This window comes from Paenibacillus sp. J22P277 (assembly GCF_059383675.1).
In genome coordinates this window covers 517,943-575,613 of the sequence record NZ_JBXENS010000007.1, presented here as the reverse complement: position 1 = coordinate 575,613, position 57,671 = coordinate 517,943, and the positions used below count along the sequence as shown (strand labels likewise).

The 57,671-nt window shown below is 58.8% G+C and carries 54 protein-coding genes (1 of these 54 cut by a window edge); 8 read left to right on the top strand and 46 right to left on the bottom strand.

All coding sequences use genetic code 11. The annotated features are described in order from the left end of the window. Positions 1-327 precede the first annotated feature (327 nt). The 11 genes from AC50YL_RS26445 to AC50YL_RS26395 all read right to left on the bottom strand — a co-directional run bounded on the left by AC50YL_RS26445 (position 328) and on the right by AC50YL_RS26395 (position 8,038). Positions 328-639, bottom strand: coding sequence for a WGxxGxxG family protein (locus tag AC50YL_RS26445; RefSeq protein ID WP_494835917.1), 312 nt, complete (start codon positions 637-639; stop codon positions 328-330). 150 nt (positions 640-789) lie between these two features. Then, on the bottom strand, positions 790-1,110 hold the full coding sequence (locus tag AC50YL_RS26440) for a WGxxGxxG family protein (protein WP_494835916.1): 321 nt from the start codon (positions 1,108-1,110) through the stop codon (positions 790-792). Positions 1,111-1,706: 596 nt separating this feature from the next. Next, the gene (gene groL, locus AC50YL_RS26435) at positions 1,707-3,344 is read right to left on the bottom strand and encodes a chaperonin GroEL (RefSeq protein ID WP_494835914.1); all 1,638 of its coding nucleotides are present in this window, start codon (positions 3,342-3,344) and stop codon (positions 1,707-1,709) included. Positions 3,345-3,419: 75 nt separating this feature from the next. Further along, a complete protein-coding gene (groES, locus tag AC50YL_RS26430) occupies positions 3,420-3,701 on the bottom strand; it encodes a co-chaperone GroES (RefSeq protein ID WP_161743217.1) in 282 nt (93 codons plus the stop codon). Between the two features lie 199 nt (positions 3,702-3,900). Continuing rightward, positions 3,901-4,641 carry a twin-arginine translocase subunit TatC gene (gene tatC / locus AC50YL_RS26425; protein ID WP_494836031.1) on the bottom strand — a complete coding sequence of 247 codons (741 nt, stop codon included), beginning with the start codon at positions 4,639-4,641 and terminating at the stop codon, positions 3,901-3,903. 168 nt (positions 4,642-4,809) lie between these two features. Next, entirely contained in the window at positions 4,810-5,040 is a 231-nt protein-coding gene (gene tatA / locus AC50YL_RS26420) for a twin-arginine translocase TatA/TatE family subunit (protein ID WP_494835913.1), read from the bottom strand. Positions 5,041-5,103: 63 nt separating this feature from the next. Beyond that, a complete protein-coding gene (locus tag AC50YL_RS26415) occupies positions 5,104-6,171 on the bottom strand; it encodes a molybdopterin-binding protein (RefSeq protein ID WP_494835912.1) in 1,068 nt (355 codons plus the stop codon). Beyond that, positions 6,168-6,662 carry a MogA/MoaB family molybdenum cofactor biosynthesis protein gene (locus AC50YL_RS26410; protein ID WP_161743220.1) on the bottom strand — a complete coding sequence of 165 codons (495 nt, stop codon included), beginning with the start codon at positions 6,660-6,662 and terminating at the stop codon, positions 6,168-6,170. The genes AC50YL_RS26415 and AC50YL_RS26410 overlap by 4 nt, the downstream gene beginning before the upstream one ends. A gap of 55 nt (positions 6,663-6,717) precedes the next feature. Continuing rightward, positions 6,718-7,194 (bottom strand): cyclic pyranopterin monophosphate synthase MoaC, encoded by a 477-nt coding sequence (gene moaC / locus AC50YL_RS26405; protein ID WP_494835911.1) that lies wholly within the window; start codon positions 7,192-7,194, stop codon positions 6,718-6,720. Next, complete coding sequence (locus AC50YL_RS26400; RefSeq protein ID WP_494835910.1) at positions 7,185-7,820, bottom strand: 5-formyltetrahydrofolate cyclo-ligase; 636 nt, start codon at positions 7,818-7,820, stop codon at positions 7,185-7,187. Before AC50YL_RS26400 ends, moaC begins: the two co-directional genes overlap by 10 nt. Continuing rightward, on the bottom strand, positions 7,817-8,038 hold the full coding sequence (locus AC50YL_RS26395; RefSeq protein WP_494835909.1) for a hypothetical protein: 222 nt from the start codon (positions 8,036-8,038) through the stop codon (positions 7,817-7,819). Before AC50YL_RS26395 ends, AC50YL_RS26400 begins: the two co-directional genes overlap by 4 nt. Between AC50YL_RS26395 and AC50YL_RS26390 the strand changes: the two genes are divergently transcribed. Then, positions 8,027-9,967 carry an ABC-F family ATP-binding cassette domain-containing protein gene (locus AC50YL_RS26390; protein WP_494835907.1) on the top strand — a complete coding sequence of 647 codons (1,941 nt, stop codon included), beginning with the start codon at positions 8,027-8,029 and terminating at the stop codon, positions 9,965-9,967. The two genes, AC50YL_RS26395 and AC50YL_RS26390, sit on opposite strands and share 12 nt — an antisense overlap. 545 nt (positions 9,968-10,512) lie before the next feature. Here AC50YL_RS26390 and AC50YL_RS26385 read toward each other — a convergent pair. The 12 genes from AC50YL_RS26385 to AC50YL_RS26330 form a co-directional block, all read right to left on the bottom strand. After that, positions 10,513-10,857, bottom strand: coding sequence for a YhgE/Pip domain-containing protein (locus AC50YL_RS26385; RefSeq protein ID WP_494835906.1), 345 nt, complete (start codon positions 10,855-10,857; stop codon positions 10,513-10,515). A 524-nt stretch (positions 10,858-11,381) separates the two neighbouring features. Further along, positions 11,382-12,989, bottom strand: coding sequence for a 2-isopropylmalate synthase (locus tag AC50YL_RS26380; protein ID WP_494835905.1), 1,608 nt, complete (start codon positions 12,987-12,989; stop codon positions 11,382-11,384). 996 nt (positions 12,990-13,985) lie between these two features. Continuing rightward, positions 13,986-14,822, bottom strand: a complete 837-nt coding sequence (locus tag AC50YL_RS26375; protein ID WP_494835904.1) for a protein kinase family protein — start codon at positions 14,820-14,822, stop codon at positions 13,986-13,988. A 312-nt stretch (positions 14,823-15,134) separates the two neighbouring features. Further along, a complete protein-coding gene (gene tsaD / locus AC50YL_RS26370; RefSeq protein WP_494835903.1) occupies positions 15,135-16,166 on the bottom strand; it encodes a tRNA (adenosine(37)-N6)-threonylcarbamoyltransferase complex transferase subunit TsaD in 1,032 nt (343 codons plus the stop codon). Then, on the bottom strand, positions 16,144-16,653 hold the full coding sequence (rimI, locus tag AC50YL_RS26365; RefSeq protein WP_494835902.1) for a ribosomal protein S18-alanine N-acetyltransferase: 510 nt from the start codon (positions 16,651-16,653) through the stop codon (positions 16,144-16,146). The genes tsaD and rimI overlap by 23 nt, the downstream gene beginning before the upstream one ends. Continuing rightward, entirely contained in the window at positions 16,640-17,617 is a 978-nt protein-coding gene (gene tsaB, locus AC50YL_RS26360; protein ID WP_494835900.1) for a tRNA (adenosine(37)-N6)-threonylcarbamoyltransferase complex dimerization subunit type 1 TsaB, read from the bottom strand. Before tsaB ends, rimI begins: the two co-directional genes overlap by 14 nt. A gap of 3 nt (positions 17,618-17,620) precedes the next feature. Then, on the bottom strand, positions 17,621-18,103 hold the full coding sequence (tsaE, locus tag AC50YL_RS26355; RefSeq protein WP_494835899.1) for a tRNA (adenosine(37)-N6)-threonylcarbamoyltransferase complex ATPase subunit type 1 TsaE: 483 nt from the start codon (positions 18,101-18,103) through the stop codon (positions 17,621-17,623). Between the two features lie 17 nt (positions 18,104-18,120). Further along, positions 18,121-19,221, bottom strand: coding sequence for a thiamine-phosphate kinase (gene thiL / locus AC50YL_RS26350; RefSeq protein WP_494835897.1), 1,101 nt, complete (start codon positions 19,219-19,221; stop codon positions 18,121-18,123). 155 nt (positions 19,222-19,376) lie between these two features. After that, positions 19,377-20,243, bottom strand: coding sequence for a YitT family protein (locus tag AC50YL_RS26345; protein ID WP_494835895.1), 867 nt, complete (start codon positions 20,241-20,243; stop codon positions 19,377-19,379). 276 nt (positions 20,244-20,519) lie between these two features. Beyond that, entirely contained in the window at positions 20,520-20,675 is a 156-nt protein-coding gene (locus AC50YL_RS26340; RefSeq protein WP_494835893.1) for a hypothetical protein, read from the bottom strand. A gap of 233 nt (positions 20,676-20,908) precedes the next feature. Then, positions 20,909-21,097, bottom strand: coding sequence for an H-type small acid-soluble spore protein (locus tag AC50YL_RS26335; RefSeq protein ID WP_494835892.1), 189 nt, complete (start codon positions 21,095-21,097; stop codon positions 20,909-20,911). Between the two features lies 1 nt (position 21,098). Further along, positions 21,099-21,284 carry a hypothetical protein gene (locus AC50YL_RS26330; protein WP_494835890.1) on the bottom strand — a complete coding sequence of 62 codons (186 nt, stop codon included), beginning with the start codon at positions 21,282-21,284 and terminating at the stop codon, positions 21,099-21,101. 150 nt (positions 21,285-21,434) lie between these two features. On the opposite strand from AC50YL_RS26330, the gene ku reads away from it, so the two are divergent. Genes ku through ligD form a run of 3 tightly spaced genes read left to right on the top strand, consistent with a single transcriptional unit; the run spans position 21,435 to position 24,424 of the window. Then, positions 21,435-22,352 carry a non-homologous end joining protein Ku gene (ku, locus tag AC50YL_RS26325; protein ID WP_494835889.1) on the top strand — a complete coding sequence of 306 codons (918 nt, stop codon included), beginning with the start codon at positions 21,435-21,437 and terminating at the stop codon, positions 22,350-22,352. Then, positions 22,353-23,534 (top strand): ATP-dependent DNA ligase, encoded by a 1,182-nt coding sequence (locus AC50YL_RS26320; RefSeq protein ID WP_494835887.1) that lies wholly within the window; start codon positions 22,353-22,355, stop codon positions 23,532-23,534. Continuing rightward, positions 23,531-24,424: a non-homologous end-joining DNA ligase gene (gene ligD / locus AC50YL_RS26315; RefSeq protein WP_494835886.1), complete on the top strand. Its 894-nt coding sequence runs from the start codon at positions 23,531-23,533 to the stop codon at positions 24,422-24,424. Before AC50YL_RS26320 ends, ligD begins: the two co-directional genes overlap by 4 nt. Positions 24,425-24,560: 136 nt before the next feature. Here ligD and AC50YL_RS26310 read toward each other — a convergent pair whose 3' ends face one another. Continuing rightward, complete coding sequence (locus AC50YL_RS26310) at positions 24,561-25,499, bottom strand: aldo/keto reductase family protein (RefSeq protein ID WP_494835884.1); 939 nt, start codon at positions 25,497-25,499, stop codon at positions 24,561-24,563. Positions 25,500-25,670: 171 nt separating this feature from the next. Between AC50YL_RS26310 and AC50YL_RS26305 the strand changes: the two genes are divergently transcribed. Beyond that, entirely contained in the window at positions 25,671-26,003 is a 333-nt protein-coding gene (locus tag AC50YL_RS26305) for a winged helix-turn-helix transcriptional regulator (RefSeq protein ID WP_161743238.1), read from the top strand. A 78-nt stretch (positions 26,004-26,081) separates the two neighbouring features. Here the strand turns inward: AC50YL_RS26305 and AC50YL_RS26300 are convergent, their stop codons facing one another. The 10 genes from AC50YL_RS26300 to AC50YL_RS26255 all read right to left on the bottom strand — a co-directional run bounded on the left by AC50YL_RS26300 (position 26,082) and on the right by AC50YL_RS26255 (position 42,026). Next, positions 26,082-27,098: an HD-GYP domain-containing protein gene (locus tag AC50YL_RS26300; RefSeq protein ID WP_494835881.1), complete on the bottom strand. Its 1,017-nt coding sequence runs from the start codon at positions 27,096-27,098 to the stop codon at positions 26,082-26,084. Between the two features lie 209 nt (positions 27,099-27,307). After that, positions 27,308-27,889: an RNA polymerase sigma factor gene (locus AC50YL_RS26295; RefSeq protein WP_494835879.1), complete on the bottom strand. Its 582-nt coding sequence runs from the start codon at positions 27,887-27,889 to the stop codon at positions 27,308-27,310. A gap of 215 nt (positions 27,890-28,104) precedes the next feature. Then, a complete protein-coding gene (locus tag AC50YL_RS26290; RefSeq protein ID WP_494835877.1) occupies positions 28,105-29,334 on the bottom strand; it encodes a stalk domain-containing protein in 1,230 nt (409 codons plus the stop codon). A gap of 100 nt (positions 29,335-29,434) precedes the next feature. Beyond that, on the bottom strand, positions 29,435-30,049 hold the full coding sequence (locus AC50YL_RS26285) for a phosphatase PAP2 family protein (RefSeq protein ID WP_494835875.1): 615 nt from the start codon (positions 30,047-30,049) through the stop codon (positions 29,435-29,437). Positions 30,050-30,248: 199 nt separating this feature from the next. Next, entirely contained in the window at positions 30,249-35,621 is a 5,373-nt protein-coding gene (locus tag AC50YL_RS26280; RefSeq protein ID WP_494835873.1) for an S-layer homology domain-containing protein, read from the bottom strand. 1,031 nt (positions 35,622-36,652) lie between these two features. Continuing rightward, positions 36,653-37,510 (bottom strand): protein phosphatase 2C domain-containing protein, encoded by an 858-nt coding sequence (locus AC50YL_RS26275; RefSeq protein ID WP_494835871.1) that lies wholly within the window; start codon positions 37,508-37,510, stop codon positions 36,653-36,655. A 185-nt stretch (positions 37,511-37,695) separates the two neighbouring features. Continuing rightward, positions 37,696-38,694, bottom strand: a complete 999-nt coding sequence (locus tag AC50YL_RS26270) for an acrylyl-CoA reductase family protein (RefSeq protein WP_494835870.1) — start codon at positions 38,692-38,694, stop codon at positions 37,696-37,698. 403 nt (positions 38,695-39,097) lie between these two features. Beyond that, a complete protein-coding gene (locus AC50YL_RS26265; RefSeq protein WP_494835869.1) occupies positions 39,098-39,376 on the bottom strand; it encodes a DUF6171 family protein in 279 nt (92 codons plus the stop codon). Between the two features lie 6 nt (positions 39,377-39,382). Further along, positions 39,383-40,870 carry an alpha-N-arabinofuranosidase gene (locus tag AC50YL_RS26260; protein WP_494835868.1) on the bottom strand — a complete coding sequence of 496 codons (1,488 nt, stop codon included), beginning with the start codon at positions 40,868-40,870 and terminating at the stop codon, positions 39,383-39,385. 286 nt (positions 40,871-41,156) lie between these two features. After that, the gene (locus AC50YL_RS26255) at positions 41,157-42,026 is read right to left on the bottom strand and encodes a helix-turn-helix transcriptional regulator (protein WP_494835867.1); all 870 of its coding nucleotides are present in this window, start codon (positions 42,024-42,026) and stop codon (positions 41,157-41,159) included. Positions 42,027-42,208: 182 nt separating this feature from the next. Here AC50YL_RS26255 and AC50YL_RS26250 point away from each other — a divergent pair, with 182 nt between their 5' ends. Further along, positions 42,209-44,182: a beta-galactosidase gene (locus AC50YL_RS26250; RefSeq protein WP_494835866.1), complete on the top strand. Its 1,974-nt coding sequence runs from the start codon at positions 42,209-42,211 to the stop codon at positions 44,180-44,182. Positions 44,183-44,303: 121 nt separating this feature from the next. Here AC50YL_RS26250 and AC50YL_RS26245 read toward each other — a convergent pair whose 3' ends face one another. The 10 genes from AC50YL_RS26245 to AC50YL_RS26200 all read right to left on the bottom strand — a co-directional run bounded on the left by AC50YL_RS26245 (position 44,304) and on the right by AC50YL_RS26200 (position 53,715). Then, positions 44,304-45,974, bottom strand: a complete 1,671-nt coding sequence (locus AC50YL_RS26245) for a class I adenylate-forming enzyme family protein (RefSeq protein ID WP_494835865.1) — start codon at positions 45,972-45,974, stop codon at positions 44,304-44,306. 135 nt (positions 45,975-46,109) lie between these two features. Next, the gene (gene fabF, locus AC50YL_RS26240; RefSeq protein WP_494835864.1) at positions 46,110-47,351 is read right to left on the bottom strand and encodes a beta-ketoacyl-ACP synthase II; all 1,242 of its coding nucleotides are present in this window, start codon (positions 47,349-47,351) and stop codon (positions 46,110-46,112) included. 7 nt (positions 47,352-47,358) lie between these two features. Beyond that, entirely contained in the window at positions 47,359-47,829 is a 471-nt protein-coding gene (locus tag AC50YL_RS26235; protein ID WP_494835863.1) for an acyl-CoA thioesterase, read from the bottom strand. A 194-nt stretch (positions 47,830-48,023) separates the two neighbouring features. After that, on the bottom strand, positions 48,024-49,097 hold the full coding sequence (locus AC50YL_RS26230) for an ABC transporter substrate-binding protein (protein ID WP_494835862.1): 1,074 nt from the start codon (positions 49,095-49,097) through the stop codon (positions 48,024-48,026). Continuing rightward, entirely contained in the window at positions 49,094-49,924 is an 831-nt protein-coding gene (locus tag AC50YL_RS26225) for an ABC transporter permease (RefSeq protein ID WP_494835861.1), read from the bottom strand. Before AC50YL_RS26225 ends, AC50YL_RS26230 begins: the two co-directional genes overlap by 4 nt. 6 nt (positions 49,925-49,930) lie before the next feature. Continuing rightward, a complete protein-coding gene (locus AC50YL_RS26220) occupies positions 49,931-50,779 on the bottom strand; it encodes an ABC transporter permease (RefSeq protein ID WP_494835860.1) in 849 nt (282 codons plus the stop codon). After that, positions 50,776-51,876 (bottom strand): ABC transporter ATP-binding protein, encoded by a 1,101-nt coding sequence (locus tag AC50YL_RS26215; RefSeq protein WP_494835859.1) that lies wholly within the window; start codon positions 51,874-51,876, stop codon positions 50,776-50,778. Before AC50YL_RS26215 ends, AC50YL_RS26220 begins: the two co-directional genes overlap by 4 nt. A 124-nt stretch (positions 51,877-52,000) precedes the next feature. Continuing rightward, positions 52,001-52,552 carry an AAA family ATPase gene (locus AC50YL_RS26210; RefSeq protein ID WP_494835858.1) on the bottom strand — a complete coding sequence of 184 codons (552 nt, stop codon included), beginning with the start codon at positions 52,550-52,552 and terminating at the stop codon, positions 52,001-52,003. Positions 52,553-52,639: 87 nt separating this feature from the next. Beyond that, the gene (locus AC50YL_RS26205) at positions 52,640-53,212 is read right to left on the bottom strand and encodes a hypothetical protein (RefSeq protein ID WP_494835857.1); all 573 of its coding nucleotides are present in this window, start codon (positions 53,210-53,212) and stop codon (positions 52,640-52,642) included. Beyond that, positions 53,209-53,715, bottom strand: coding sequence for a GNAT family N-acetyltransferase (locus AC50YL_RS26200; RefSeq protein ID WP_494835855.1), 507 nt, complete (start codon positions 53,713-53,715; stop codon positions 53,209-53,211). The genes AC50YL_RS26205 and AC50YL_RS26200 overlap by 4 nt, the downstream gene beginning before the upstream one ends. A gap of 188 nt (positions 53,716-53,903) precedes the next feature. On the opposite strand from AC50YL_RS26200, the gene chrS reads away from it, so the two are divergent. Next, complete coding sequence (chrS, locus tag AC50YL_RS26195) at positions 53,904-54,392, top strand: chromate efflux transcriptional regulator ChrS (RefSeq protein WP_494835854.1); 489 nt, start codon at positions 53,904-53,906, stop codon at positions 54,390-54,392. Positions 54,393-54,651: 259 nt separating this feature from the next. Continuing rightward, positions 54,652-55,200 carry a chromate transporter gene (locus AC50YL_RS26190; RefSeq protein WP_494835852.1) on the top strand — a complete coding sequence of 183 codons (549 nt, stop codon included), beginning with the start codon at positions 54,652-54,654 and terminating at the stop codon, positions 55,198-55,200. A gap of 84 nt (positions 55,201-55,284) precedes the next feature. On the opposite strand, the gene AC50YL_RS26185 is transcribed toward AC50YL_RS26190, so the two are convergent. Further along, the gene (locus AC50YL_RS26185) at positions 55,285-55,782 is read right to left on the bottom strand and encodes a hypothetical protein (protein ID WP_494835851.1); all 498 of its coding nucleotides are present in this window, start codon (positions 55,780-55,782) and stop codon (positions 55,285-55,287) included. A 184-nt stretch (positions 55,783-55,966) separates the two neighbouring features. Then, positions 55,967-57,671, bottom strand: the end of a protein-coding gene (locus tag AC50YL_RS26180) for a M20/M25/M40 family metallo-hydrolase (protein WP_494835849.1). Its footprint extends 2,894 nt past the window's final position; the window shows 1,705 of its 4,599 coding nt (coding positions 2,895-4,599); the start codon falls outside the window, past its right edge — the gene reads right to left on this strand; it ends in the stop codon at positions 55,967-55,969.

The following is a 57,671-nucleotide window of genomic DNA, read 5'->3' as shown; positions in this document are numbered from 1 at the left end:
CTAAATTAAAGGAGCTGACCACAATGGGATATGGCGTTGGTGGCGTAGGTGGCGTAGGAGTCGGCGGCTTCGGCGGCGGTAACGCTATAGGTTTTATTCTTGTACTGTTTATTTTGTTGGTAATCATCTCGCGAGGATGTCTGTTTTAAAATAGTGGGCTCCATCTAAATCCTGTTGCGTCAACCTCCCGAGCTCAATAGGATTGTGATTGCATACGGTAGATGGCCTGCTAACCGGACGGCAGGCCTCCCTTCTTTCGTGAGAATGATAAAAGCCCTGGCGATTAATCGCCGGGGCTTTGCTTTTGTTTGCTGTTCTGTCTCTGAATTATCTACGTTCTGGTTCGCGATTATGACTACGACCTCTCAAGCCAATCAGACCAAGCAATCCCAACCAGCCAAGCCAATCCCAATCCATTCCATTGTCATCATTCACAGCATTAGCACGATAGTTGCCACCAGCAGTCGATGTAGCATTGTAGCTGTTTGTATTCATTCCTTGGCTGTTATAAGATTCGTTATTCATGCCACCGTTGTTACTTTGGTTCGTAACTGTTCCGTGAGCGCTTAGTACGCCAGCGCTTAACATTAAGGTTAAGCAGCCTACCAGCAACAATGTAAGAAGAAATTTCTTTCTCAAGGTAATTCACTCCTCGACGGGTTGTTTGAATTTCTTAGTTGGTTTTCCCGTAATGGAGTTTTATTATTCGGTTCACTTCTACATTGAAAAAGTTATTCAACAGCCTCATTCAAACAAAAAAGCCCCTGTGTACAAGGGCTTTTTTCCAATTTAGGTACGGGCACGGTCACGGTCATTATCACGTGAGCGACTTCTCATTCCAGCTAAACCGATTAGACCTAAAAGGCCTAACCAGCCCCAATCAAAATCATTGTCATCGTTAACTGCTTTAGCCCGATAGTTCCCTCCTGTAGTTGAGGTCGCATTGTAGCTGTTCATCGAACGGTTGTCATAAGACTGGTTGCTTGGGGTAGAAGGCGAGGTCATATTATTTACAGGATTTGAGCCCGCAGCGCTTAAAATTCCGGCGCCCAGCATTAGCGTGAAGCAACTCAGCAGTGAAAACGTCAAGAGATATTTCATTTTCCTCATGGAATGTCAACTCCTTGGCTGATTTGGTAAATCAACTTTGGTTTGCCCGCTAAGGAATTGAAATATGCATTTATCATTCGTTATCTTCTTTTATACATAAAAGGAAGAAAAACAAAAGGAACAAAAAGGAGAAACGGGAAATTAAACATCTTGCCAATAAGCCAAAACAAGCCGCTGACTAAGATGGTTATAACCAAACTATACAAACATCCCTTACCGGATATATTACTAAAAAAGAACACTTCGTCCCTCCTACCTTAAGCGATTATTAACAACATTCTTAACTATGGAGCAAATGTAACAATTATATTTTGACCCTTTGATTGGTTTAAAATTTTCACAATAGACACATCTCATACTGTTAATCACCTCCGCCAATATTATGCCCGGTGGTAAATAATTCGTATTCGTGTCCCTTAGTTGGAGGAACCCAATAATTGAAGTTGTCTTATAAACCAAAACACAAAAAAAAACCGCAGGTGAATGCCCGCGGGGTTTCGTTCACTTGTATAAATAGACCTTTTGGTGACTTTATAAAGAAAAACGGGGCCATAACGGCCCCGTTTCCCTTGATATTACTGGACTTTTAAAGCAGCTTACATCATGCCGCCCATGCCGCCCATTCCACCCATGCCGCCCATGTCAGGCATGCCTGGTTTGTCTTTTTCCGGTTTGTCCGCAACAACCGCTTCGGTCGTCAGGAACATCGCCGCTACGGAAGCTGCGTTTTGCAGCGCGGAACGCGTTACTTTCGCAGGGTCAACGATACCTGCTTCGAACATGTTAACCCACTCGCCGGAAGCCGCATTGTAGCCTACGCCGATGGCTTCGCCTTTCAGACGCTCAACGATAACCGAGCCTTCTTGACCAGCATTGGCTGCGATCGTGCGAACAGGCTCTTCCAGTGCGCGAAGCACGATGTTAACGCCCGTTTTCTCGTCGCCGACTGCATTTACGGCCGCTACGGCTTTGTATACGTTCACGAGTGCAGTACCGCCGCCGGAAACGACGCCTTCTTCAACCGCTGCGCGAGTCGAGTTCAGGGCATCTTCGATGCGGAGCTTGCGCTCTTTCAATTCGGTTTCCGTCGCTGCGCCGACTTTGATTACGGCTACGCCGCCGGAAAGCTTAGCAAGACGCTCTTGCAGCTTCTCGCGGTCGAAGTCGGAAGTCGTTTCTTCCAGCTGCGCGCGGATTTGGTTGATACGAACATCGATGTCCTTTTTGTCGCCAGCGCCATCGACAACGATCGTGTTTTCTTTCGTTACGCGGATTTGACGCGCGGAGCCGAGTTGATCCACAGTCGTTGCTTTCAGCTCAAGGCCCAGCTCTTCCGTGATCACTTGGCCGCCGGTCAGGGCAGCGATATCGCCCAGCATCGCTTTGCGGCGGTCGCCGAAGCCAGGAGCTTTGACAGCCACGCAAGTGAACGTGCCGCGCAGACGGTTAACGAGCAATGTTGCCAATGCTTCGCCTTCAACGTCTTCCGCGATGATCAGCAATTGCTTGCCGGATTGTACGACTTTCTCCAGAACCGGAAGGATCTCTTGGATGTTGGAGATCTTCTTGTCCGTGATCAGGATGTATGGATTGTCGAGGACAGCTTCCATTTTATCCGTGTCGGTGATCATGTACGGGGAGAGGTAGCCGCGGTCGAACTGCATGCCTTCAACCACTTCAAGCTCCGTTACGAAGCCTTTGGATTCTTCGACCGTGATAACGCCGTCGTTGCCGACTTTGTCCATGGCTTCCGCGATCAGTTGGCCCACTTCTTCGTCGCCGGAGGAGATGGAAGCCACTTGCGCGATCGATTCCGTGCCGGCGATCGGCTTCGCGATCACTTTCAGCTCTTCGACAGCCGCGCGAACGGCTTTCTCGATGCCTTTGCGGATAACCATCGGGTTAGCGCCTGCCGTTACGTTTTTCAGACCTTCGCGGATCATCGCTTGCGCCAGAACCGTTGCCGTCGTTGTTCCGTCGCCGGCAACGTCGTTCGTTTTCGTAGCGACTTCTTTAACCAGCTGCGCGCCCATGTTTTCGAACGCGTCTTCCAGCTCGATTTCTTTCGCGATGGACACGCCGTCGTTCGTGATCAGCGGGCTGCCGAATTTCTTCTCGAGTACCACGTTGCGGCCTTTAGGACCAAGGGTAACTTTAACTGCATTCGCCAGGGCGTCTACACCGCGCAGCATTGCGCGACGAGCGTCTTCGCCGAATTTGATTTCTTTCGCCATCGTTGATAACCTCCTGATAATGATTAGTTTAGGTACGCAAGCTTAACCATGTATGTGGAGCCAAAGCGCTGCGGCTTAGCCCAAAATCGCGTGGATGTCGCTTTCTTTCATAATCAAAAGCTCTTTGCCTTCGTACTTTACTTCGGTACCGGCATATTTGGAGAACAAAACGCGGTCGCCTTCCTTGACTTCAAGCGCAATGCGCACGCCGTCCTTAACCGCACCGCTGCCTACAGCGATAACTTTGCCTTCTTGCGGCTTTTCTTTGGCCGTGTCTGGCAGCAAAATGCCGCTTGCAGTCGTTTCTTCTTTCGCGATTGGTTCGATCAATACGCGTTCACCCAAAGGTCTGATCATGAAAATAGCCTCCTTTAAATAGTTGTGCAACATTTGTTAGCACTCGCAATCGTTAAGTGCTAATAACCATTTCTAATAATACCGATTTCGCTGATGGATTTCAAGTCTTTCGCCGTCGATTTCATAGGAATTTTACAACAAGCTCCCCCTAAACCGATAAAGATGCCGGACAAAAGAAAAAGCCGGCGCGCGGCCGGCCTTACGTTCCGTATTCTTCTTCCCACGCCTGATCGGCCTGCAGCTGTTTCTTGTAGACGACGCTAGAGAGCATCACGCTGATCTCGTAGAGCAGGATGAGCGGAGCGGCCACCAAGGCATCCGAGATGAAGTCCGGCGGCGTGACGACGACCCCGACGATGATAAGGATGAAGTACGCGAGCTTGCGCATTTTCTTCAACCGCTTCGGATTCAGGATCCGCAGCTTCGTCAGGAACATGATCACGATCGGCAGCTCGAACAGCAGGGATATCGGAATCAGGATATTGAACAGAAACGAGAAATATTGAATGACCCCGTACGTCTCGACGAGATTCAAATGCTTGGCGACGTCCGTCGTGAAATTAAACGCCATCGGGAACACGACATAATACGAGAACGCCAATCCGACCAAAAACATGATGAGCACGAACGGCACGAACATGAGCGTGGCGCGCTGCTCTTTCTTCCCGAGCGCCGGCTTGACAAAAGCCCACAGCTGATAGGCCGATGCCGGCAAGGCGAAGACGAGCGCGATGACAAGCGCGAATTTCATGTACAAGCCGATACCGTCCCACAGCGAGAAGGCGTTCAGCTTCATGTCCTTCACCGGATCTTGGGTCACCATGTAGTTGTACACCGGATCCGCAAGAAACAGCCCGATGATCATCCCGACTACCAGGAAGACGAGGATGAAAATGATTCTTCGCCGCAGCTCGCCGATATGGTCGAACAGCGTCATCATTTTATCGTCGCGCTGAGCTTCCGGCGTATCGGCCGAATCTAGGTTGGCCACCTGCTGTGTCACCTCTCTTTACGCGCATAAAACGGCTTACGTCCTCCGCGAAAAGCGGACAAGCGTGAACGCGCTTACGCAAGCTAATGTCCTCTTCAAGAAAAAAAGCGGGCCCCACTACTCTGGGAGCCGCTTGTCTTCGCCGCGATCTTCCGAACGGTTCACTTCCACGCGCTTCGATTCTTTGCGATCGTCGCGGTCGTCATCCATGATATCTTTCGCGCCAGCTTTGAATTCCTTCAACGTCCGGCCGAACGCCCGGCCAAGCTCAGGCAGCTTATTCGGTCCGAATAGCAGCAGCGCCACCAATGCGATAAGCAGAAAACCCGTTACGCCTATTCCGCCCATGGTACATACCTCCTTCATATTAGGCTTGCCATAGAATAAATCCGCTTCAAAAGCGGAGGTTCATCAAAGTTGTTGCTTGCCGATGCCCGTCTCCCACGATTGCGCCGTAAGGAGGCCGCCATAGCCCATCGTTACGATGTCGCGCCTCTCAATGATGTCGCCGGCGAGAATTCTCGGCAACAGCGCGTTGAACGACGTATACGGATCGTGCATGACGCATCCGGGAAGGCCCATGATCGGAATCCCGTCCAAATAGCCCATGAGCAGCATCGAGCCGGGAAGCATCGGCGTCCCGTAATTGACGATGCGCGCGCCCGCTTCCGCGATCGCGGCAGGGGTGCGGTCGTCGGGGTCTACCGACATTCCGCCAGTTATGACTATCATATCATAGGACTGCTGCAGCAAGTAGTGTATTTCCTTGACAATTGTTTGACGGTCGTCCGGGGAAAACCGCTGTTCGGCGATCTCGGAGCCGAGCGATTCGACGATTCTGCGCACGGCCGGGCCGAATCGATCCTCGATGCGCCCGGAGAATACCTCGCCCCCGGTCGTCAGCATGCCGATCCGGAGCTTCCGCAGCGGCTTCAGCCCGATCGGGCCGCGTCCTCCGTGCCGCTCGCGATACTCGGCGACAAGCTTCTCTACCGCGGCGACCTTGGTCTCGGGCACGACGAGCGGAATGACGCGCGTGGCCGCCAGCTGTCCGCCCGGCATCACGACGGCATGCGTCCGCAGCGTCGCCAGGGCGATCTCCCCGAGCTCGTTAATGGCATGAACGACGTCCGGCTCGATCACGGCAAGCGCCGGCACGTCCAGCGCCGACTTGACCGCGACTTTGCCCTCGTGCGGCTCGGTCAGCAGCAGCCCTTCGTCCTTCAGCGCCAGCGCCATCCGGCCCGCGGCGTCATCCTCGTGAAGCTCGCCATCGCCAAGCTCCAAGATGTAGATATGCTCTTTGCCGATATCGAGCAGCTTCGGGATGTCCGACTCGGCGATGACATGCCCTTTCTTGAATAGCCGCCCTTTGAACTGCCCCGGGATGATCTGGGTCAAATCATGCGCGAGCACGAGACCGACCGCTTCTCGCACCGGCACTTCCTTCAGCAGCGTTCCATGCTTTCCTTCGCTCATTCCGCGTGATCCCCCGTCCGTCCGGAGAGGATGTTCAGCGCATGCGGCAGCTGATCCATGATCGCCATCAGGTTCTCGTGCACGCCCTTCGGGCTGCCCGGCAGATTGATGATCAGCGAGCGTCCGCGAATGCCGCAGACGCCGCGCGAGAGCATCGCGCGGCGCGTGCGCTGCATGGCGCCGAGGCGCATCGCTTCGGCAAGCCCCGGCACGATGCGGTCGATGACCTTCAGCGTCGCCTCCGGCGTCAGATCCCTCGGTGCAAGCCCCGTGCCGCCCGTCGTGATGACCAGATCCGCTTGAAAATAGTCCGTCATTTCAATTAAAGCCGCCATGATCTCGTCCTGCTCGTCCGGCACGATCCGATAATCGACGATTTCTCCGCTAAGCTCTTCCTCGACCAGCTCGCGAATGACCTGCGCGCTGGTATCCTCGCGCTCGCCGCGCGAGCCTTTGTCGCTTGCCGTAAGCAGCGCCACTTTCCACCGCATTCGCTTCTCCCCCAATCAGTAGGTTTATAAAAATATGCCGGTTGCGGCATGAATTTTAAACGCCGTTAACGGAATAATCGCCGTTCTTGCCGCCGCTCTTGGAAGCCAGGTAAGTCGGACCGATCACCATGTCCTTCTGGAGCGCCTTGCACATATCGTACACCGTCAGCGCCGCCGCGGATACCGCCGTCAGGGCTTCCATCTCGACGCCGGTCTTGCCGGTCGTCTTCACTGTTCCTTCTATATAAAGCTCGTTCGCGCCGTTATCCGCGAACGCCAGATTGACGCCGGTGAGCGGAAGCGGATGGCACATCGGAATCCAGTCCGACGTCTTCTTCGCCGCCATGATGCCCGCGACCTGCGCCACGGCGAGCACGTCGCCCTTGCCGATCGTGCCGGCCTTGATGCGCCGGAGCGTCTCTTCCGCCATCGTGACGGTCGTCCGCGCGACGGCGACGCGGGCCGTCACCTCTTTGTCCGATACGTCGACCATCCGCGCGCGGCCCTGATCGTTAAAATGGGTCAAATCCATGCCATGCCCCTCCCATTGAAACCGACTTCCGTAATGACGCCGTCGACGCGGACGTCATGCTGGTCCATCGGCACGGCCTTCAGCCGCTGCGTTTCGTAAGCCAGGCCGATCCACTTCGGCATCTCGCTCCCGGCATGCCGCACCGTCAAGGCCAGCCGCTCATGGAAGCGGTCGTAGTACCCGCCGCCGTATCCAAGCCGGCCGCCCTCGTTATCGAAAGCCAATCCCGGAACGAACACGACATCGGGCACGTAGGATGCGTCGCAGCGGCTTGCCGTTGCCGGATCGGGCTCCCGGATGCCGTAGGCGCCCGGCGCAAGCTCATCCCATGCCTGCACGACGTACAATTCCATCGACCGATCGCCGGTCAAGGAACGCGGAACGACGACCGTGAGCCCGGTGCGCCAGCACCATTCGATGAGCAGCGTCGTATCGAGTTCGGAACGGAACGGGACGTAAGCCATGACGCTCCGGACCGGCGTTCCCCGTTCATTCCGCAGGCGAAGCCATTCCACGGCCCGCTGGCACACCGTATCCGACCAAGACATCCGGCTTTCCTCGGGCAGCCCGTCCCGCCGCAGCTTCGCCGCCAGCCGGGCCGCCTGCTTTTCCTCCGACCGATTCATCCCATTCCCCGCTTCGCTTCAAGGTTTGCCGTTCCTGCTGTTTTCTGACCATAGTTGTTATTTAGTTTACCACTGTTGCCCATATTTCGCCAACCGCGCCAAAGCGCGAAATCGGCGCTTCCGGGCAGGAAGACGGTCGCGCGATGCCTTGTTTTCATGTAAACTGGTACAAAGGCAATTTCTTCAGGTTGGAGGTAACGGGAACCATGCTTCTTCAAGTTTCGGATGTATCCAAAAACTACGGCGTCAGCAGCGTGCTCACGTCCGTGACCTTCCAAGTGCTGCCCCGCGAACGGGTCGGCCTCGTGGGCGTGAACGGCGCGGGCAAATCGACGCTGCTGCGGATTATCGCAGGCGAAATCTCGGCGGATTCCGGCACGGTCTATAAATCGAAAGAAACGACGATCGGCTATTTGGCGCAATCCAGCGGACTGCAATCGGACAAGACGATCGAGGCGGAGATGCGCGCCGTGTTCGCCCATCTTACCGATGCCGAGCGAGAGCTCCGCGCGATGGAGCAGCAGATCGCCGATCCGGCGCTGCACGGCGACGAGAAGCAGTACGAAGCGGTGTTGAACCGCTACGCCCAGCTCTCGGACTGGTTCAAGGCCAAGGGCGGCTTCGAGATGGAAACCCGGATCCGCAGCGTGCTGCACGGGATGGGCTTCGGCCATTTCCCGCCGGAGACGGTCATCTCCACGCTGAGCGGCGGGCAGAAAACGCGCCTCGCGCTGGCGCGGATCCTGCTGCAGGCGCCCGACCTGCTCATGCTCGACGAACCGACGAACTATCTCGATATCGAAACGCTCACCTGGCTGGAGGATTATCTGCGCGGCTACGAAGGCGGCATTCTCGTCGTCTCCCATGACCGCTACTTCCTGGACGCCGTCGTCGGCACGATCGTGGAGATCGAGCGCCGCAACGCCCGGCGCTATACCGGTAATTACAGCCGGTTCATCGAGATCAAAGCCGCCGAATTCGAAGCGCAGATGAAGCAGTACGACAAACAGCAGGACGAGATCGCGAAGCTGGAAGACTTCGTGCAGCGCAACATCGTCCGCGCGTCCACCACCAAACGCGCGCAAAGCCGGCGCAAGGCGCTCGAGAAGATGGACCGTCTCGACAAACCGCTCGGCGATTTGAAGAAGGCGCATTTTTCCTTCGAAATCGAGCGGCAAAGCGGCAACGACGTACTGGACGTCCGTGATTTGTCGATCAAGTTTGCCGAGAAGAACGATCCGCTCTTCCGCAACGTGACGTTTCGGCTCGAACGCGGGGAGAACGTCGCGCTCGTCGGTCCGAACGGGATCGGCAAATCGACGCTGCTCAAGGCGCTTGTCGATCAGCAGCCGTACGAGCTTGGCTCGATTCGCTGGGGCACCAATGTAAAGATCGGGTATTACGATCAGGAGCATACCGGGCTGAACCATGCCAATACGGTGCTGGAGGAGCTGTGGAGCAGCTATCCGCATATCGAAGAGGCGCGGATCCGGACCGTGCTCGGGAATTTCCTGTTCAGCGGCGACGACGTGAAGAAGAAGATCAGCACGCTGAGCGGCGGCGAACGCGCTCGCGTCTCGCTGTCGAAGCTGATGCTGGCGCATGCGAATATGCTCATTTTGGACGAGCCGACCAACCATTTGGATCTGTACAGCAAAGAAGTGCTGGAAGGCGCGCTCATGGATTACGACGGAACGCTCCTGTTCATCTCCCATGACCGGTACTTCTTGAACAAGATGGCGGAGCGCATTGTCGAACTGCATCCGCAGGGGACGGAACATTTCCTGGGAAATTATGACGAAATGATCCAGAAAAAGCGGGAAATCGAAGAGCTGCAGCAGGAAACGCTGTCAGCTTCGCAAGGAAAACAGGGCAAATCCGCCGTGATCGCGGAATCTGCGCCCGTAACCTCTTATGAAGCCGACAAACAAGCGAAGCGTGACGAACGAAACCGGCTTCGCAAGCAGGAACAGTTGGAATCCGACATCGCTCGCTTGGAGGGCGAAATATCGGCGCTCGAAGCGCAGCTGACCGATCCCGAGGTGTACAACGACTATGTAAGGGTCGGCACGATCCAGAGCGATATCGATGCGCGAAAGGCGCAGCTGAAAGAGGTCTACGAGATATGGGAAGAGCTTCTTGCCTAATGCAATTTTCCGACGCTGCAACGCCGACCTCGGACGCTATTTCGGCTGTGGCGCCCGACTGCGACCGGGATGCGAGTTCAGAGATTACGCGTGGCCGCGACCGGATATAGACCTGCTGTAACCTCATCCCGTATGCTATACGGCAATCGCAACAGACGTTACCGCCTTACCGATTGCTACAAAGCGTTCGGCCGCAAGCCAGGCAATTACGAAGAAGTGCCGTCGGCCAATTGGCCTCCGACATGATTTTACGGTGTTTTAGCGCGTACACCAGCAGAATAGCAACGATACCGAATCCGGACAGCACCCCAGCCGTCCGGATTATTGTCGTCCGATCCCCGACCGATAGGAGCTGGCGCAGTCCGTCGACCGCGTAGATCGTGAATCGCGGTGCCGGCCATCGTCAGCCGCGCCAGAGCCGGCTGCAGTTCGCCGCTCAGATTCGACAAGCTGGCCTCCGAAACCTTAACGCCTTTAAGTCCATTCGACAGCAGCGATAATTCACTCCGCAAACTATTAATGGAAGCAAGCAGCGCCGATAGCGTTCAATGGCTGGCTGCGTTCTTCACCGGAGAATCCGAGCCGGACCGCAGGCTGTTCGAATAATTGGCTTGCAGCTCTTGACGCAAGCTGTCATTGACGGAATCCGCGTTGGAGCGATCGATTTTCGCGCTGAGCATGTTGGCTCCCTCGCCCAGCTTGAAGTTGAGCGCAGTCTGCATCGGCCGGTCGCCGCTGACGCTGAAGGCGCGCGCGGAGAAATCGGCCGGCAGGTAGCGTGCCATGGCATACGAGAAATCCTTCATGCCTCGCTCGGCATCCGCCCGGCTCATCGACTGCCGATGCGTCGATTTGTCCGCGGTCAGCTTCGCCGTCGGCTCTTCACCCAAATTCCACCGTGCCCGCCCCGCTGCAAGTAGGATTTCCCATTGATCGGGAAAGGAATCCGGCCTGCGGCCGCGCTTCGTCAAGAATGCGTTTCGTCAATCTATCCCCTCTTTCCACAGATCTATCCACAGCAGGGGACAAATTGCGCGGCAATTCTGGCACCTATTTTGTCGAATAACCCGAACAAATTTACCGTTTCTTTAAGAAGCCTTCACATAGGCTCGGGATAGCCCAAAATATATTCCCATTATCCACATTATCCACAGGCGAGCTGTGAAAAACTTATCCAACTTTTATGCACATTGTAAACGCCCAATTTTCGCGGGTTTTACATGTTTATGCACATTTTACCTGATGACTGTGGATAACGCTGTGGAAAACGAAAAAGCAGGGGATATCCCCTGCTTCGGCCGCCATATTCGGCTTCCATAACGTTCGAATTAACAGCCGTATGCCGCGCGGTAAGCTCCGTCCTGAAATAAACAAATTGTCCATCCGCATCGCTTTTCCGCCAGGCGTACGAGCCTTAACTGCTCTTCGCTTCCATGACCGAACCGCCTTGGGCCTGCCCGCTCATGAGCAGCTGGTTGCACGCCGCCACGTAAGCCTGGGCCGATGCCAAAATGATATCGTTGTGCACCGCCGTGCCGCTGTAGCGCTTGCCGCCGCGCACCACGCTGACGACCGCTTCGCCGCGGGCGTCTTCCCCCGTCGACAACGAGTGCAGCTCCAGGTCCTCGAACTCCGCTCCCGCCGGAATCGCCTGCCGCAGGCAGTGGATGACCGCTTCGAGCGGACCGGTGCCCGTTCCCGTGTACGTGCTTTCTTCCTGCGAATCCCGCTCGCGGATCGTGACCGACGCGATGCGCGAGCGCTGCGTGCCCGCCAGCACCTGCAGGTCGACGAGCACGTACGGATCATGCTGCATGTCCGTCGTCTCGCTCGCGAGCCGCACCAGCACGTCGTCAGGCACGATTTTGAGCTCGTCGGCTTTCGCCTTGAAACGATCGTACACGTCCTGCATCTGCTCCTCGTTCAGCTCGATGCCGAACTCCGCCAGACGGTGCTTGATGGCATGGCGCCCGGAGTGCTTGCCGAGCACGATCATGCTCCGCGGGATGCCCATCGCTTCGGGGTCCATGATCTCGTACGTGTTGCGGTTCTTGAGCAATCCGTCCTGATGGATGCCGGATTCGTGCTGGAACGCGTTCCGCCCGACGATCGGCTTATTGTAGGCGATCGGAAAATTCATCTGCCGGCTCACCATGCGCGACGTCTCGTAAATCTCCCCCATGACGATGCCGGTCTCCGCGCCGATGGCGGATTTGCGCGTCTCGATCGCCATGACCAGCTCTTCCAGCGAACAGTTGCCGGCACGCTCGCCGATGCCATTGACCGTGACTTCGATCTGAGTCGCGCCGCCGGCGATGGCCGCGAGGCTGTTCGCCACCGCCAAGCCGAGATCGTTGTGGCAGTGCGCGCTGAACTGCACGTTAGCCGCTCCTCGCGCCCCCGCTCTGACGTCGCGGAACATGGCGCCGTATTCCTCCGGCAGCGCGAAGCCGAGCGTATCCGGCAGGTTGATGACCGTCGCGCCTTCGGCGATGACCGCTTCGACCATCTCGATGACGAACTCGCGGCCGGTGCGGCTCGCGTCCATCGCGGAGAACTCGATCTCGTCGACGAACTGTTTGCCGTACGCGACCATCTCGCGGGCGATATTCACGACCTGCTCCCGCGATTTCTTCAGTTGGAAATCCAAGTGGATATCCGACGAGGAGATAAACAGATGCAGGCGTCTGCGCGCCGCGTCCGCCGTCGCGCGGACGGCCGCGTCGATGTCGCCGCGAATGGCGCGGGCAAAACCGACGATCTCGACACCGTGGAGCTCGCGGGAAATTTGCTGCACGGCCGCAAACTCGCCCGGGCTCGATATCGGGAAGCCGGGCTCGATGACGTCGATGCCGAGCTTCGCCAGCTGGCGGGCGATGACGATCTTCTGCTCCGGACGCAGCGTCGCGCCCGGCGACTGTTCGCCGTCGCGAAGCGTCGTATCGAAGATGCGGATGATTTTGTTGGCGGAATTGGCGGTTGTATCGGCACTGACATTGGCATTGGCGTTAGATTGGGTCATGGTTGGTTCCTCCTGATATTGGGTTTGGGTGTTTCGTCTCGACGGCTGGCAATAGAAAAAGCCCGCCGTCTCTTCTGAATCAAGAGACGACAGGCTTCTTAGGCATGCCGCGGTACCACTCTCGTTGCCCGGAAACATGGCCGGACCCGCTTAAGCAGCGGCAATCGGCTGGAAGGCCGGTGCCGCTGCACCCGATGACGGGGGTTAGCCGTAACGAAGTAGCGACGGCAGCCGATCGTCCTCCATGGATGACGCCTGCCGCGTTCCCTCGTTCCGCTCCCAGGCGAGTTCGGATGTCCTTCGTCTGCGTCGCACCTACCCGCAGCTCTCTGCTTCCCGGACCTTCTTCCTACTGCTCCTGTTCAACGCGTTGTTTCGCTTTATGTGTACGTTCGCTGCTTGTTTGACTTGCGCTTCGTCTGCTTGCTGCTCATCCGCCACTTCGCTGCCCGAAACCGCCGGGCTGCCGCTATCCCGAAAATCAAAAAAGCCCGCCGTCTCTTTATTCAAGAGACGACGGACTGTAAAGTCCGGCGCGGTACCACCCTTGTTGACGATTCCCTTGCGGGGCAACCGTCCACCTTAAGCATGACGACCGACTCTAGAAATCGAAGGTCATGCACCCGATCACGGAGGTTAACCGTAATGGCGTACGCGAGCTCCCTTCAGCCTTGGCCTTCGGCCGATACTGAAACCCGTTCCGCCGCTCCGCTCCCAGGCGAGGTTCAAGCTGCCATCGACTGCGTTGCACCAACCCGCAGTTCTCTGTACCCGGCGTTCGCTTTACTGCTCCTGTTCGTCGCGTTTCGTTGATTGAAGTGTTGTTGCCTATTATATGCCTAACTTAAATCGTCTGTCAATTCAGAATGACAAAAAGTTGAAACCATGCAGTACGATACCGGAACCGCAGATCGAGGGCCAAACAATGACGAAACTCGGAAACGCAATACGGACCGGCTTGCCTTCGCTGCGGCCGAAATTGCTCTGCCGCTCTATTCAACCGCCGGCACGATCGGCTTGCAACCATGCGAGGTTGAACTCGCCGACGCTGCCGTGCCGCTCCTTCCGGTCGGGCGAAACCGCCTTCAGCGCGACCCGGTAGAGCGGCTCGGACGCCCGCCATTGTCCAAGCTCGCGGCCTCCCTCTTCCGCCAGGAACACGAAGGCGGCAGCCCCAAGCGTAAACACGTTCGTCACGCCGTCGATCCGGCTGCCCCGCACGAATCCCTCCGGCGCCATGAAGCGGCTCGACCCGTACAACCGGTCCGCCTCAAGAGTAAACGGGCCTTTCACGTAGTGGTCGAAATCGCAGACATGCAGCTCGTCTCGCTCGAAATCGTAGATCAGGCTGCCGTCGTACAAATCGACCGCGACGTAGCCTTGGCGCTCCAAATACGCGTGCATCTCGTACAAGTCGCCGAGCGCTCGAACGATCGCGCCGGTCGGCAGCTGCCTGAACCGGTAATGCGGAGAAGCGGGATGGCTGCGCCCTTCCTTGCCCGGAAACTCCGGCGTGCCCAGCACCTCGCCCGCCACCCATTCATAGACGAGCGCATAGCCGTCCGCGGTTGCGAACCGATTGATCAGCTTCGGAATCCGGGGATGCCGAATATCCTCGTGGAAGGCGGCGGCGTCTCTCAGAAAACCGATTGCTTCCGGCTTGGCCGCGTGCTTGACGAACCACTTCCGCCCCGCGGCTTGAACGCCGTAAGACAGGCATCCGGAATCTTGTCGGTCGAACACCCGGAAGACATTTCCGACGCCGGTCAAGAACATGGCAATGGTTTGATCCGTATCCCGCACGGTTGCGAGCGGGCAGTCATTAGGATTCATAGGCACTCTCCTTACGCGTGGAATGGGTTGCTTCATGCCGGCCGGCATCGTTAACTTTATCCAAAAAAATCCGTTTCGCCTAGACTTATAAAAACCGCGTTGGTATACTAGGATTATGAGGAGCTTGAGAGAGCTCTCTCTATTCGAGAACGCCCATATGGCGCAGCTCCGCGAACGTGACGACGCCGGCAGGTGTCTTTTTTATTGCGCGGGCCCAACGCCGTTTTAGACACAATTATCCGCAACAAAAAGAAGCAGGCGCAGCGTGAATTCACGCTGCGCCTGCTTCTTTTATTCGCGTTCGCGCGGCCGCTATACCGACCATTCCTCCAGCGACAGTCCGGGCTCGGCCTTCATGTCGAGCGGCGTGAACGCGCCGCGCGTCCATTTGAGGTGCGCGGCGGCGCCGATCATGGCCGCGTTGTCGGTGCAAAGCTTCAGCGGCGGGATCAGCAGCGGAATGCCCGCTTCGCCGCAGCGCGCGGTCAGCGCGGCGCGCAAGCCGCCGTTCGCGGCGACGCCGCCGCAAAGCAGCAGCTGCTTCGCGCCGAATTCGCGGGCCGCCCGGAGCGCCTTGGTCGTCAGCACGTCGATCACCGAGGCTTGGAAGCCCCGGGCCAGCGCGGCTTCGCGGATCGTCTCGCCCTTCATGGCGGCGGTGTTGATGCTCGCGAGCACGGCGGATTTCAACCCGCTGAAGCTGAAATCGTAGGAATCCGGCTCCAGCCAGGCGCGGGGCAGCGGAATTTCCTCCTCCGCCCCCTGCGCGAGACGGTCGATATGCGGTCCGCCGGGATACGGGAATTTCAGCGTCCGCGCCACCTTGTCGTACGCTTCGCCGACGGCGTCGTCGCGGGTGCGCCCGACGATGCGGAACTGGCCTTCGCGCTCGAGCAGCACGAGCTCCGTGTGTCCGCCGGAAGCGACAAGCGCGAGGCAAGGATATTCGATCTCATGCACGAGTTCGTTGGCATAGATATGGCCGGCGATATGGTGCGTGCCGATAAGCGGCAGACCCAGCGCCATCGCCAGGCCTTTGGCGGCGACGATGCCGACGAGCAAGGCGCCGACGAGTCCCGGCCCTTGCGTCACCGCGATCGCGGACAGGTCGCGGAACGTCACGCCGGCTTCGGCAATCGCCTCCTCCATGATGAGCGTGATGGACTCCACGTGCTTGCGCGAGGCGATCTCGGGCACGACGCCGCCGAACCGGCGATGCGTTTCGATCTGGCTCGATATGACGTTGGATAATATCGTTTTGCCGCCGCGGACGACGGCCACGGACGTTTCGTCGCAGCTCGTCTCCACGGCGAGGATCAGTTCATTGCGTGCGTTCTTCGTCATACCATTGCTCCAGTTCAGAGGACTCCGGCAAATCCGCCCACATGATCAGGGCATCCTCCATATTGTCCGAATAATAGCCGGGACGAATGCCCGACGGCTCGAAGCCCAGTTTGGCATACAGCCGCTGGGCGATGTCGTTGCTCACGCGCACTTCCAGCGTCATGCGGCGCGCGCCGAACAAGACGGCCGTGCGCTGCAGCTCCGTCATCAGACGCTCGCCGAGCCCCTGGCCGCGATAGGCTTCGCGCACGGCGACGTTCGTGACATGCGCTTCGTCCATGATCGTCCACATCCCGGCATAGCCGATCACGTCGTTTTCGTAATCCATGACCATATAGCGGGCGAAATGATTGTTCGTCAGCTCGTTCACGAACGCTTCCTGCGTCCAAGGCGTCGCGAAGCTCTCCAGCTCGATGGCGACGATCGTCGGCACGTCTTCCAGCGTCATCGCGCGAAAAACGAGGCGGTTCCGGTCAATTGGCGTCATCGTGAACAGCTCCTTCCGCGGCGGTTTCCTTGGCCTGTTTCTCCTGCAGCTTGACTTCCGCTTCCGTCAGCTGCGTGTAATTCGGGGCAAACGCATGCACATCGTCGCGCTCCCCCGCGGCAAGCCGCTTCGCGCCAAGCGCGGCGACGGCCCGTCCTTCCATCCATGCCGGCAGCTTGCGCACCTGCACGTCCGGGCAAAGCGCCTGCAAGCGATCGGCCTCCGCCTCGTGCGAGGCCAGCTCGCCGGCGATCCAGATGGCCGCCGGGCGCGCCGCGTCGTCGGCAGCGGCAATCGCCCCGGCAAGCTCGTCCACCCAGTCGCGCATGAGCCGAATCGCGTCATGCGCAAGCCGCTCCCAGCCGTTGCCGGCAGTCGTTCCGGCCGCGAACGAAGCCGTATAAACCTGGCCCCGCCTGGCGTCCATGACGGGAACGATCCACGCGGGTCCGAGCACGCGAACCGCCGCGGAGGCGGAAGCATGCTCTACCGGCATGGCCGATCCCGTCACGACGGCAGCCGATTGGGATGATATGCCGCCGCCGGAAGCGACTGTGCCTTCAGACGGCGCAACGTCCGCCGAGGATGCATCGCCGCGTCCTTCGCGTTCCGCCAGCCAACGCCCGAAGGCCAGTGCCTCCAGGCTGGATACGCCGACGAGCGGCTTGTCCCAGACCCAAGCGAGCGTTTTGCCGAGCGACACCGCGATGCGCAGGCCCGTATAAGAGCCCGGCCCCCGGCCGATGGCGATGCCGTCCAGTTCCTCCGGCTGCACGCCGCATTCCGCCAGCATCGTTTGCACGGTCGACACCGTGTGCACGGAGTGATTGCGCTCCGCGAGCGACTGCACCTCGCGAAGCACCTCGCCGCCGCGCACGAGCGCGGCCGCCAGCGCGGCGGTCGACGTATCGACCGCCAGCACGAGCAGCCCGTCCGGGCCGCCCTGCGTTCTATGTTCATCCATGACTTACTTAGCTCCCATTCCCTGTAATTGCCCGCACCATGCCGCATATTGCGCACCGGTGCCGGCGATCGCGATCCGCCGGGCTTCTCCGCCCAGATGCGCGATATAGATTTGGAGCCTCTCCGGCGGAAGCAAGGCTTCGATCAAACTCGCCCACTCCACGATCGTCACGCCCTCGCCGAAGAAATAATCGTCGAGGCCGAGCTCTTCCGCCTCCGGCTCCGACAGCCGGTAGACATCCATATGATAGAGGGGCAGCTCCGCGCCCTTGTATTCCTTGATGATCGTGAACGTCGGGCTGTTCACGATGCCCGGCACGCCGATTCCCTTGGCATACGCCTGCGAGAACCGCGTCTTGCCCGCGCCGAGGTCGCCGTCCAGCGCCAGCACCGTGCCCGGCACCGCCCAACCGGCCAGCGTCTCCGCGAGCAGAACCGTGCCGGCCTCGTCCTCGACCGTCCATACGACTTCCATCGTTTCGCTCATGCTATCCTTCCACCTGCCTACCCGCCAAAATGATTGTATCCCCGCTTCGCGAGCGGCTCGCGCCGCGGCGATGCGAAGCTGCCGCGCGCCGGTCCGCGCTCCCCGTAATCGCGGACCAGCTCGACCGCGGCGGGGCCTTGCTCCGCCTCGCCGATGAGGTACATCGGCAAGCCGGCCGCTTCAAGCTCGGCCTTGGCCGCGTCCGCGTCTTCGGCTGCGATGGTCCCGAGCAGCGCGTAATCTTCGCCGCCGTAGAGGATCCAGTCCAGCGGATCCACGCCGGCGCGGTGCGCGTAAGCGGTCAGGCTGCCGCTCTTCGGCAGCCGCGATTCGCGGAGCGCGAGCTTGACGCCCGAAGCCTCGGCGATCTCCCAGGCTTCGCTGGCCAGTCCGTCGCTGACGTCGTTCAGCGACGTGACCGTGCCGCGCGCGGCCAGCAGCGCCGCCGCGCGCACGGAAGGCGCCGGCCGGCGGTGCGCCTGCACCAGCGCCGCCGTGCCGGCCGCCTCGGCCGCGGCCAAAGGCACGGGCCGCGGCGCATCGCTCCCGCCCGCCGCAGCGGTGCGCGCGGCGAGCAAAAAATGCAGACCGGCCGCGGCCATCCCCGCGGCGCCGGTCACGAACACGGCATCGCCGGGCCGCGCGCCCGCCCGGCGGATCGCCTTCCCGGCCGCCACGGTGCCCGTAACCGTCACGGCCACGACCAAGTGCAGCGGCGACGACGTCGTGTCGCCGCCGACCACCGCGACGCCGTAATGCCCGGCGCACGCATACAGCCCGTCATAGAGCCGGCGCACGCGCTCCGGCCCCCACGCCTTCGGCACGCTGACCGAGACCAGCGCGTGCCGGGGCGTGCCGCCCATGGCCGCGATGTCGCTGACGTTCGCGGCCAGCGCCTTCCAGCCGACGTCTTCTTCCGCCAGCGTCGCGTCGTTGAAGTGGACCGTCTCCACCATCGTATCGACCGCCAGCAGCCATTCCGCCGGACCTTGCTCGTCCGGCGGCATCGCCACGACCGCGGCATCGTCCCCGATGCCGGTTATGACTCCCTGCGACGCGAGCAGCGCAGCGCTTTGCCGGTGCTCCGTCCAATGACGGATGCGTGCGAATTCGTCCACTTCCCGACCTCCAATGGCACCGCTCACGATTCCGTCTAATTGACCTTATTATATCGGTCAGCCCGCGGAGCCGCAACAAAAGCGGGCAAGGCCGCGCATCTTCCGCGCGGCCTTGCCCGTATTTTCGCGAATTTCGGCTTCCGGCCGAGCGGCCGTCAGTGAATATCGCGCTTCTTGAACCGTCCGCCCTTGACGTCGTGAATGTTCCCGACCGCGAGGAACGCCGAAGGGTCCAGCTCCTGGACGATCGACTTCATCTTCGCCTCTTCCAAGCGCGTGATGACGCAGAAGATGACTCGCTTCACCCCTCCGGAGTAGGCGCCCTCTCCTTGCAAGTAGGTCACGCCCCTGCCAAGTCGACTGATGATCGCATCGCCGATTTCCTTCGCCTCTTCGCTGATGATCCAGACGGATTTCGACTGGTCGAATCCCTCCAGCGTGACGTCGATCATTTTGAAGGCGATGTAGTAGGCAATCAACGAATACATCGCGCTGTCCCACGTGAAGACGAAGCCCGCGCTGCCGAGGATGAAGAGATTGAAGAACATCACGATCTCGCCGACGGAGAACGCCGTTTTCTTCGTGAACAAGATCGCGACGATCTCCGTGCCGTCGAGCGAGCCGCCGAACCGGATAACGAGACCGACTCCGATCCCGAGGATAACGCCGCCGATAACCGGCGCCAGGAACGGGCTGTAGGTCAATGCCTTCACGGGATGGAGCAGCGTCGTCCCGATGGACATCACCGTGACGCCGTAGAGCGTCGAAAGCGCGAACGTCTTGCCGATTTGCTTATAACCGATAATGACAAAAGGGGCATTGAGCAAGAATAGGAAGATGCCGAGGTTCACGTCTGTAATATGGGACAAAATGATGGAAATGCCCACGATGCCGCCGTCGATAATGTTGTTCGGCACGAGAAATATTTCCAGAGCTACCGATACGAGCGCCGCACCAATCGTAATAAATACGATCCGCCGCAGCAATTCAAGCTTTGTAATCTTATAATGCTGTTTCGCCATATCTTCTCCCCCTAACGCATGGATGGCTAAAATTCCATCTTCTGCATCCATTATACCTTGTTTTCGACCAAATTCAAAATGAAAAGCCGATTTATCTTGACCTATGTATCGTTTAAATCCATCTATCTTCGAATCTCGCCTATTTGATGTTACATTTCACCATGATAAAGCAAGTAATCCGCCGGGGATTATGCAGATCTTTGCATGCGGACATACGAAAAAAGCCCGAGCCGCCGAAGGCCCAAGCTTTAAAAATGCCGAATTATTGCGCGCCGATCAGAACTTCGGCAGGACGTAATGCACGAAAACGTACAGCACGCCGAAAAAAATGATCAGGTATGCCGCATACTTGATGAAGGTGGACGCGACCAGGCTGGAATCCGATTTGCGCTCGATATGACGCTCTTCGACATCGATATCGCGATGTGTCATTCGTAACCACTCCCTTCTGCTCGGTTCGCGGCAAGAACCGCCGTCAGGAAGGTTTTACCCGTCCATGCGCGACGTTAATCAGGCGAACGGCGCGCATGATGCACGGAAGAGGTCGCCTGATTAACGCAGTGGCCCGGGAACGCCGGCGAACCCCGAGCGCGGCAATCGCGCCGGGGTCGCATCCTATTTCGCAACGCTTGGCTTCGGTTCGTAATTCGCTTGCAGCCTTGCGGCTACTCGCCGTCCTGCTCCGTCAGCCGATCGCAGGAAACGGTCTGCGTATTGAGCGGATCGGAGCCGACCTGCACCGTCGCCATGCCGTTCGCCTCGTCCACGTTCTCGATCCAGACGGACTTGTCGCCCAAATGAACGGCGAAGGTATCCTTCGAATTGTATATTTCCATTGCGCGTCTCGTATCCATGCTATTCCCTCGCTTCGATCTCCATCGTGTCCGTGGTGGATTCGTCAATCAAACCGTTGTGCTGCGTCACTTGGCCTCCGCCCAACCCTTCATTCACCATCCGGTCGATGTCCATGAAAAAGTCTTCGCGGCCTTCGTGTTTCTTGTCGTTGCTCGACCCCGTCGGGGAATTTCCGGCTTCGGTCATTCCGCTTCGCCTCCTTCTGTCTAAATGATGGTTGTGCTAACGAAAATATGCCCGAACCGGCTTAGGTTCATGCATTCGGGGGAACACTGAGGCTAGAGGAATCTTCATGCAATCGCAAGCAATGCCAAATCGAAAAGGAGGAATGCTTTCATGCATACCGTATGGAAAGGAGCCATCAGCTTCGGCCTCGTGCACGTTCCCGTCAAAATGTTTTCCGCTACCGAGGACAAGGACATATCGATGAAGCTGATCCACCGGGTTTGCGGCAGCAACGTCTCCTACATTCGCAAATGCCCGACCTGCGAGGTCGAGGTGGAGTGGGACGACATCGTCAAAGGCTACGAATACGAGAAAGGCCGGTACGTCCTGTTCGAGAAGGACGAGCTGGAGCAGCTGTCCGGCGAGGCCACGAAGACGATCAACATTTTGGATTTCGTCGCCTTGGAAGAGATCGATCCGATTTATTTTCAGAAAACCTATTACCTCTCGCCGGATCAGGCGGGCGGCAACGCGTACAATTTGCTGCTCGAAGCGATGCGGCAGTCCGGCCGGATCGGCATCGCCAAAGTATCGATCCGCTCCAAAAGCTCGCTGGCGGCCATCCGCATCATCGACGACTGTTTGGCGATGGAGACGATCTTCTACCCGGACGAGATTCGCTCCGTGAGCCAAGTGCCGGGGTTGCCTGACTCCGTTAACGTCAACGAGAAGGAATTGATGATGGCGCGCATGCTGATCGAACAGTTGTCCACGCCGTTCGAGCCGGCCAAATACAAGGACGACTACCGCGACCGGCTCATGGATCTCATCCAGCACAAAATCGCCGGCGAAGACGTATCCGTCGCGCCGGAAGCGCAGAAGACGAACGTGCTCGACCTGATGGCCGCGCTGCAGGCGAGCCTCGAGGCCGTGAAGCTTCCGCCGAATGCGCCCGGCGGGTTGGACACGAACGCGGCAGGCGGCGATGCGGCCCAGCCGGCGGCCGATGCGGCCGGAGGCAGCGAGGTCGTCGCGAAAGTGAAGACGTCCCGCCCCCGCAAATCCAAGAAGGAAGACACGGTGTCGTAGATGGAGCAGCCATGGCCGCAGCATCTGCCCGATAATCCGTCCCCGCATCCCGCAGCGGACGGCGACCCGCTCGTCATCCCGCTTCCCTCCGAGCCGATGGCGCCGCTGTCGTCCGGCGAGCTGCCTGCCGGCAGCGAATGGGGATACCAGCTGAAGTGGGACGGCGTGCGCATGCTGGCCCGGTTGAACGGGCACGGACATGCGGAGCTGTTCTCGCGAAAGCTGTACTTGAAGAATGCCGTCTATCCGGAAATCGTCGCCTTGCTGGAAGCAAAGGCCGCCGAGCTCGGTCCTTGCCTGCTGGACGGCGAGGTCGTCTGGTGGGACGGCATACGGCCGAACTTCCAGCAGGTGCTGAAGCGGGAGCGGTCGCGCGTGCCCTCGCGGCATGCGCTGCCCGAGATAGGCGCGCGCTCGACAATTCCCGGCGTGCCGGGCGCAGGCGGCGGGACTTCCGGCAGCGGGGCTGCACTTAGCGTGACTCCCGCTGGCGGGGCTTCCGGCAGCGAGGCTTCCGGCGGAGGCGAAGCCTTGAACGCCGAAGGCAATCAGGTTCGCGGTACCAACGTCAAATCGTTCGGCGGTCTCGTGTACGTGCTGTTCGACCTGTTGGCCGACGGATCCGGCGACCTGAGCCAGCTCCCTTACGAGGAGCGGCACCGGCGGCTGGCAGCCCTCATCGGAACCGGCGATCCGCGTCTGTTCGCGACGGATCTGTTCCAAGACGGCGAAGCGCTCTGGTCCTGGGTGGAAGCGAACCGGTGGGAAGGCGTGGTCAGCAAACGGCTGTCCAGTCCGTACCGCGAAGGCAAGAAGCACCGCGATTGGCTGAAGAAGAAGATCGAGTTGGTCCTCGATGTCGACATCGTCGGCCTCAAGTGGAGGAACGGCATGGTGGCAAGCCTCGTGATGGAGCTCGAGGGCGACTATTTGGGCAGCGTATCGCTCGGCTTGAACGACGCGCTGCGCAGGGTCTTGGCTTCTACCTTCCGCCCGCAGCATTCCCATCTGGCCGTCGTCGCCTGTCCGTTCCCCGCCATGCCCGAGGATCTGAAGAACGAGGACGTACAATGGTTGTCCTTGCCGTTTCGCTGCCGGGTGACCGGTCTCGAGCTGACCTCCGCGGGCCAGCTTCGCCATCCCAAGCTGGTGACGTTCCTGCCGAAGGAGCCGCTGTCATGAGCCGCGCGGTCAAGGGCACGATTCTCGTGGCCGGGCAGGAGCTGACCATCAGCAATCCGGATAAGCTGCTCTGGCCGGAGATGGGCATTACGAAAGCCGTGTTTCTCCAGCGTCTGGCCGGACTCGCTCCTTGGCTGCTGAAGCACTGCCAGGACCGCCTGCTGACGACGATCCGCTTTCCCGACGGCGTAAACGGCAAATCCTTTTACCAGAAAAACCGTCCGACCCCCGCGCCGGACTTCGTGGAGACGGAGCCGCGCGATGGCATCGACTACGTCAAGCTTACCTCATTGCCGGTGCTGTTATGGCTCGGCAATTTGGCCTGTCTGGAATATCACGCTTCCTTCGACCGCGTCAGCGATCCCGCCCATCCGACGGAATGGGTGCTCGATCTCGATCCTTCGCTCGAGGAGGAGCCTCGCATCATGGAGGCGGCGCTGCTGGCCGGCGACCTGCTGCGGTCGCTCGGCATCGCCTCCACGCCGAAAACCTCCGGCGCGACGGGCGTCCAGATCATCGTGCCGGTGATCCGGGACTTGACCTTCGACGAGCTGCGGCGCATCGGCGAATTCGTCGGGATCTACCTGTCGGACAAGCATCCCAAGCTGTTCACGGTGGAACGGCTCAAGAAGCATCGCGGCGACTTGATCTACGTCGATTATTTGCAGCATTATCAAGGCAAAACGATCATCGCGCCTTATTCCCCGCGCGCTCGCGCCGCCGCCAGCGTCTCGACGCCGCTGCATTGGGACGAGGTGCGCCGGGACGCGGCGATCGCGGACTATCATCTGCTGAACATCGAGAAGCGGCTGCAGCGCGAGGGCGATCTGCTCGACCGCATACCTGCCCAGTCGCTGCGGCCGATTCTATCGTTCATCGGGAAAAGGTAGCGGCAATCGCCATACTGACGCGAAAAGGCCGCCATCCTTAGTGGATGGCGGCCTTATTCGCGACCTTTCACCGTGCTGCATAAGCACGGATTTTGCCGCGTTCACGCCGTTTGCGCCCCAGCTGCGCCGGGCTGCTCTATTTCAAGATCTCTTCCACCCGCGCGAGCACGTCTTCGCTCAGCTCGATGCCGGACGCGTTGACGTTCTCGACGACTTGCTCCGGACGGCTGGCGCCGACGAGCGCGCTCGCGACGTTCGGCTGGCGGAGAATCCATGCCAGGGCCAGCTGGCCCGTTGAAATCTCCAGCTCCGAGGCAATGCCGGACAATGCCCGCACTTTGGCCAGCTTCTCTTCCGTGATGCCTTTGCGCATCCACTCCAGCTTGTTCGCGCGGCTGTCCGCAGGGATATCCGCCACGGACGCGTATTTGCCCGTCAGCAAGCCTTGCGCGAGCGGGGAGAAGACGACTTGTCCGATGCCGTTTTTCTCGCCGTACGGGATGACTTCTTTCTCGATGTAGCGTTCGAACATATTGTAGATCGGCTGGCTGACCACGATGCGGTCCAGCAGGTACCGGTCGGCCGTCGCCAAAGCATCCGCCATTTGGGAAGCCGTCCATTCGCTCACCCCGGCGTACAGTACCTTGCCGGAGCGAATCAAGTCGTCGATCGCGCGAAGCGTCTCCGCAAGCGGCGTCGCCGGATCATAGCGGTGGCAGTAAAAAATGTCCACGTAGTCCGCGCCGAGCCGTTTCAGGCTCGCGTTGGCCTGCTCGATCACGTGCTTGCGGGACAAGCCGCGGTCATTCGGTCCTTCGCCCATCGGCCAGAACGCTTTCGTCGCCAGGACGTACGATTCCCGTTTATAGGCTTTCAGCGTCTCGCCAAGCAGCACTTCGGCCGCGCCTTGCTCGTACACGTTTGCCGTATCGAAGAAATTGATGCCCAGGTCATATGCCTTCTCGATCGCCTGCACCGCGTTCTGCTTCTCCACGTAACCGCCGTAGGTCAGCCAGCTGCCGAGACTGATCTCGCTCACTTTCACGCCGCTTCCGCCAAGTCTTCTGTATTGCACCGCAATCCCTCCAAGCTCGATTTGATGATCGTTGAAGCAGGGCTTTCAAACCCACCATCTATTTTAAAGCTGTTAATTTCAAATAGATAGTAGTGAAATAAATCTCATTATATTATACCGATTATATCTGCTATACTTAAAGTAAGTATCATTTTGGGAGGGTTGAACACCATGACCTTGAACAATTACGTTCCGAAAGAACCTGCCGTGATCGAGTGCAACATCGAGAAAACGCTGGATGTCATCGGCGGAAAATGGGCGTTCCTCGTGCTCCGCGAGCTGTTTTGCGAGAAACGCCGCTTCGGCGAGCTTCAGCGCCAGATCCCGGACGTGAGTCCGCGGGCGCTGACGAGCACGCTGCGCCACTTGGAGAACCAAGGCGTGCTGGAACGCCACGTCTTCCCGACCGTTCCCGTTACGGTGGAATACTCCCTTACGCCGAAAGGCGTGGACCTGCACTGCATTTTGCACGAGATGAAGCTATGGGCCGCCAAATGGACCTGAACCTAAAGAAGAGCAGGCAGGACGACGATCGTCCTTGCCTGCTCTTTTTCTTCGTGCCTTGACGGCGGCGCGCCGCCGTTAGATGCCGATGATCCGCTTGATCTGCAGCTTGCGCTCGCAGGAGAGATCGACGAACTCTTCGCCGACTTTGACGAGCGGCGCTTCGCCGTCATGCGGGTTGATGTAGACGATCTCGCCGACCCGCTCGTCGGTCAAGAGGCATCGCTGCCCGACGAGCTTCGTCGTGATATTCTCGAGAAAGACCGACACGATCGTCGGATCCAGCTGCCCGAAATACCCTTCTCGCAGCTGACGGACGACCTCGTAGAACGGCAGTGCTTTATGATAAGGGCGATCGGATGACATGGCATGGAAAATATCCGCCACCGCCACGATTTTGCTGAACAGGTCGATCTTGTCCGAGGTCAGTCCGAGCGGATAGCCGCCCCCGTCCTCGCGTTCGTGATGCTGCAGCGCCACCAGGGCAGCGCGGTAGCTGACGCCCTCGGTCTTCTTCAAAATCTCGTAGCCGTAGATCGCATGCTTCTTGACGAGCTCGAACTCGTCTTCCGTCAGCTTGCCGGGCTTATTGATGATGGCCTCCGGGATCTTCACCTTGCCGACGTCGTGCAGGGTCGCCGCGGTCGTAAGCGCTGTCAATTCCTCTTCGCCGAAATGAAGCCATTTGCCGATCAGCGTGGAGAGGACGCCGACGCCGATGTTATGCTCGTACGTATAGTCGCCTTGTGCTTTTACCGCTTCGAACAGCTCGAATATATTCGGATGGTTCGCCACGTTTCGGACGGCCGGCACGACTTCCGATTGCAGCTCGTTCAGCGGGACCTGTCCCGTTTCCTGAATCGCCGCGTACAACGCTTTGGCGCGTTCCACGATGCTGCCCACCGCTTCGCGGGGCGACATGGCCGGTGCCGGTTCGGGACGAACGATTTCGAAGAACATGGAAAGATTGTCGATGCCGTGCTTTTCCAGTAAAATCAGATGCTCTTCGCGGAGGAGGGTACCGGCCGGAAGAACGGTAACGCCGAAGGCATTCACCATATCATGTTTCGCGATTTTTCCCAAGTATTGTCGCATCGTGCCTCCACCGAATTCAGACTTGTCGATTATTCCCAAGGTAAATCTTAGCTGTTAGTAATACAATACCACGACACTGCGTCTATTGTCCTATGGAATTGATTTACAGATTCCGGGAATAGGTTTAAAGCCCTCCTGTCGGCGGATTCCACCAGCGCAAAAAGCCCCTTTCATCAAGGGGCTCTTCATATTTGCGACCTATATCCGGCCTATAGTTCGCCCGTCATCAGCGCCGACGTCCAGCGCTCGATCTTGTACGGAAGCGGAGCGCTTTTGCGCTTAATCGGCTTGCTCCGCGCGGGTCCGCCGGCGATCTCGGGACGGCCGCGCTTGCGAAGCGCGTTCTTGGAACGGTGCAGCACCATTTTGACGGCGGGCACGGTGCAGTGCAGCACGTCGGCGATGTCTTGGTAGGAGTAGTCGAATACCTCCGCCATCAGCAGCATTTCCGTCTCGCGTTCGGACAAATGTTCCGTCAACCACTCCAATATCCCCCGCACGGAAACATAGTCGGGATCGTGATGCGGCTGCAGCAGCGCTTCGTCGATCGGCACGGTCACGCCGCGGCGCTTGCGGTGCGCGTCGATCTGCAAATTTCGGGCGATTTTATAGAGCAATGAACGCGGGTGGCGCAGTTTGCCCGTATCCCGATACTGTTTGAATGCCCGAAGAAGCGCCTCCTGCAGCAAATCCTCCGCCTCCCACTTCGAAGACGTCAAATACGCGCAATACGCCCGCACATGCTTGAGATACGGCTTCACGGATTCCTCGAACTCAGTCCACGGTTTCATGCTTTCGCCCCCTTGCCGATTGTCAGGTTCGGTGTGATCGACTCTAGTCTAGCAGGCCATTATGAACCTCGTGTGAAAAAGCGCGGGTCCGGCCGTTTTCGGCTACGGCGCTGCAAGCGGGGCGCAATTGATCGACGCGGAAGGCGCCGGGAAGACGGCAACGCAAAACAAACCCCGCTCCGTCCCAAGGGACAAAGCGGGGTTTGGACCGTGAACTATTCTTCGATCAGCTCGCCGATCAGCTCGTTCGCGTTGGAGCCGGGCAGAACCAGCCATTTGCCGTCCTTCTTCTCCATCTCGTAAACCGCGACGGAGCGGAACGCGACATTGTCCTCTTCCGTGCCGTCTTTCGAATTGATATCGTAACGGAACTCCGCCAGCACGGTCGCGCTGTCTCCGTCCAGCTCGACGACGGCCGTGCGGACAAGCGCCGCTTTGAGCGTCATATCCTCGCTGTCGACCCAATCCTTCGTATCGCTGACATCGTCGTCGTACCCGTCGGCATCCGGCAAGAGCGTCGCTTTGTACGCCTCGATATCATGTGCGTTCAGGGCTGATGCCTGCGCGCTCACGAGTGCGTTCAAGGCCGTCTTGTCCGCATCGGGAGCCTGGATTTCCTGCGCCCACACGCTGTCCTCGTCAAGCACGGCATCGCTGTCTACCTCTTGAAGATAGATGGCCCATTTACCGTTGGCTTCTCTGTGCAGGGTGTAATAGATCTCGTATTCCTTATCCGGGAAGAAGCCGGTGCCGCTCACGCGGGTCGTATCCTCGACCGTATACACGACTGCTTCCGACGACGAGTAAGAATCCAAGGTCATCTCCACGTAGTCGGTTTTGCTGTGGAATTTGGCAAATTGATCGTGAACGGCAGAGCTCACGGAATCTTTTATCGGGGATTCGGAATGGAACAGCGCCATGTACGCGTCGGCGTCCTGCTTGTCCTCGGCGGCCGCCAGGCTGTTCAGCACGGCGAACACTTCCGCTTGCTGCGCGGGCGTAGCGCCCTTGTCGTCGATCGAGACGATCTTCTTGACGCCGTCCCACGCGACGTTCTTATCGGACAGCGTCGCGATGAAACGAACGCCGACCATCGTGCGGCCGCTCAACAGCTTCATCTCGCCGTTGACCGGAACCTTCGTTCCGTCCACGATCGCGGTCGTGCCCGTCGGCGTCATCTGGATGCTGCGGCTATCCGATTTGGCCTTGATCGTCTTGGTCGCGGCGTCGTAATCGATCGCGTAACCGAGCTTCGCGAAGAGCGTGCGGAATTCGACGTACGTCTTGCCGTTCAGCAATACGGGCGGCGCCGGAAAAATGACCCATTCCCCGTTCAGCTTCACTTTAATGTCCGTGGCCGCGTTCGTGCTCGCCGCGGAAGCCGTGCCCGCGAACGCCGCCAACACGACCATCAGCGTTAATGCCAATCCTATCCAACGTTTCATGTTAAACCTCTCTCTCGTCTCATAAAAAATAATAGTTTGCCATCTTTCTCATGGTATCCGATCGACCGCGCATTCACAATGATCCGATAGATTCAGGTCGCTACCTGCGGGCGCGCGCCCATTGTCGAAACAACCGGACGCACAGCGTCACCCAGCAAGCGCTGACCCAATAACCCGCGAGAATGTCGGACGGATAGTGCACGCCCAGATAAACGCGGCTCAGGCCGATGCTTACGATCATGATCGCGCTGAACGCCAGCAGCGCCGCGCGCCATCCCCGGTTCGGCAGATGCCGCCACAGTAAGTACGTGACCAGGAAGTAGAAGGAGAACGCCGCCATGGAATGGCCGCTCGGGAAGCCGTAGCCCTGCTCCTGGGCGATCCGGTGGATGTCCGGACGGGCGCGCTTGTAGATCGCCTTGAGCGCATCGTTGAGGAGCGTCGAGCCCAGCATGCCGCCGAGAAGCAGCACGAGCTCCTTGCGGTGCCGGAGCACGATGAACAAGATCAGCGCGATGACGAGCAGCGCGGGAATGACGACGGACGACGAACCGATCTTGCCCAGCGCTTTGGCGATCGCGGTCAGCGTATCGTTCTCCCGGCCCTGCACGGCATGGATGACGGACGTATCGAACCGCTCCAGCTTATTCCGCGATACCAGCATCGATAAAGCCTGAAACCCGGCTACCGCGAGGATTAACAAGATGATCCACATGAAACGGATACCTCCGATGATAGAATGATCTGTATAGTATAGCGGCTTGAGGCGGGGTTCGGCTACGATTAATTTCCCGCTAACCGGGGCGAAATGCAAAATGCCGGAAAGTCCCGTGGACTTCCCGGCATTCCGAAGACGGGCAAAGGCCGCTAAGCCCCTGCCCGGCCAGTCTGCGCTTCAAGCCAATCGGATCGGCTTAAAGGCTGCCGTTCTTCTGCAATAACAGATAGAGACGGTAAATCATTTGCGCGGTTTCCGCTCTCGTCGCCTGGCCCGTCGGGTTCAGCGCAGAGCCGCTGCCTTGGACAACGCCCGCTTTCACCATTTCCGCCGCGGCATCGACCGCGTACGGAGCCAGCTTCGCCGTATCCTTGAAGCCGTTCAGATCCGCCGGCGCGCCGGTCAGATCCAGCTTGCCGGTGACGTCCATTGCCCGGCTCATGAGCACCATCATGTCCTGACGCGAGATGAAGTCGCGCGGATTGAACTTGTTGTCGCCCGTGCCGTTCGCGATGCCGAGCGCTTTAACGATCCCAAGCGCCTTATAGTAGTAGTCGTTCGCGCTCACGTCGCTAAAGTTGGACTTCGCGTCCGCCTTCAGGTCCAGCATGCGGACGAGCATCTCCATGAAGTCGGCGCGCGTAATCCGCTTGCTCGGCTCGAAGGTCGTGGATGACGTGCCGTTGATGATGCCTTTGGAAGCCAAGACCGAGATGGCATCCTTCGCCCAATCGTAGCGCGTGTCGACGTCCTTGAACGGGTTTGCCGGTATTGTCGGCGTGCTTGGATCCGTCGGCGTGACCGGATCGGTCGGTTTCTCCGGATCTACCGGAATGAATATACCGGATCCTGAGTCGGACGCACCTGCCGTGAAGCCCCAGATGTCGGAACGGGTATACCCGCTGTTCGCGTCCTCGGCTACCGCATACCATTGATAATAGTTGCCGCTTGTAAGGTCGTTCCAATTCACGGCTACCCTGCTGCCGCTCGCGACATTTTCCTGTTTGCCGATCGATTGGCTCGTATAGACTTTAACGCCGAAGTAATCCGTCGCAACCTGCTTGTGCATAGGCTGCAGATCAACATCCAGATCGAACTCGTCCTTGCCTGGGTACGTGGTCGGATCATAGTAGTTGTAATCGTCCAGGTACGGCGAGTACGTCTTCACGTGAATCTGGTTGTTCTTCGTATCGAACTGGAGCAGACGGATATAGCCAAGTCCGCCCTTTTCAGCTCCCTGGTAGTCGGCCAGCAATTGATAGACCTTGCGATCCGATACGCCGTCTCCGTTGTCGTCGATCTCGTCTTCCAGTTTCTCGGCATCGTGGTAGTGTCCGCAAAGCACCGCGATGACGTTCTTGTTCGGCACGACGACGCGCTCGTGGATCTTCTCCGAGATCGGCGCGCGATTGTCGGATACGAGCAGATACTCATGGAAATCGAGAATCGCTTTGCGGTCCGGATAGGCTTTCACCACGTCGTCCATCCATTGAATGTCTTGGTCGCGGATATCCCAGCCCATGTAGATAATGATGAAATCATTGCCGCCGCCCGAGACCAAATCGTAGTGACCGCGGTTGTTCTCGTAGGAACCGCCGTAGGTCGGCTGCTTCTTGAAGCGGTCCTCGCCGAAGTATTGATAGAATTTCGTGTAGTCGGCGAATTGGTGGGATACGTCATGATTGCCCGCAAGCACGCCGTAAGGCACGTTCGCGTCCTCGAGGACCTTCATGTCCTTGTCGGCTTCTTCCCACTGGTATTCCTTGTCCGCCTCATCGACGATATCGCCTGTATGAATGACGTACTTGATGTTCATGTCGTCCTTGTGGTCGACGATCCACTGCACGTTACCCTCGTAAATCTCCGGATAACTCTCGGAGTAATACTGGGTGTCGGACATCCAGACGAAGCTGAAATCGTAATCGTCCTGCTTGACCGGCAGTTCGTCCTGCACCATCACATGAATCGTGCCGTCGATGGCGTAATCGCCCGCTTTCACTTCCGAAGAGAGCGTGAATTCTTCGTTGCCCGCGACCTTGCTGTCGAGCATCTTCCACGACTTATCGGCGGCGCTCCACGCGTACAGGCTGACCTTGCGGCCTTCGAGCGACTTGCCCTTCCAACCGATTTCGACGCTGTCCGTCGCCTGGACCGACTTATCCAGATTCACCTCGAACCGGTGGTACGGGAATTTCTCGTCGGAGTTATTCACCAGGAATTGCCCGTCATCCTTGCCGATGAGGCCGTAATCTTCATCCGTGAACGCCGTTTCGCCCTCAGGCTTCAGCGTCTTCGGCGGCTCTACGTCCGACGCGTTCTCGAAGGCCGAGAAGCCCGTACGGTGATCGGCGTCATACAGATAGCCTTTCAAGAAATCGACGTTCATGGCGTCTTTCGTCGGATCGTCCACCTGCACGGACAAACTCGGAGTTGTGCCGGCACCGGTCTGTTCGTTCGTCGGCGAGATCAGCACGGGCTTGAGCGGGTTCTCGTCCGGAACGTCGAACGTGACCGTCTTCTCCGTTACGTTGCCGACCGTATCCTCGGCCTTGATTACCAGCGTATGCGCGCCGGAGCTGAGCTTAGAGGAAGACGTCGCGAACGGCAGCGTGATTTCTTTGCCATCCAGCGCAGCGGAAGATGTCTTCACGCCGGCAACGGCATCCGAGATTTCCGCGTCCACCGTGAATTCGCCGCGGTAGGTCTTATCATTCTCCATGTTCGGCACCACGACCGGGGCCGTGTTATCGATCTTGATGTTGGCTTGCACTTGCTCGTGCGCGGCGTTCTCGACGGTTACGGTATGCGCGCCGTCCGCTAATTTGGTCGTATCCAGGTCGTAAGCCTGCGATTTCAGATCGCTTGCCGCGATCGGAAGTTTGAAATCAATGACCGGGTTTTTGCCTGCGCTGTCGCCCATTGCCAGCACCGTCGCAGGATTCGCGTATTTCGGATCGTAGATGACGGTGCCGTCGGCCAGTACGAGACGAACGTTTTTGACCGAGAAATCATCCTTGTTCTCTTCGGGACGGTCGTCGAACGGCGAAGACTTCGTGCCCGCCCGGATCGAGATCTCGTTACTGCCTTCCTTCAAACGCTTCGCATCGATAGGCACGGAAAGCGTTTGGTAGGAATTGATCGGATCCATGAAGGTGTATAGAATCTCTTTACCTATCGTTACGCCGTTCTTGAAATAATAATTGACCGAATTCGCATCGAAAGCGAAGGAAGGATCCTTCTCCAACGCATGGTACGTGCCGGTCGTCTGCGGCGTTCCGTCGACGCTCAGCGCCAGCGTATCCGGTCCGGCTTGCTCCGCCGTTCCTTTAATGATCTTCGTGCCGCCGAAAATATCGCCGTCCTTCACGTTCAGGCGAAGCGGGGAACGGTCCGGGCCTCCGGTAATCGCGACGGTGGTCGAATCCGTCTTCACGACATGCGTGCCGTCGGACACTTGGAAATAGTATTGAATCGCCGTTTTCCCGATCAATTCCGGCGAATACAGCTTGAAATGGTACAGCGCGTCGGTATCGAGATACAGGTAGCGGCTCGCATAGTTAGCGTCCTTGTTCGTCTTATAGAACAGCTGGACGGTCTTAACGCTTAGTTCATCCTGCGCGTCCACCTCGATCGCCAAGTCCTTGGACTGGTCGATGCTCGTCACGTCCGTCAAATCGTTCACTCTAGGCGCGGCTTGGTCGTCCGCTGTCGTTACCGGTACCGCGGGAACTTGAGCGTTCGCCACGCTGCCCGGCGTCGGGGTTTCCGTGCCGGCGCTCAGCTTGATCATCGTCGTGCTGCCGTTGGTCGGGTAGCCGAAAACGATATCTTTCTTTTCGTCCTTTGTCTCGTTCTCTACCGTTCCATCATAGCTGGCGACGGAGATGTCGACATGCGTATTCGTGCCGATGACAAGTCCCCGCTTGCTGCCGTTCGCCATTCCGTCCGCATACATTTTGAACACATTTTCGTTTTCGGTCAAATTAGTGCCATAATATTTGTTGAAATCAGCAACCGTCATCGTTTTGTTTCCATTATTGATAATCCAAAATACAATCGTCTTTTGGGCACCGATGACCATGTCTTCGCGGTCGGTCGGCCAGACGATATCAGCATCCGGACCTGAATCCGGATAGCGATAAAACAATTTATAATCTTTCAGATTGATAGCCTTATCGGAATTGTTGTAGAGCTCAACAAATTCATAAGCGTCTGCGCCGTTGGCATTGGCGGTATTCGGGGCAACCTCGGTTACCAGAAGCGGCGGCACCTTTTGCGGATCGTAATCCGGCACGTTCACGTCGACGGTATAGGTGTCCGTTTTGACCGTGTTTTTGGCGTCCTTCACTTCGATGTAATAATCGAATTTCGCTTCCTTCAACTCGCCGCGCGGGATGTCCGCCAAGTACGTATGACCGGAAGTCACCGTCATCGGCATCGACGAAAACGCCGTCTGCGATTGCGTCTTATAGTAAACCTTCGCATTCACGGGATCGAAAATGCCGTTGTCGCTTTCTTTGTTCGTAATGTCCGCGGTGATTTGCAGATTGACGTTCGTCTCCGCGTGCGTGACCGGCGTATGGGTAATGACCGGTGCTTCGTTCGTGCCTTCCTCCGGGAGGGAGACCGGCTGTTTCGGCACTTGGGTCGGGCTGACCGTGCCCGGCGATGCAGCGACGGTGCCTGCCGAACCGAGCAGCATGGCCGTCGTGCCGTCGTCCGGGTAGTTGTACAAGATCGGTTTGTCTTCGACGCCACTCACTTGGCCTTCATAGTGGGCTGATACGATATCCTGGTTCGCGGAGTTACGGAACACGATGCTTCTGGCACCGCTGTTGATCATGCCCTCGCTTGTGACTTTGATTAGGTTCTGTCCCAAAATCAGGCTCGTACCGAAATGATTATTAAAATCATCTGCTGTGAGTTTTTCAGAACCGGTGTTGCTGACCCACAGCACGGCTGATTTCTGGGAAGGGATGACGACGTCGCCCGTCTCCCATATGTGATCTTCAAAAGGAGTCTTGTTCGTATATTGATAAACCAACTGATAATCGTTCAAATTAATCGTACGATTGGAGTTGTTGTACACCTCGATAAATTCATAGGCGTCATAAGACTTACTATCAACCGTCACATTCGACGAATTCGGATTCAACTCAGTTACAAGCAGCGCCGGCACGTAGTTATAGTTCATGCTCGCGCGGACATTCACGGTATACACTTCCGTGTCTTTCGACCCTGTGCCGTCCGTCGCTTCAATATAGTACTGCAGCTTGCTCTGGGTCAGTTTTTCTTTCGGAATGGCCGCTTCGAATGCGATCTGATCTGCCGTCGAATGATCCGGGTTCTTCGTCATCGGCAGCACCGAATACTCGGTCTCGGAATTCAGCTTATAGTGGACTGTTGCGCCTACGCTAGCAGGATCAGCACCGTTCGGAGCGATCTTGGCGACCAATTCCATATTGCTGTCGTCGATGGCCTCCGTTACGGGCGTGTGCGTGATGCCGATAGGGGATTGCGGCTCTTCCGGCCCTTGGCCGCCATCGCCGTCCGAGGTTTGCGCCGGCATGAAAATATCTTCCACGGTTCCTGGTGTAGCGTCATGTAAACCTGCGCTGAATGATCCGTCAGTGACCAACGTCATTCGACTAGAACCATCCGTAGGATAGGCATAAAAAAGACCTTTATTCGGCAGGGTCATTTTATCATCTTCATAGGAGGCCGAGGCAATTATATTTCCGTTGCGATCCTTGACGAAAACATCACGTAACGAACCGTTGGCCATTCCACCGCCGCCAGCTATACGAAACAGGTTTTTTCCCTCTTCGAGCGACGTGCCACCATAATTGCCGTTAAAATCGCTGATCGTCAGTTTGGTATTCTCATTGTTCATGACCCATAAAACGATCGATTCCTTAGAAGGAATCACAGGATGTGCATTGGGATTGAGCAGGGACCATGTTGCATCCACATCCTTACCCTTGCTGTCGACGTAATGATAATTGATGCTGTAATTATCAAAAGAAACCGGTGCATTGGAATTGTTATAGACTTCGATAAATTCATAGGCATCCGTTGCAGTCGGAGCGCCAATTACGTTCGCCGTGTCCGGCACAAGCTCCGTAATCAACAGCTTCGGCACCTTCGTAAAATCAAACTCCCCGTCCGCTCTGGCGATTCCTGCGCCATAGGGGGTTGCGAGCCCTAACAATAGACTCGCGGTCGTCAACGCGCCGAGGACCGGCTTGCCAAACTTCTTCTTACTCAACAGACATACACGCCCCGTTCTCCATGTTGTACTTTTGTCGTTGCGACTAGCGAATAATGTAGAATTTTGTCGCATAAACACATAATCACAATAGTAATCCGGTTTTGTATGCGGCAGATCATGCCCATGTATAGATGACGTAAACTCATGAACGAATGGCGTTTTCTATGTCAGTGACCTAGAGCGAAAACGATGAAATAGAAGAAGGCCAACCCCCTGCCGAATTTCGGCAAGACGTTAGCCTTCTGAACAAGTTCCTATTAATGAAGCCGTCGCATACGCAAATCAGACGTCGGCACCAGAACGCTGCGCCGCCGGATACTGGTAGACCATTAACGAGACGGCTCCAACTCGATCCAAATCGCCGTCTTATCGTCGGATTTCTTCACGCGCGGGTAACGCGTGCAGTCCGGGTCCGTCTCTTCCAGCTCCGTCAGCCACGCCATGTACCGCGGCAAGCCCATCTCCGCGACGAGCGTCGCGATCTGGGCGGCGCTGTCCCGGTCGGATTCGCCCGGCGGCTTCGGCATGTACAACCCGTCCGAGAAAAGCAGCAGCGAGACAACGTTCGAAGCGCTGATCCTGCCGTATTCCACGAAATCCGCGCAGGCGGGATCGCCGTTCAATACGCCGTATCCCCCTGTCCGATTGGCAAGCGCCCGGCCGGCGACGATCTGGCTCCTCGTATGTGCCCATAGTTCCGCCGAAGTCGTTAATCCGGCAGCGACGCCTTCCTGCCATGCCGCCTTCGTCCGGTCGTCCACATGCGCCAATTGATCGTGCGTCGCGATGCGAATCGTGCCGTCGGCATAATAGACGGCCAACATGCAGTCGCCGAGCTGCGCGTATTCGATCCACTTCGGACCGACGCGAACCAGCACCGCGCAGGCGCTCCACAGCGCTTCCGGGATATCGGGCGAGATGCCGGCCTCTCCCATCGCCGCGCGAATCCGCGCATTCGCTTGCGTCATGATCTCCGGCAAGCCCGTCCCGGCATGTCCTTCGCGGATGCAGGCGGCAGCGGCTTCTTGCGCCGCCAGATAGCCCCCCGTCTCCCCGCCCGGCCCGCGGTACGGCGCTAGCGACGTCGCCCCGTCAAGGACGCCGAAAAACCCGAGACTCTCCTCGCAGACGACGGCGTCCTCGTTCCACGCGCCGACGCCTTGTTGCGTACGAACGTTGACTTTCATGAATGCGTTCCCTCCTGGCCACGCGGGTTGTTTCCAACCGCGTTCTCTGGTTCAAGCTTATGCCAGAACTCGGACAGAAGGCAACCCGCAATCGGCCGATCGCGCGGAAATCAAAAACCCCGGCAGCTCGCCGCCGGGGAATCTTGCAGTCGCATGCTTAAACGCACAAGGTACAGAGCGTCGCGTCAGGAAACCCTCACGATCGTTCTTCCCCGCACGCCGCCCTTCAAAATAGCCGGCAGCGTCTCCGGCAGCTCGTCCAGCGCGACTTCTCCGGCCACCATGTCCTCGAGCCGTTCCGGCTTCCACTCCCCGCCGATGCGGGACCACAGCAGCGCGCGCAATTGCGCGGGGCAGCCAACGGAGTCGATCCCCAGCAGATTGACGCCGCGCAAAATGAACGGGTACACCGTCGCCGGAAAATCCCCGCCGCCCGTCAAGCCGCTCAGCGCGACGGAACCGCCGTAGCGGACCGTGCTGAGCACGTACGGAAGCGAGGCGCCGCCTACGGGATCGATCGCCGCGGCCCATTGCTCCGAGCGCAGCGGCTTGCGGTCGCCTTCCGGCGGCATCAACGCTTCGCGGCCGATGATGTTTCGCGCGCCGAGCCCGCGGAGATACTCATGCTCGGTATCCTTGCCCGTACTGGCGGTGACCTCGTAACCCGCGCGGGCGAGCATGGCCACGGCATGGCTGCCGACCCCGCCGGTCGCGCCGAGCACGAGCACCGGGCCGGCAGCGTTCGTCAGCCCGTTCGCTTCCAGCCGCTGGATGGACAGCGCGGCCGTGAACCCCGCGGTGCCGACGATCATCGCCTCGCGCAGCGTCAATCCCGCAGGCCGGGCTACGAGCCAATCCCCCGGAACCCGCGCGTACTCGCTGTAGCCGCCGAACCGGCCGGTGCCGAGCTCGTAGCCGGTCGCGATCACCTCGTCGCCCTCGCGCCAGCGCGCATTCGACGAGGCGACGACCGTGCCGGCCAGATCGATGCCCGGAACGATCGGATAGGCGCGCACGACGCGTCCGCCCGGCGTTGCCGCCATTCCGTCCTTGAAATTAATGCTCGAGTACGCGACGCGAATCGTAACGTCGCCCTCGGGCAAGTCCTCAACGCGCAGCTCGCGAATGCCGACCTCGAACGCGTCGCTTTGTTTATCGACCACGAGTGCCCGAAATGAATCCATGGTCATTCCCCTTTCACTAGAAGACTGGTTCTTCCTGTTGTCCGATTGCTTGGCAACTGAATGATCATGCCCTAAGCATACCGCTTCGCGCGTGCATTTCAAAATGCCGTACGGCGCATTCGGCGGCATCGTGTGCGGTGGCATCGCGCACAGCGCATGGCATCCGAATGGCGCCGTCGTGCCGCGCCCTGGCGCATGACGCAATCGGCGCCGAACCGCCAACCGGAGGCAACGGCTGCAGGACGTGAATTAGTTTGTTATTGATGCTCGGCACCTATGAAGCCGGCTAAGTCGACCTCTTTGGTTCTTTTCGCGACCTCGTCACGCAAAACGCAAGCAAAAGAGGCTGCTCCAGCATCGTCATAGATGCCGAAGCAGCCTCGCTCCCTAACCTGCATCCTGCTTACGCCCAGCGAGAACCGCCGGGCCGCGGACAACTCTTCGCCGCCAGCTTGGCGCGGACGCGAACGAAGCAGCCGCAGTGCGCGCAGGTCGTGCCGTACTGGAGCGACGGGCAGGACTCGCACTCCGCCAGCCTGGCCGCGTACCGTTCATCGCCGACGCAGTCGCCCGGATGCAGCGCAAGCTTGGCCAGCACGCGCTCGATCTGGGCATCCGTGACATGCACGGTTGCGCTGCACCCTCTGCAAGGATCGCCCTTCTCGGAATAGTCCGCCTGCATCCGCCCTTACCCGATGCGCAGGACGGCCACGGATGCCGCCGGCAGCGTCAGCTGAATCGTACCGTCTTCCTTGCGTACCGCCCCGTCGAACGGCACCGTCCGTACCCGGTCCGGCTGATCGACCGTGTTGTGCGCGCTCAAGGCGTCGCCTTGCAGCAGCGTGCCGCTGATCGGCGCAGCGTCCGCCGCCAAGCCGCGAAGCTCGAACGACAACGTCGCTTCTTGGTCGTGGCTCAGATTGCAGAGACTGATATGGAGGCTGCCGTCCTTGGCCCGCGAAGCCGACACGCTCGTCTGCGGAATGGAGATGCCGTCGACCGTATACGGCGCCGCTTCGAAAGCCAGGTCCAGCAGCTCCGCGTCCTGATGCACCTTGAACATCTCGAACACGTGATACGTCGGCGTGAGCGTCATTTTGCCGCCTTCCGTCAGCACGACGGCCTGCAGCACGTTCACCGTCTGGGCGATGTTCGCCATCCGTACGCGGTCGCTGTGCTTGTGGAATATATGCAGCGTCGCCGCGGCGACCAGCGCGTCGCGCATCGTGTTCTGCTGATAGAGGAAGCCAGGGTTCGTGCCCGGCTCGACGTCGTACCAGGTGCCCCACTCGTCGACGATCAGGCTGATCCGCTTCGCGGGATCGTATTTGTCCATGATCGTCTTGTGCTTCGCGACGAGATCGTCCATCACGAGCGCCTTGCGCAGCGTCCCGAACCAAGCCTTCGCGTCGAAGTCCGTCGCCGAGCCCTTCGCCGACCATTCGAACGGGATCGTATAGTAATGCAAGGTCAGCCCGTCCATATACCTGGCTGCCTCGCGCATGAGCACTTCCGTCCAGTCGTAGTTAAAATCGCTCGCCCCGCAGGCGATCCGGAAAATCTCGTTGTCGCCGTAGTTGCGGACATACGTCTGATAGCGGCGATATTCGTCCGCGTAATATTCCGGCCGCATGTTGCCGCCGCAGCCCCAGTTTTCATTGCCGACGCCGAAATAGCTCACTTTCCACGGCTTCTCCCGCCCGCCGGCCGCGCGCATGGCAGCCATCGGGGATTCCCCGTCGAACGTCATGTATTCGACCCATTCCTGCATCTCCTGGACCGTCCCGCTGCCGACGTTGCCGTTGATGTACGGTTCGCAGCCGAGCAGCTCGCACAGCAGCAGAAACTCGTGCGTGCCGAAATGATTGTTCTCGACGACGCCGCCCCAATGGGTGTTGATCATCCGTTTCCGCGTCTCGCGCGGCCCGATGCCGTCCTTCCAATGGTATTCGTCGGCGAAGCAGCCGCCCGGCCAGCGCAGCACGGGAATGTTCAGCCCTTTAAGCGCTTGCAGGACATCGTTGCGGATGCCTTGCGTGTTCGGAATGTCCGAATCTTCCCCTACCCAGATACCTTCGTAGATGCAGCGGCCCAGATGCTCGGCGAAATGTCCGTAAATGTTGCGATCGATGCGTCCGATCGGACGGTCGGCGTTAATGACGGCGCGATTAGCCATGCGTGCGGTCAACCTCCATTGAATTAATGTTTTTATTAATTAATAAACATAATAACAACTCGCATTTCTATTAAACCCGATGCCGGGCTATTTTTCAATGCCTCGCGCTCAATTTCTTCTTCGCCGGCCGTGCTCCGCCATTCACTTGCGCATTATCCAGTTCCGACGATACGGTGCCGCACGAAGAAACGCCGCTCAACGGAGCGGCGTCGCAGGCCTGTGTACAATCGTTACTTCAACCGAACCGAAGGAGACGCGCGCGTCCGCCGCCGTCCGCACCGCTCGCCTAAACCCGCGGCTGATGCATCGCCCGGTACGTCCCCGGCGCAATCCCCATGTGCTTGCGGAACAGGCGGATGAAGTAATTTCCGTTCGGATGCCCGATCTGCTCGCCTATCTCCCGGACGGACAAGTCCGTCGTCAGGAGCAGCGTGACCGCGCGGTTCATCTGCAGGTGATGCATGTACTGGAGAGGACTCATCCCGGTGTGCTTCTTCAGGCAGCGGGACAAGTAGTCGAAGTGGTAATGCAGCTCCCCCGCCATCGCCTCGGCGTCGAAGGGCTCCAGCAGATGCGTCTTCAGATAATGCGCGACCCGCTCCGAGATCTGATACGATCTGCTGTTCAGGCTGCCGCTGATCGTCCCCTGCAGGCGCTCGAACAGCTCCCCGGTCAGCACGTTCAACCGCAGCGAATTGCGCAGGGTCAACGCTTCGTGAAGCTCCGCCATCTCGGACAGCAGCGGGACGAGCAGCGCCGGGTCGATGCGCGCATGCTTCGGCAAATACATGTATTGATCCACGGGCGTTAGGTCCTTGTCGGTTCGTTTGCCGAGCGGCGTCGACCACAGGATGTCTTCCTGCGCCTTCGTCGCCGGCGGATGGGGATGGCGGAAATGTACCCAAAACAGCTCCGTCGGCTCCGTTACCGGACGATGCCCGAAATGCGTCTTGCCCGGCTCCAAAACGAGCAGATCGCCGCGCTCCAGCTCGTACGCCCTGTCGTCCTCCGTCATGTAGAAACGCCCGCCCGTCACGTACAGCATATCGTACAGGCTGAACGAACGCTTGTAATGCTGCATGCCCTGCGGCAACAAGCCCTGCCCGATCATCAGCAGCTGGGGCAGCGGCGGAATGCGCAATTCCAGGCAATCCATGCTCGTTCTCCTCTCTGTCGTTGCGGCATCCTATACCTGCTTTCACCCTGTATTATACGCCAACGCCGCGTGTCCAACTAGTCGAAATCGTGCTTATTTGAGCAGAAAACGGCGCTATTCCTCCGGCTTGAAATCCCTTACATTAGAGACGAGACTTTATCCAAAGCGGGAGGATGTTAACGATGCGTTTTCGTCAGGTTCATCTGGATTTCCATACGTCCGAAGCGATCGGCCGGATCGGCAGCCGGTTCGCCAAGGAGCAGTTCCAAGACATGCTGCGCAAAGGCCATGTCGATTCCATTACCGTGTTCTCCAAATGCCACCACGGCTGGGCGTACCACCCGTCCGAAGCGAACGACATCCATCCCGAGCTGACGTTCGACCTGCTCGGCGGCATGATCGAAGCGGCGCACGAGATCGGCGTGAACACGCCCGTCTACCTCTCCGCCGGGCTCGACGAGAAGATCACCCGCCGCCATCCGGAATGGCTGATCCGCGCCAAGAACGAAGCCACGACGTGGGCGAAGGACTTTATGACCCCGGGCTATCATCGGCTCTGCATGAACACGCCGTATCTCGACGTCCTGGTCGCGCAGATCGAAGAAGTGGTTCGGAATTACGACGTCGACGGGATCTTCCTCGACATCGTCGGCGTAGTTCCGTGCTACTGCCAATCGTGCGTGGCCTCCATCCGCGCCGAAGGCGGCGATCCGCGGGACGACGAGGCGATGCACGCGCTGTGGGAGCGGACGTACGCGAACTATGCCGCGCGGACCAACGAAGCGGTGCACAAGCATAAGCCGGGGCTCCCCGTCTTCCATAACGGCGGTCATATCCGCCGCGGCCGGCGCGACCTGGCGCATTACAACACGCATCTGGAGCTGGAATCGCTGCCGACGGGCGGCTGGGGCTACGATCATTTTCCGATGTCGGCCCGCTACGCGCAGACGCTCGGCATGGACTACCTCGGCATGACGGGCAAATTCCATACGTCGTGGGGCGAATTCGGCGGCTTCAAGCATCCGAACGCGCTGCGCTACGAGACGGCGCTCAGCATCGCGAACGGCGCGCGCTGCTCCATCGGCGACCAGCTGCATCCGGAGGGCTTGATGGACGAAGCGACGTACGCCCTGATCGGTGCGGCCTACGGCGAAGTGGAAGCGAAGGAGCCGTGGTGCCGCGGCGTCACGGCGGCGGCGGATATCGCTTTGCTGACGATCGAGGCGCTGCATCCCGGACAGGACGAGGATCATGGCAACCTGCAGGGCAAATCCGATACCGGCGCCGTCCGCATGCTGCTCGAAGGCAAGTTTCTGTTCGACGTCGTCGACCTCGAAGCGGACTACGGCGCGTACAAGGTGTTGATCTTGCCGGATCATGCCCTGATCGACGCTCGCCTGCAGGCCAAAATCGACCGCTTCCTAAAGGGCGGAGGCAAGCTGCTCGCCTCCGGCGAATCCGGGCTCAAGGCGGACGGCAGCGGGTTCGCCTGGAAGCTCGGCGCCTCGTTCGTCGGCCGGTCGCCGTTCAAGCCGAGCTATTTCCGGCCGGATTTCCCCGTCGCCGGACTGCCCGCTGCCGCCTACGTCATGTATGCCGATGCCTATGAAATCGCGCTTGCGGACGGCGGCAAGCCGCTCGGCGCGCGGGAGGAATCGTACTTCAACCGCGACGCGTTCGCGTTCTGCTCGCACCAGCATACGCCGAGTACCGGACAAGCGGCCGGACCCGGCATGACGGAGGGCGAAGACGGCATCTACATCGCTTGGAACGTATTCGAAGACTACGCGACCAAGGGCAGCCTGGCGCTGAAGGAAACCGTCGTCCACGCGCTGAACCGGCTGTTGCCGGAGAAGACGCTGACGACTTCGCTGCCGGCGCAGGGCATCGTCACGCTGCAGAAGCAGCCGGATCAGCACCGCTGGGTGCAGCATCTGCTGTACGCGGCCCCGGTCACGCGCGGCGAGAACATCCAGATCATCGAGGACTTGACGCCGATCTACGACACCGCGGTGAGCGTCCGCACGGATCAGCCCGTGCAGAGCGTGACGCTCGCGCCTTCGGGCGAAGCGCTGCCGTTCGAGCAAATTGACGGCGCGGTGCGCTACACGGTGCCGGAATTCACCTGCCACGCCATGGTCGTGCTGCAGTTCTGAACATGAAGAGAGGCGCCCCGCAAGCCGTCGAATCCGGCTGCGGGGCACCTCTTTTTTCACCATGACGCCATGATTCTTGCATTCGCCGGACTTGACGTCGGCGTACGCTGCCCGCCGCGTCCTATACCCGCTCGAACAACCCTTGCTTCTGGTCCTCGATCGCCATCGCCCTGACCTCGAAATGCTTCTTCTTGCCCGTCGCCGTGTATGGCAATTCGTCGATGAAGCGATAGAATCGCGGCCGCTTGTAATTGGCCAGCATCAGATGCTCGCTGCAGTATCTGCCGAGCTCCTTGGCCGTCAGCGACGGGTCCGACTTGATGATATACGCCACGGCGGATTCCCCGCGCAGCTCGTCGGGCACGCCGACAACGACCGCTTCCTTGACCTTCGGATGCTGATTGAGGATTTCCTCGACCTGAACGGGATGAATGTTCTCGCCCGAGGACAGGATCATATCGTTCTTGCGGCCGACGACCGTGACGTACTCGTTCTCGTCCCACGTGCCCATGTCGCCGATGTAGATCCAGCCCTTGTAGAAGACTTTCCCGCTCTCTTCCGGTTTGTTGACGTAGGTATACGCGGTTTTGCCCGGCGACCGGACGATGATCTCGCCGACTTCCTTGCCGTCGTGCGCGACGACATCATCGGGCTCGGCTTTGCGGTCGGGATAGATCTTCACCACGGCCACGTCGTCGTCCGTGCAAGAACGGCCCGCGGTTCCGGCCATCTCGGGCAGATCGAACGGACGCAGGAACGTGTTCCAGAACGCTTCCGTCGTCCCGTACCCGTTGAAAATATTCGGCGTCAGCGTCTCCTGGTACCGGATGCAGTCTTCTTTCTCCAGCGGCGCCCCCATCGTCACGATGCCCTTGAGCCCGCTCAGGTCGGCCGGATGCTTCAGCTGCTGCTGGTAGAGCATCTTGAGCATCGGCGGCGCGCCGATGACGAACGTCAGCCCGTATTTCTCCGCGTACTCGAGCGTCGTCTTCGGATTGAAGTGACGCATGACGACGACCTCGCCGCCCACGAACAGCGTCGGGTTCGGGCCGCCGGAATGCAGGCCGCCGCGGTGGAACCACGGGCTCATGTTCATCGTTTTGTCCTGCGGCGTGAGCGGAAAATGCATCGCGACGTCATGCGCCGACAGCACGTCGTTCACGTTATTGAGCGGCACGCCTTTCGGCTGCCCTGTCGTACCGGACGTGTACAGCCGCGTATTTTCCTCGTAGATGTGCTTGGGCGCGATGACCGGGTTCTCCTCGGAGCGGCCGCGGACATAATCCGCGTACGCGACATGCCCCTCCGGCGCTTCGTTCTGCCCGGTAAAGTCGACCATGATTACCCGCGCCGGGCGATGCTCGGCCATGGCGAGCGCCTGCAGCGCCGTCTCGCGGAACTCGCTGTCGTAGACGAACGCCGCCGGCTTGCTGTCGTCGAGGATGAAGGCCGTCTCGCCCGGCGAGAGCCGGAAATTGATCGGGCAATTGATAGCGCCGATCTTCTGCGGCGCGAGGAAGCTGAATACGAATTCCGCCGAATTCAGCAGCTGGTACATGACCACATCGCCGCGGCCGACGCCGTCCGCCAGCAGCGCGTGGGCGAAGCGGTTCGCCTCGCGGTTCAGCTCCGCGTACGTCCACGACAGATTGCGCAGCGGACAGGTCAAAGCCGGCCGGTTCGCGAACCGATGGGTATTGCGCATAAATCCGTTCAGATACGTAAAGGAATATTCGAACGTTTCCTTGAACATCCCGACATCGTAGGTTAACTCTTCTTCCATGCGTTCCATGTGATCCGCCCTTTCGATTGTACGATTGATCGTACGATTGATTGAATGCATGATCGATTGCGATTGCTTGCAAAGATCGACCGCGAGATCGTTTGTTACGAATTGGATTGCGATCGTACCCGCTTTTTGCTCATCTTATTGCTCTTCGTACGCCCCGACGATCAGCGACGCGTTCTGCCCGCCGAACCCGAAGGAATTGGACATTGCCCGCTTTACGCGAGCCTTCCGCGCCTCGTTCGGCACGACATCCATATCGCAGTCCGGATCGGCGGTTTCGTAATTGAGCGTCGGCGGAAGCACGCCTTCGCGGATGGACTGGATGCAGGCGATCAGCTCCGTCACGCCGCCGGCACCCATCAAGTGGCCCGTCGCGCCCTTAATGGAGCTGACCGGCACGCCTCCCGCCCGTTCGCCGAACACGGCCTTGAGCGCGATCGCCTCGATCCGGTCCCCGAGCGGCGTGGACGTGCCGTGCGCGTTGACGTAATCGATGTCCGCGGGAGCCAGTCCCGCCCGCTCGAGCGCAAGCCGCATGCAGTCGATCTCGCCGCGCCCGTTGGGCTCGGACGAGGTGACATGGTAGGCATCCGTCGTGTTGGCATAGCCCAGCAGCTCCGCCTTGACGTCCGCGCCTCTTCGCAGCGCATGGTCCAGCGTCTCCAGCACGACGGCTCCGCCGCCTTCGCCCATGACGAAGCCGTCCCGGTTCAGGTCGAAGGGCCGGCTCGCCCGGGCCGGATCCTCGTTGCGGGTCGACAGCGCGCGGGAAGCAGCCAAGCCAGCATCCATCAATCCGCACAGAATCGACTCCGCCCCGACGGCCACCACCGCATCGGCTTGTCCCGACTTCAACAGCATCGACGCCAATCCGACGGCATCCGCTCCGGACGAGCAGGCCGTGTTGAGCGTATAGCCCGGTCCTCTGAAATCATGCGCGATTCCGATATGCGCCGCCGCGATATTCCCGAGCATCTTGGTCACCAGATGCGGGCTTACCCGGTAGCTGCCGCTCGCGGTAATCTGCGCCTGCGCCTCCGTCGCCGTGGAAATGCCCGCAAGCGCGGTGCCGAGCACGATGCCGATCCGTTCGGGCTTTGCCTGGATGCGGCTCTCGGCCAGCGCCTCTTCGGCGGCGATCAGCGCGAACTGCATGAAAATATCGGTTTGCAGCGCCAGCTTGCGCGGCAAATAATCGTTCGGGTCGAACGGACTGACCTCTGCCGCGATCTTGACCGGAAGCAGCTCCGGATCGAACCGGCCGATCGTGCGAATCCCGCTCGCGCCCGCCTTCAGGTTGTTCCAATACGAGGTTACGCCGATGCCGACCGGGGTGACTGCGCCCATGCCGGTGATGACGATTCGATGTTCTCGGTCCATTATCCGTTCACCTTTCCTTGTATGACAGACGGGTTTCTTCGTCCGTGAGGGCCGACCAATTGGCGGTCAGGCGTTCCCACAACCGAGGATGCCGTTTCTTCAAGTTGAACGGGTTCCCGTCGTTGTCCAGATACGCGTGCGTGGTGCTGCCTTCCGCCGCAAGCTGTCCATCGAGCTTCATAACGCGGTAATGGAACGCCAGGCGCGCGCGAGAAAGCTCGGTCAAGGTCGCGTGCACCGCGATCTTCTCCTCGGGCCGCAGCGTTTTCTTATACTTGCAGTCCGCCGTCAAGCAGACCATGGAGATGCCCTCGCGGTGAAAAGCGTCCATATATGGAAAACCGTGCGCAGCGAGCAGCTGCATGCGGGCATTCGTGAACCAGTCGAACGTGCGGGCGTAATAGGAAATTCCGGCTGCGTCGCAGTCCCCCCACGTCACCGTCATCTCCATCACGAAATCGGGACGAATGTCGTTCATCCCTTTCACTCCTTTCCTGGCGGCAAGCAATTGATTACCAGCATTCCCATATAACGCGCATCCTAGCGCGCAACACGCCATGCCGGCAGACGACAAAAAAGCGCAGTCTGCGCTTTATATGTCCTTATTTACCTATTTCGCACGCATAGGTAGAAACTCCTGCTTGCATTTTCATATTTTTTAAGTTACTTACTTTATTTACGGTGCATTTTAAATTCAAGGAACAGCTCGTTATAGTGCGCCAGCATCTTCTTGCCCAGATTGCGGTACACTTCCAGCTTCGACGTCAGCTCCGGATCGGGATAAAACCGCTTGTCGCCGGAGATATCCGCGGGCAAGTAATCCATCGCCTTCTCGTTCGGCGTGGAATACCCTACGTACTCGGCATTCTGCGCGGCGTGCTTCGGATCCAGCATGAAATTGATGAACTTGTGCGCGCCGTCGATATTGCGGGCCGTCTTCGGAATGACCATGTTGTCGAACCAGAGGTTGGAGCCCTCTTCCGGCACGACGTAGTCGAGCTTGTCGTTGGCGTCCATGATCTCGGAAGCATCCCCCGACCAGACGACGCCGACCGCGGCTTCCTCGTTCGCGAGCAGCATCTTGATCTCGTCGCCGACGATCGCCTTCACGTTCGGCGTCAACTCGTTCAGCTTCGCTTTCGCCTGCTGCAGATGGGCCTCGTTCGTGTCGTTGAGCGAGTAATGCAGGCTGTTCAGCCCGAACCCGATGACCTCGCGCGCGCCGTCCACGAGCAGGATCTGGTTGCGCAGGCTCGGATCCCACAGGTCGTTCCAGCTCTTGAACGTCCGGCCGCCCAGCATGTCCGCGTTGTAGATGATGCCGACCGTTCCCCAGAAATACGGGATCGAGTATTCGTTGTCGGGATCGAACGAGAGGTTCATGAACCTTGGATTGACGTACTTGAGGTTCGGCAGCTTCGATTTGTCGATCGGCAGCAGCAGCTTCTCTTCCTTCATCTTGCTGATGGCGTATTCGGAGGGGACGCTGATGTCGAAGGTGGTGCCGCCCTGTTCGATTTTGGTCATCATGGCTTCGTTGGAATCGAAGGTTTGGTAGATCACTTTGATGCCGGATTCCTGCTCGAATTCCGTCACCAGGTCGGGGTCGATATAATCGCCCCAGTTGTAAATCGTCAGCGTGTTCGCGCCGGAGTAGCCCTCGGACGAGTTCAGCGCGGAGGCGCCGTACATCAGGGCAAACCCCAGAATCAGCACGAGCACGAGCATGCGCAGCAATTGGTTCATTTGTTCGGCAGCCCCCATTCCGCGCCGCGGCCGCTGCGGCCCGCGTTCGCGCGTTGCCCGCGGCGGCTGAGGAAATAGTAGCCGACGACGAGCAGCATCGTGAACAGGAAGATCAGCGTCGACAGCGCATTGATCGACAGCGAGACGCCCTGTCTGGCTCTGGAATAGATTTCGACCGACAAGGTCGTGAATCCGTTCCCCGTCACGAAGAACGTCACCGCGAAATCATCGAGCGAATACGTCAGCGCCATGAAGAAGCCCGCGAAGATGCCGGACTTGATGACGGGCAGCACGACCTTCGTCAGCACGTTCCATTCCGTTGCCCCGAGGTCGCGCGCGGCGTCCAGCAGCGTCGGGCTCATCTCCTTCAGCCGCGGCAGCACCATGATGACCACGATCGGCACGCTGAACGCGATATGCGAGATGAGCACGGACGCGAAGCCCAGCTTGATGCCGAGCATCGTGAAGAAGATCAGGAACGACGCGCCGATGATGACGTCCGGGCTGACGATCAGCACGTTGTTGAGCGACAGCAGCGCATTCTGGCGCCGCAGCCTGCGCGTCCGATGGATCGCGATGGCGCCGATGACGCCGAGAATCGTCGAGATGGCGGAGGAGAACAGCGCGATCACGACCGTGTTCAGCACGATGATCAAGAGCCGCGTATCCGCGAACACTTCCCCGTACCAATGCCACGTAAAGCCCTCGAAGCCGTGCATCGTCTCTCCGCTGTTGAAGGAATAGTACGCCAGGTACAGAATCGGCGCGTACAAGACGGCGAACACGAGCCACAGGTATAGATGCGATGCTTTGAATTTCCTATTCATGCTCCGTCACCTCCTTGTCCTGCCGCGCGAGCCGGTCAGCACCATGATGATGACCATCGCGATGATGAGGAACACCGCGATCGTCGCGCCCATGCCCCAATCCTGCGTCACGAGAAAATGCTGCTCGATCGCCGTGCCGAGCGTAATGATGCGGCTGCCGGCGATGAGCCGGGTGATCATGAAGAGCGACAGCGCCGGGATGAACACCGCCTGGCAGCCGGACTTCACGCCGTTCAGCGTGAGCGGGAAGACGACGCGCCGGAACGATGTCCATGTCGAGGCGCCGAGATCGCGCGAGGCGTCCAGCAGCGAAGGATTCAGCTCTTCGAGCGCATTGAAGATCGGCAGGATCATGAACGGGATGAAAATATAGACCGATACGAAAACGAAGCTGAAATCCGTGAACAGGATCTGCTGCCGGCCGATGCCGATCGCCTGCAGCAGGGCATTCGCCGCGCCGTAAGTGCCGAACAACCCGATGAACGCGTACGTCTTCAGCAGCAGGTTGATCCAGCTCGGCAGGATAATGAGCAGCAGCCACAGCTGCTTATGCTTCGTCTTGGTGAGCAGGTACGCCGCCGGATAGCCGACGAGCAGCGAGAAGGCCGTAATGAGGAAGGCGTACCAGAACGAGCTGAACGTCATCTTCATGTAGACGGGCGTGAAGAAATGGGCGTAGTTCGAGAACGTGAAGGCGCCCTCCACGTCGAATAACGAATCGTATACGATGAGTACGATCGGCGCGAAGACGAACAGCAGCATCCAGAGCAGGTACGGCACGAGATAGAAGTTGCGCGAGCGGGACAACGCGCGGCCCCCGCCCTGCGCCGGCGCTTCCGATACGGCTTGACTCATGTATACGCCTCCAGCCGTTTGTCGAATTCTTCCTCCGTCTCGTTATAGCGCATGACGTGGATCGCTTCGGAGTCGAACGTCAGGCCGATCGGCTCGCCGACTTCCGCCTTCCGGGTGGAATGCACGAGCCAGCGGTTGCCGGCCTCGTCCGCGCACTGAATCTCGTAGTGCACGCCGCGGAACAGCTGCGTCTCGACCCGCACCTCCAGCTTGCCTTCGCCGGGGCGCGTGATCTCGAGATCCTCGGGGCGGATGACGATGTCGACCGGCTCGTTCGGCTGCAGTCCCCGGTCGACGCAATCGAACGCCTTGCCGGCAAACTCCACGAGGAAGTCCTTGGTCATCCGGCCGGCCACGATGTTGGATTCCCCGATAAAATCGGCCACGAACCGGTTGATCGGCTCGTCGTAAATGTCGGTGGGCGTGCCGCTTTGCTGGATCCTGCCTTCGTTCAGGACGAAGATCTCGTCCGACATCGCGAGCGCTTCCTCCTGGTCGTGCGTGACGAAGATGAACGTGATGCCGAGACGACGCTGCAGCTCGCGCAGCTCCACCTGCATCTCGGTGCGGAGCTTCAGGTCGAGCGCCGACAGCGGCTCGTCCAGCAGAATGATCTCCGGACGGTTGACGATCGCCCGCGCGATCGCGACGCGCTGCCGCTGGCCGCCGGACATTTCGGTGATCTCCCGGTTCTCGTAGCCGGCAAGGTTGACGAAGCGCAGTGCCTCGAGCACCTTCTCCTTGATGTCCGCTTGCTTGAACTTCTTGATCCGCAGGCCGAAGGCGATGTTCTCGAACACGTTCAGATGCGGAAACAAGGCGTAATCCTGAAATACCGTATTAACCTGCCGCTTATTGGCGGGCACGCGGTTGATGACCTTGCCGTCGAAATAAATCTCGCCCTGCGTCGGCTCCGCGAAGCCGGCGATCAGGCGGAGAATCGTCGTCTTGCCGCAGCCCGAAGGCCCGAGCAGCGTATAGAACTTGCCGCGCTCGATCTCGAAGCTGACGTTCTTCAGCACGGCCTCGTCGCCCTCGTACTGCTTCGTGACGCCGCGGAAAGAAATGATCGTTCCGAGGCTTGCCTGTCCGTTCATGAATAAGACCTCCTTGCAAAGTGATGGTGCGTCGTTCCGCTGCGTCGTTCGTCAATGGATAGTATGCCCAATTGAAAACGGCGCATAAAAACGCGCCTGACCGGATGCGCCGGTCGGCGCTCCGCTAGCTGCCGGGATGAACGAGCTCGAACCTCGCGCCGTCGATGATCGCATCGACGGCTTGTTCGAGCGTCAGCGCCGTCGTATCCAAGCGATGCTCGGCGTCAGCGGCATGATCTGCGAGCAGCTCGCGCAGCACGATGGCGCAGCGTTCGCCCATTCGGAACTCGGGCGCCCGCTCGGCGTCTCTTCGCTGCAGCTCTTCTTCCGAGGCGGTAAGCAGAATGAATTTCAGCGTAACCCTCCGAAGCAGTTCGTCGCCCAGCGCCGCCCGAAACCGTTCGATATCCTCACGAAATACCACGTAGTTGATCACGACGTCATGCTCGACTTCGGCAAAATGACGCGCGAGCGCCGCGATATTCCGCCACATCAGGCCGACGTGAAACGGACTTTCCCACGGACTGCGGTTCCCGCTTACGACCAGATGGTAGATATCGTCGCCGTCGATCATCGCGCTTCTGTCCAGCCGTTCCGCGATCGCCCGCGACGTCGTCGACTTGCCCGCGCCCGGGGGACCGGAAATCAAATAAATAAGCGGCTTGCGTTCTAACATATGTATACCCCCCTATGAAAAACAGCTAATCCTGCCTAACGGGCAGTCGCTCAGTTGCCTGCCGTCACCGTTACCTTCGCGCTGCTCCTAAGAGCCCGCCAGTACTTTTCCGTCCGGATCCACCGCGCGAACGACGAAGCTGCCGATCGCGTTCTCGTCCAGCCCTTCTATCGCGATGGCGTACTTCCCGCTCACGTCCAATTCGACGTAGACGGATGCATTTTTCTTGATTTCCGCGCTGTCCGCCGGATGGCTGAGCGTATCGTTGCTCACGATGACCGTCTTGACCGCCGGGTCCGACGTTTCCGCCGCGAATACGATGTCGCGCTTGCCGTCATGGCTGCTTGCGTCGGCCGAAAACCAGGCATAGCGGACAGCTTCGCGTCCCTCCAGCGCAGCCATTTCCACCGACGTGCCGGGCGTATAGAGGAAACCCCATTTTCGGTGCAGGATTTGCGCTTTGCTGCGGCTCCCGTCGGAGAGAATGACGATCGAGTCGCTGCCGTGAGCCTGCTCGTACACCCGCGCCTGTCCGCTATAGGAAGCCGTTTGCGCCAACGCGCGACTTTCGCTGAAATAGTAGCCCGACTGATTATAGACGAAATACGCCACCGCGATCACGATCAAGATCAGCGCCAAAATCGTGTTTCTTCTTCTCATGTTCCGATCATCCTTTCATAGCGCAGCTGAACGAACTCTTCTCCGCGCGTGACGACGCGCTGCGTGCCGTCCTGCCGAAAACCGAGCCGTTCGTAGAATCCCCGGGCGCCCGCGTTCTTCTCCAGCACCCACAGGCTGGCCTCCGTGCAGCTTCGTTCCCGGAGCCGCTCCAGTCCCCAGTCCATCAGCCGCGTCCCCAATCCGCGACCCCAATATTCGCGCAGCAAATACAAGGCGGTTATCTCGCCGTCCCCCTGCCGAGGCGATATCGGAAAACGCAAGCTTATGTACCCGACCGCTTTGTGATCGATCAGCAGGATCCCGGTATGTCCGGGTTCCCGAAGCCGCTCCCGGCATTCGGATTGGCGGCTCTCCGCGGTCACGCGGTTCAAAAAATCATGCGGCAGCAGCTTTCGGTAGGCATCGTGGTAGCTCCTCGCCTGCAGCTCGCCGAGTCTCACCCAATCCCCCGGCACCGCCCACCGGATTACAGCGGCTTTCAACAATTTTGACGCAGCTCCTTTAGCTGGGAATGACTTTGCGTATGTGCGAATATTATACCAACCGTCCATCTATTTGAAAATGAGCGAATTGATTTCATCCCCATCCCGAAAGCGATGTGCAAAAAATACTTTCGTTTCGAAATTAAATGTGCTAACATGATTTCAAAATGACAGCAAGGAGTGGGACCGTGACTTCCAAACCGCCGCAACCGTTCACGCTGCCCGTCGTTTCGCTAGACGAGACCGACCGCAAAATCCTCACCTCGCTGCACGAGAACGCGCGCATCTCCTATACCGAGCTCGGCAAGCTGGTCGGCATGTCGCGCGTCGCGGTTCAGACGCGCATCGCCGCGCTCATGGACGAAGGCGTCATCGAGCGGTTCACGGCCGTGATCAATCCCGCCCGGATCGGCATCGAGGTCTCGGCCTTCTTCAACGTCGAGGTCGAACCGCAGTTCCTCGAGGACGTGTCCGCCAAGCTCGCCGACGAACCCGAGGTGACCAGCCTCTATCATATGAGCGGGCCCAGCAAGCTGCATATGCACGGGATTTTCGAGACGATTCAAGGCATGGAGCGTTTCCTCGTCGAGAAGGTGTACGCGATGCCGGGCATCGTGAGCGTGGACAGCCAGCTGCTGCTGAAGCGGTATAAGAGCCGCATGGGGATGAAATTGTAAGCTTTGGGAAGGGCATGACCTGCGGTCAGGACGGGTCTCCGCTCGCTGTTGCAGTTGAATTTCTTTGAATTTATTTTAGCGGTGGAAATTCATCTGCAAAGGCGAACGCTTCGCTGCTCCGACTCCATCCTGACCTTCGGTCACTTTTCGCCAAGCTTACTCGGGGGAGAAGTAAAAAAGAGAAAAGATAGAATGAAAATTACGAGAAATGAACGGAAGCAACGTAAACAGAGATAGACGAAGAGAGGACGGAGACACCATGTGGAATGAATTATGGCGGTTGTTTCTTTCGTTTGGACGCGCGACGATGCTGGGATACGGGGGCGGGCCAGCGATTATTCCGCTGTACGAGAACGAGGTCGTGAACCGGATGTCGTGGATGACGACGGAAGATTTCGGCCATGCTTTGGCGTTCGGCAACTCGCTGCCGGGGCCGATCGCCACGAAGCTTGCCGCCTACATCGGCTTCAAGGTCGCCGGCTGGGCAGGCGCCGCCGTCGCGCTTGCGGCCGTCGTGCTGCCGACGGCGCTGCTCATGATCGTGCTCGTCGGCGTCATGTCCAAGCTGCAAAATAACACTTACATTAAAGGCATGATCCGCGGCATCCAGCCCGTCATCTTCGTCATGATGGCGATGCTCGCCTATGATTTTGCCAAGTACGCCATGAAGACCACCCCGGGCTTTATCACGTTCATCCCGTTCCTGCTGGCCGCGGGATATTTTGTCTTGGTGTATTATTTAAACCTGAGCGCGCTGTATGGCATCATCGGGTCGCTGGTCATCGGGGCGTTATTTTTGCGGGGGTAGCGCATTCGCATGCTGCTCGGCACGGCCTCATTCGTTCGTTTCGTCGAAGAGAACTTCCCGTCGGCAAACGGAAACGCGATTCTCTTAAAGGCCGCCGAGCCGCTTTACCTGAAGCTCGATCCACAGATTCACTTCGTCATACCCGGCTACGCTGGCCACAATACCACTACCGCGGGTCAATAATTCGTCGGCCGCCAGCGCCTTGCATGCTTCGTAATTCGCCAAGCCAACTGCCCCGTACGCAGGAATGGAACAAATAACGCCGTGCGGGTAAAAGACCTCCACGGTGCCCTCGACGTCTGCACCGATCGGCAATGCGCGTTTCGCGATGTTCCAGGCCGCCCTGTGCGGGGCATTTGCTTGCTCCCAAATCGCTTCGAACTCTTGTTCCGTTATCGCTTCGCCCCGATCTGCGATCACATCCTGATCGCTAAGAAAGTAACCGTATGCGGGATGTTTGCGATTGGACGCAACCGTTTCTCCTTCACGCGTTCGCATGATTTGGCGATAAGCCGCATGACCCTCCGCATCGACTTCGAAGTACCAAGCTTCATCCTCGTAAACCTGCGAAATGTATAGCAATCCCATCCCTCCATTCCTATCATGTCGGCATTCTTCTATAATTAGCATGCTCCTTCCATTATTATAGCTAATCCGTATTATTGCGGTCTCTAAGCGCGGAGGCTCGTTTCGTTCGGCAAGCCCGCGGAGCAAATAAAAGGAACTGCCAGCATCGGCAGTTCCTTTTATTATGCTTTCGCTTTCCTTATGCTTCCGAACCAAGTTCCAATATTCGGCTGATAATCACGGCCGCCTGGGCGCGGTTCGCGATGCCCTTCGGCGTGAACATGTCCGCCGACGTGCCGGTGATGACGCCCGTTTGCGTCAGGAGCGCGATCGCTTCTTTCGCATAGGAAGCCATGCTGCCTTGGTCTTTGAACTTGGACAATTGACCCGGTACGTCCGTCGCCGAGAGGTCCGTGATGACATGCAGCAGGTTCGCTGCCATGATTGCCATTTCCTCGCGGGTAATCGGGCGGTTCGGATCGAATTTGCCGCCGCCTACGCCTTGGGCGATGCCCGCCTCGACGGCTGCCGCAACAGCCTCGTAGTACCAGGCGCCCGATTTTACGTCGCTGAAGGAAATCGTCGCGTTCTCCGCCTTCAAGTCGAACGCGCGAACGAGCATGGTCAGGAATTCCGCTCTTGTCACTTGCTTCAGAGGAGCGAAGCTGCCCTTGTCGTCAATGCCTTTGACGATGCCTTTGGAAGCCAAGGATTCGATGGCATCCTGCGCCCAAGAGGCGACAGGTCCAAGATCCGTGAACTCCGGAGCCGTAACAGGTCCTGTCGGATCGGTCGGGTTCGTCGGATCGGCAGGATCAGTAGGCTGAGTTGGCGTCGTCGGGTCGGTCGGCGGCGTTACCGGCGGTACATAGCCTCCGTCGCCACCGCCATTGTTCGGTTGCTCCGGATGCGAGCCGTCGCCGTCGTCGACCGTGCCTTCTTTTGCAGGCTCCGCAGCAAAGATCGCGTTCGCGAGCAGACGGAACTGGAATTGCGGATGATCGCGGTTCGTCAATTCATTGGCGAACACCGTCACGTTCAGGGCATCCGTCTTGTACGTAAACGCGATGGTGCTGCCCTTTGCCCGATCATGGTTCGGCCACCAGCCGGCCAAGTAGAAGTCGTCGTCCGAGCTGGCCGTCGCAATGACGTCCGCGCCTTCCGGAACGGCGGTAATATAGGAACCGGATACCGTGTACAAATATTCCGATTCCTCGTAAGGAGCCGTAATCACGCTGTCTTGGTCCAGCATCGTCTCGAACAAGCCTTCGTGCGCGTTGCCCGTCGTCGCGAAGTTGAAGCCCGTAAGCAAGTTCGAGCTCTTCAGGGAATTCATCACGCTTCTGCCGAAACCGATATACGGCGTGCCCGCGCTGATGTAGCTGTTGCTGTTGCTCGTATTCACGAGCACGTCGCCCTCTGCCGCGCTGCCCGTCACGTCGAAGCCAAGCGAGTTCAGCACGAACGCGGGAACGCCCGTCGCCGCTACCTTGATCGGCTTCAGCACCTTGCCTTCCTTGCTGCCGCTCTCCGCGAACGGCACCACGTCCAGCAAGTATTTGTCCATGACGGTTTTCAAGTTCGAGTAAGACACCAGGAAATCGCCCTTCTCATAGCCCGTGCCGCCATTATCCAGCAGCGTGACCGACTTGCCCGCCTTCACGAGCTCGTTGACCGCTTGCAATGCCGCGTTATTCGTGTCGCGGATGACGTAATGCACGGTCGAACCGGTAATTTGGGTCGTCGGAACGGCAACCGAGGTCACCGGCGTCGTCTTGGCCGCGAACGCGCCCGCGTCGCGGACGATATAGCGGTCGAAGCCTCTCATGTACGAGAAACTTTGGATAATGTCCGCGTACATCGCGCTGAAGTCGGATACGTCGATTCCGTCGTACAGCACCAGA

Coding starts and splice junctions, on each gene's coding strand:
- AC50YL_RS26440 (WP_494835916.1), bottom strand. CDS start 1,110: ATGAGGAAAATGAAATATCTCTTGACGTTTTCACTGCTGAGTTGCTTC.
- groL (WP_494835914.1), bottom strand. CDS start 3,344: ATGGCGAAAGAAATCAAATTCGGCGAAGACGCTCGTCGCGCAATGCTG.
- groES (WP_161743217.1), bottom strand. CDS start 3,701: ATGATCAGACCTTTGGGTGAACGCGTATTGATCGAACCAATCGCGAAA.
- tatC (WP_494836031.1), bottom strand. CDS start 4,641: ATGATGACGCTGTTCGACCATATCGGCGAGCTGCGGCGAAGAATCATT.
- tatA (WP_494835913.1), bottom strand. CDS start 5,040: ATGGGCGGAATAGGCGTAACGGGTTTTCTGCTTATCGCATTGGTGGCG.
- AC50YL_RS26415 (WP_494835912.1), bottom strand. CDS start 6,171: ATGAGCGAAGGAAAGCATGGAACGCTGCTGAAGGAAGTGCCGGTGCGA.
- AC50YL_RS26410 (WP_161743220.1), bottom strand. CDS start 6,662: ATGCGGTGGAAAGTGGCGCTGCTTACGGCAAGCGACAAAGGCTCGCGC.
- moaC (WP_494835911.1), bottom strand. CDS start 7,194: ATGGATTTGACCCATTTTAACGATCAGGGCCGCGCGCGGATGGTCGAC.
- AC50YL_RS26400 (WP_494835910.1), bottom strand. CDS start 7,820: ATGAATCGGTCGGAGGAAAAGCAGGCGGCCCGGCTGGCGGCGAAGCTG.
- AC50YL_RS26390 (WP_494835907.1), top strand. CDS start 8,027: ATGCTTCTTCAAGTTTCGGATGTATCCAAAAACTACGGCGTCAGCAGC.
- AC50YL_RS26380 (WP_494835905.1), bottom strand. CDS start 12,989: ATGACCCAATCTAACGCCAATGCCAATGTCAGTGCCGATACAACCGCC.
- AC50YL_RS26375 (WP_494835904.1), bottom strand. CDS start 14,822: ATGAATCCTAATGACTGCCCGCTCGCAACCGTGCGGGATACGGATCAA.
- tsaD (WP_494835903.1), bottom strand. CDS start 16,166: ATGACGAAGAACGCACGCAATGAACTGATCCTCGCCGTGGAGACGAGC.
- rimI (WP_494835902.1), bottom strand. CDS start 16,653: ATGACGCCAATTGACCGGAACCGCCTCGTTTTTCGCGCGATGACGCTG.
- tsaB (WP_494835900.1), bottom strand. CDS start 17,617: ATGGATGAACATAGAACGCAGGGCGGCCCGGACGGGCTGCTCGTGCTG.
- tsaE (WP_494835899.1), bottom strand. CDS start 18,103: ATGAGCGAAACGATGGAAGTCGTATGGACGGTCGAGGACGAGGCCGGC.
- AC50YL_RS26345 (WP_494835895.1), bottom strand. CDS start 20,243: ATGGCGAAACAGCATTATAAGATTACAAAGCTTGAATTGCTGCGGCGG.
- AC50YL_RS26340 (WP_494835893.1), bottom strand. CDS start 20,675: ATGACACATCGCGATATCGATGTCGAAGAGCGTCATATCGAGCGCAAA.
- AC50YL_RS26335 (WP_494835892.1), bottom strand. CDS start 21,097: ATGGATACGAGACGCGCAATGGAAATATACAATTCGAAGGATACCTTC.
- AC50YL_RS26330 (WP_494835890.1), bottom strand. CDS start 21,284: ATGACCGAAGCCGGAAATTCCCCGACGGGGTCGAGCAACGACAAGAAA.
- ku (WP_494835889.1), top strand. CDS start 21,435: ATGCATACCGTATGGAAAGGAGCCATCAGCTTCGGCCTCGTGCACGTT.
- AC50YL_RS26320 (WP_494835887.1), top strand. CDS start 22,353: ATGGAGCAGCCATGGCCGCAGCATCTGCCCGATAATCCGTCCCCGCAT.
- ligD (WP_494835886.1), top strand. CDS start 23,531: ATGAGCCGCGCGGTCAAGGGCACGATTCTCGTGGCCGGGCAGGAGCTG.
- AC50YL_RS26305 (WP_161743238.1), top strand. CDS start 25,671: ATGACCTTGAACAATTACGTTCCGAAAGAACCTGCCGTGATCGAGTGC.
- AC50YL_RS26300 (WP_494835881.1), bottom strand. CDS start 27,098: ATGCGACAATACTTGGGAAAAATCGCGAAACATGATATGGTGAATGCC.
- AC50YL_RS26295 (WP_494835879.1), bottom strand. CDS start 27,889: ATGAAACCGTGGACTGAGTTCGAGGAATCCGTGAAGCCGTATCTCAAG.
- AC50YL_RS26290 (WP_494835877.1), bottom strand. CDS start 29,334: ATGAAACGTTGGATAGGATTGGCATTAACGCTGATGGTCGTGTTGGCG.
- AC50YL_RS26285 (WP_494835875.1), bottom strand. CDS start 30,049: ATGTGGATCATCTTGTTAATCCTCGCGGTAGCCGGGTTTCAGGCTTTA.
- AC50YL_RS26280 (WP_494835873.1), bottom strand. CDS start 35,621: ATGCCGGCGCAAACCTCGGACGGCGATGGCGGCCAAGGGCCGGAAGAG.
- AC50YL_RS26275 (WP_494835871.1), bottom strand. CDS start 37,510: ATGAAAGTCAACGTTCGTACGCAACAAGGCGTCGGCGCGTGGAACGAG.
- AC50YL_RS26270 (WP_494835870.1), bottom strand. CDS start 38,694: ATGGATTCATTTCGGGCACTCGTGGTCGATAAACAAAGCGACGCGTTC.
- AC50YL_RS26265 (WP_494835869.1), bottom strand. CDS start 39,376: ATGCAGGCGGACTATTCCGAGAAGGGCGATCCTTGCAGAGGGTGCAGC.
- AC50YL_RS26260 (WP_494835868.1), bottom strand. CDS start 40,870: ATGGCTAATCGCGCCGTCATTAACGCCGACCGTCCGATCGGACGCATC.
- AC50YL_RS26255 (WP_494835867.1), bottom strand. CDS start 42,026: ATGGATTGCCTGGAATTGCGCATTCCGCCGCTGCCCCAGCTGCTGATG.
- AC50YL_RS26250 (WP_494835866.1), top strand. CDS start 42,209: ATGCGTTTTCGTCAGGTTCATCTGGATTTCCATACGTCCGAAGCGATC.
- AC50YL_RS26245 (WP_494835865.1), bottom strand. CDS start 45,974: ATGGAACGCATGGAAGAAGAGTTAACCTACGATGTCGGGATGTTCAAG.
- fabF (WP_494835864.1), bottom strand. CDS start 47,351: ATGGACCGAGAACATCGAATCGTCATCACCGGCATGGGCGCAGTCACC.
- AC50YL_RS26235 (WP_494835863.1), bottom strand. CDS start 47,829: ATGAACGACATTCGTCCCGATTTCGTGATGGAGATGACGGTGACGTGG.
- AC50YL_RS26230 (WP_494835862.1), bottom strand. CDS start 49,097: ATGAACCAATTGCTGCGCATGCTCGTGCTCGTGCTGATTCTGGGGTTT.
- AC50YL_RS26225 (WP_494835861.1), bottom strand. CDS start 49,924: ATGAATAGGAAATTCAAAGCATCGCATCTATACCTGTGGCTCGTGTTC.
- AC50YL_RS26220 (WP_494835860.1), bottom strand. CDS start 50,779: ATGAGTCAAGCCGTATCGGAAGCGCCGGCGCAGGGCGGGGGCCGCGCG.
- AC50YL_RS26215 (WP_494835859.1), bottom strand. CDS start 51,876: ATGAACGGACAGGCAAGCCTCGGAACGATCATTTCTTTCCGCGGCGTC.
- AC50YL_RS26210 (WP_494835858.1), bottom strand. CDS start 52,552: ATGTTAGAACGCAAGCCGCTTATTTATTTGATTTCCGGTCCCCCGGGC.
- AC50YL_RS26205 (WP_494835857.1), bottom strand. CDS start 53,212: ATGAGAAGAAGAAACACGATTTTGGCGCTGATCTTGATCGTGATCGCG.
- AC50YL_RS26190 (WP_494835852.1), top strand. CDS start 54,652: ATGTGGAATGAATTATGGCGGTTGTTTCTTTCGTTTGGACGCGCGACG.